Annotated in this window: 58 protein-coding genes, 1 tRNA gene and 4 pseudogenes (2 of these 63 running past the window's edge); 23 read left to right on the top strand and 40 right to left on the bottom strand. The window is 56.3% G+C overall.

All coding sequences use genetic code 11. The features are described 5' to 3' along the window. The 14 genes from nuoF to RHM59_RS08605 all read right to left on the bottom strand — a co-directional run. A protein-coding gene (gene nuoF / locus RHM59_RS08670) for an NADH-quinone oxidoreductase subunit NuoF (protein ID WP_322165212.1) crosses the window boundary here: on the bottom strand, positions 1-28 show its 5' portion. 1,331 nt of this gene lie to the left of the window's left edge; only the first 28 of its 1,359 coding nucleotides appear in the window; it begins with the start codon at positions 26-28; its stop codon lies off the left edge, out of view. After that, positions 25-522 (bottom strand): NADH-quinone oxidoreductase subunit NuoE, encoded by a 498-nt coding sequence (gene nuoE / locus RHM59_RS08665; protein ID WP_322165211.1) that lies wholly within the window; start codon positions 520-522, stop codon positions 25-27. The genes nuoF and nuoE overlap by 4 nt, the downstream gene beginning before the upstream one ends. Positions 523-524: 2 nt before the next feature. Next, positions 525-2,306: an NADH-quinone oxidoreductase subunit C/D gene (nuoC, locus tag RHM59_RS08660; RefSeq protein ID WP_322165210.1), complete on the bottom strand. Its 1,782-nt coding sequence runs from the start codon at positions 2,304-2,306 to the stop codon at positions 525-527. A gap of 75 nt (positions 2,307-2,381) precedes the next feature. Beyond that, on the bottom strand, positions 2,382-3,056 hold the full coding sequence (locus RHM59_RS08655) for an NADH-quinone oxidoreductase subunit B (RefSeq protein ID WP_322165209.1): 675 nt from the start codon (positions 3,054-3,056) through the stop codon (positions 2,382-2,384). A 10-nt stretch (positions 3,057-3,066) separates the two neighbouring features. After that, the gene (locus RHM59_RS08650) at positions 3,067-3,480 is read right to left on the bottom strand and encodes an NADH-quinone oxidoreductase subunit A (protein WP_322165208.1); all 414 of its coding nucleotides are present in this window, start codon (positions 3,478-3,480) and stop codon (positions 3,067-3,069) included. A gap of 500 nt (positions 3,481-3,980) precedes the next feature. After that, positions 3,981-5,306, bottom strand: a complete 1,326-nt coding sequence (gene aceA / locus RHM59_RS08645) for an isocitrate lyase (RefSeq protein ID WP_322165207.1) — start codon at positions 5,304-5,306, stop codon at positions 3,981-3,983. A gap of 522 nt (positions 5,307-5,828) precedes the next feature. After that, positions 5,829-6,569: a secretin N-terminal domain-containing protein gene (locus RHM59_RS08640; protein ID WP_322165206.1), complete on the bottom strand. Its 741-nt coding sequence runs from the start codon at positions 6,567-6,569 to the stop codon at positions 5,829-5,831. Positions 6,570-6,713: 144 nt separating this feature from the next. Next, positions 6,714-7,136 (bottom strand): GNAT family N-acetyltransferase, encoded by a 423-nt coding sequence (locus RHM59_RS08635; RefSeq protein ID WP_322165205.1) that lies wholly within the window; start codon positions 7,134-7,136, stop codon positions 6,714-6,716. Next, positions 7,129-8,295: a cupin domain-containing protein gene (locus RHM59_RS08630; RefSeq protein ID WP_322165204.1), complete on the bottom strand. Its 1,167-nt coding sequence runs from the start codon at positions 8,293-8,295 to the stop codon at positions 7,129-7,131. The genes RHM59_RS08635 and RHM59_RS08630 overlap by 8 nt, the downstream gene beginning before the upstream one ends. A 60-nt stretch (positions 8,296-8,355) precedes the next feature. Next, entirely contained in the window at positions 8,356-9,726 is a 1,371-nt protein-coding gene (gene purB / locus RHM59_RS08625; RefSeq protein ID WP_322286415.1) for an adenylosuccinate lyase, read from the bottom strand. A 129-nt stretch (positions 9,727-9,855) separates the two neighbouring features. Next, positions 9,856-10,476: a high frequency lysogenization protein HflD gene (hflD, locus tag RHM59_RS08620; protein ID WP_322165202.1), complete on the bottom strand. Its 621-nt coding sequence runs from the start codon at positions 10,474-10,476 to the stop codon at positions 9,856-9,858. Beyond that, complete coding sequence (gene mnmA / locus RHM59_RS08615; protein ID WP_322286414.1) at positions 10,476-11,606, bottom strand: tRNA 2-thiouridine(34) synthase MnmA; 1,131 nt, start codon at positions 11,604-11,606, stop codon at positions 10,476-10,478. Before mnmA ends, hflD begins: the two co-directional genes overlap by 1 nt. Before the next feature lie 71 nt (positions 11,607-11,677). Beyond that, positions 11,678-12,118 (bottom strand): NUDIX hydrolase, encoded by a 441-nt coding sequence (locus tag RHM59_RS08610; protein WP_322165200.1) that lies wholly within the window; start codon positions 12,116-12,118, stop codon positions 11,678-11,680. Positions 12,119-12,225: 107 nt separating this feature from the next. Beyond that, complete coding sequence (locus RHM59_RS08605) at positions 12,226-14,451, bottom strand: NADP-dependent isocitrate dehydrogenase (protein ID WP_322286413.1); 2,226 nt, start codon at positions 14,449-14,451, stop codon at positions 12,226-12,228. Between the two features lie 384 nt (positions 14,452-14,835). Between RHM59_RS08605 and icd the strand changes: the two genes are divergently transcribed. Then, positions 14,836-16,092, top strand: coding sequence for an NADP-dependent isocitrate dehydrogenase (gene icd / locus RHM59_RS08600; RefSeq protein WP_322286412.1), 1,257 nt, complete (start codon positions 14,836-14,838; stop codon positions 16,090-16,092). A gap of 92 nt (positions 16,093-16,184) precedes the next feature. On the opposite strand, the gene cspD is transcribed toward icd, so the two are convergent. After that, positions 16,185-16,484 carry a cold shock domain-containing protein CspD gene (cspD, locus tag RHM59_RS08595; RefSeq protein WP_322165197.1) on the bottom strand — a complete coding sequence of 100 codons (300 nt, stop codon included), beginning with the start codon at positions 16,482-16,484 and terminating at the stop codon, positions 16,185-16,187. Positions 16,485-16,704: 220 nt separating this feature from the next. Between cspD and clpS the strand changes: the two genes are divergently transcribed. After that, positions 16,705-17,067, top strand: coding sequence for an ATP-dependent Clp protease adapter ClpS (clpS, locus tag RHM59_RS08590; protein WP_322165196.1), 363 nt, complete (start codon positions 16,705-16,707; stop codon positions 17,065-17,067). A 29-nt stretch (positions 17,068-17,096) separates the two neighbouring features. Continuing rightward, the gene (gene clpA, locus RHM59_RS08585; RefSeq protein WP_322165195.1) at positions 17,097-19,367 is read left to right on the top strand and encodes an ATP-dependent Clp protease ATP-binding subunit ClpA; all 2,271 of its coding nucleotides are present in this window, start codon (positions 17,097-17,099) and stop codon (positions 19,365-19,367) included. Between the two features lie 217 nt (positions 19,368-19,584). Here clpA and infA read toward each other — a convergent pair whose 3' ends face one another. From infA to aat, 3 genes are all read right to left on the bottom strand, one after another. Beyond that, positions 19,585-19,803 carry a translation initiation factor IF-1 gene (gene infA / locus RHM59_RS08580; protein ID WP_219064427.1) on the bottom strand — a complete coding sequence of 73 codons (219 nt, stop codon included), beginning with the start codon at positions 19,801-19,803 and terminating at the stop codon, positions 19,585-19,587. Between the two features lie 100 nt (positions 19,804-19,903). Next, positions 19,904-20,611: an arginyltransferase gene (locus RHM59_RS08575; protein ID WP_322165194.1), complete on the bottom strand. Its 708-nt coding sequence runs from the start codon at positions 20,609-20,611 to the stop codon at positions 19,904-19,906. Between the two features lie 44 nt (positions 20,612-20,655). Continuing rightward, complete coding sequence (gene aat, locus RHM59_RS08570; protein WP_322165193.1) at positions 20,656-21,348, bottom strand: leucyl/phenylalanyl-tRNA--protein transferase; 693 nt, start codon at positions 21,346-21,348, stop codon at positions 20,656-20,658. A gap of 416 nt (positions 21,349-21,764) precedes the next feature. Between aat and ftsK the strand changes: the two are divergent. From ftsK to cysG, 6 genes and pseudogenes are all read left to right on the top strand, one after another. After that, positions 21,765-24,199 (top strand): annotated as a pseudogene (gene ftsK / locus RHM59_RS08565) (DNA translocase FtsK). Between the two features lie 57 nt (positions 24,200-24,256). Then, entirely contained in the window at positions 24,257-24,880 is a 624-nt protein-coding gene (gene lolA, locus RHM59_RS08560) for an outer membrane lipoprotein chaperone LolA (RefSeq protein WP_322165192.1), read from the top strand. 19 nt (positions 24,881-24,899) lie between these two features. After that, on the top strand, positions 24,900-26,222 hold the full coding sequence (locus RHM59_RS08555) for a replication-associated recombination protein A (RefSeq protein ID WP_322165191.1): 1,323 nt from the start codon (positions 24,900-24,902) through the stop codon (positions 26,220-26,222). Further along, positions 26,222-26,596, top strand: a complete 375-nt coding sequence (gene crcB, locus RHM59_RS08550; protein ID WP_322165190.1) for a fluoride efflux transporter CrcB — start codon at positions 26,222-26,224, stop codon at positions 26,594-26,596. The genes RHM59_RS08555 and crcB overlap by 1 nt, the downstream gene beginning before the upstream one ends. 16 nt (positions 26,597-26,612) lie before the next feature. Continuing rightward, positions 26,613-27,893, top strand: a complete 1,281-nt coding sequence (gene serS / locus RHM59_RS08545; protein ID WP_322165189.1) for a serine--tRNA ligase — start codon at positions 26,613-26,615, stop codon at positions 27,891-27,893. Then, a complete protein-coding gene (gene cysG / locus RHM59_RS08540; RefSeq protein WP_322286411.1) occupies positions 27,894-29,288 on the top strand; it encodes a siroheme synthase CysG in 1,395 nt (464 codons plus the stop codon). A 23-nt stretch (positions 29,289-29,311) separates the two neighbouring features. On the opposite strand, the gene RHM59_RS08535 is transcribed toward cysG, so the two are convergent. The 7 genes from RHM59_RS08535 to RHM59_RS08505 form a co-directional block, all read right to left on the bottom strand. Continuing rightward, positions 29,312-30,313, bottom strand: a complete 1,002-nt coding sequence (locus RHM59_RS08535) for a glutathione S-transferase family protein (RefSeq protein ID WP_322165187.1) — start codon at positions 30,311-30,313, stop codon at positions 29,312-29,314. Positions 30,314-30,416: 103 nt separating this feature from the next. Beyond that, a complete protein-coding gene (locus RHM59_RS08530) occupies positions 30,417-31,418 on the bottom strand; it encodes a glycosyl transferase family protein (RefSeq protein ID WP_322165186.1) in 1,002 nt (333 codons plus the stop codon). Further along, the gene (locus tag RHM59_RS08525) at positions 31,415-31,750 is read right to left on the bottom strand and encodes a TusE/DsrC/DsvC family sulfur relay protein (RefSeq protein ID WP_322286410.1); all 336 of its coding nucleotides are present in this window, start codon (positions 31,748-31,750) and stop codon (positions 31,415-31,417) included. The genes RHM59_RS08530 and RHM59_RS08525 overlap by 4 nt, the downstream gene beginning before the upstream one ends. Continuing rightward, the gene (gene tusB / locus RHM59_RS08520) at positions 31,747-32,046 is read right to left on the bottom strand and encodes a sulfurtransferase complex subunit TusB (protein ID WP_322286409.1); all 300 of its coding nucleotides are present in this window, start codon (positions 32,044-32,046) and stop codon (positions 31,747-31,749) included. The genes RHM59_RS08525 and tusB overlap by 4 nt, the downstream gene beginning before the upstream one ends. After that, complete coding sequence (tusC, locus tag RHM59_RS08515) at positions 32,046-32,408, bottom strand: sulfurtransferase complex subunit TusC (protein WP_322165183.1); 363 nt, start codon at positions 32,406-32,408, stop codon at positions 32,046-32,048. Before tusC ends, tusB begins: the two co-directional genes overlap by 1 nt. Beyond that, on the bottom strand, positions 32,409-32,801 hold the full coding sequence (tusD, locus tag RHM59_RS08510) for a sulfurtransferase complex subunit TusD (protein ID WP_322286408.1): 393 nt from the start codon (positions 32,799-32,801) through the stop codon (positions 32,409-32,411). A gap of 118 nt (positions 32,802-32,919) precedes the next feature. Beyond that, entirely contained in the window at positions 32,920-33,594 is a 675-nt protein-coding gene (locus tag RHM59_RS08505) for a Bax inhibitor-1/YccA family protein (RefSeq protein ID WP_322165181.1), read from the bottom strand. 236 nt (positions 33,595-33,830) lie between these two features. Here RHM59_RS08505 and RHM59_RS08500 point away from each other — a divergent pair. Continuing rightward, positions 33,831-33,921: transfer RNA gene (locus tag RHM59_RS08500), tRNA-Ser, on the top strand. Between the two features lie 431 nt (positions 33,922-34,352). Here the strand turns inward: RHM59_RS08500 and RHM59_RS08495 are convergent. Further along, entirely contained in the window at positions 34,353-35,633 is a 1,281-nt protein-coding gene (locus tag RHM59_RS08495) for a putative porin (protein WP_322286407.1), read from the bottom strand. 377 nt (positions 35,634-36,010) lie between these two features. Here RHM59_RS08495 and RHM59_RS08490 point away from each other — a divergent pair. Further along, positions 36,011-36,189 (top strand): annotated as a pseudogene (locus tag RHM59_RS08490) (IS5/IS1182 family transposase); the annotation flags it as partial. 45 nt (positions 36,190-36,234) lie between these two features. On the opposite strand, the gene RHM59_RS08485 reads toward RHM59_RS08490, so the two are convergent. The 3 genes from RHM59_RS08485 to RHM59_RS08475 are packed head-to-tail and all read right to left on the bottom strand — an operon-like array spanning position 36,235 to position 37,417. Then, positions 36,235-36,657, bottom strand: a complete 423-nt coding sequence (locus RHM59_RS08485; RefSeq protein WP_322165179.1) for a DUF6691 family protein — start codon at positions 36,655-36,657, stop codon at positions 36,235-36,237. Positions 36,658-36,659: 2 nt separating this feature from the next. Continuing rightward, positions 36,660-37,094, bottom strand: coding sequence for a YeeE/YedE family protein (locus RHM59_RS08480; RefSeq protein ID WP_322165178.1), 435 nt, complete (start codon positions 37,092-37,094; stop codon positions 36,660-36,662). Then, positions 37,091-37,417, bottom strand: coding sequence for a metalloregulator ArsR/SmtB family transcription factor (locus RHM59_RS08475; RefSeq protein WP_322165177.1), 327 nt, complete (start codon positions 37,415-37,417; stop codon positions 37,091-37,093). The genes RHM59_RS08480 and RHM59_RS08475 overlap by 4 nt, the downstream gene beginning before the upstream one ends. A gap of 386 nt (positions 37,418-37,803) precedes the next feature. Between RHM59_RS08475 and RHM59_RS08470 the strand changes: the two genes are divergently transcribed. The 7 genes and pseudogenes from RHM59_RS08470 to RHM59_RS08440 all read left to right on the top strand — a co-directional run bounded on the left by RHM59_RS08470 (position 37,804) and on the right by RHM59_RS08440 (position 43,042). Continuing rightward, positions 37,804-39,123 (top strand): sigma-54 interaction domain-containing protein, encoded by a 1,320-nt coding sequence (locus tag RHM59_RS08470; RefSeq protein WP_416195087.1) that lies wholly within the window; start codon positions 37,804-37,806, stop codon positions 39,121-39,123. A gap of 166 nt (positions 39,124-39,289) precedes the next feature. Continuing rightward, positions 39,290-39,466 (top strand): cytochrome oxidase putative small subunit CydP, encoded by a 177-nt coding sequence (gene cydP / locus RHM59_RS08465; RefSeq protein ID WP_322165175.1) that lies wholly within the window; start codon positions 39,290-39,292, stop codon positions 39,464-39,466. After that, positions 39,463-41,035, top strand: a pseudogene (locus RHM59_RS08460) (cytochrome ubiquinol oxidase subunit I). Before cydP ends, RHM59_RS08460 begins: the two are co-directional and overlap by 4 nt. Continuing rightward, positions 41,028-42,164, top strand: coding sequence for a cytochrome d ubiquinol oxidase subunit II (gene cydB / locus RHM59_RS08455; RefSeq protein ID WP_322286405.1), 1,137 nt, complete (start codon positions 41,028-41,030; stop codon positions 42,162-42,164). Before RHM59_RS08460 ends, cydB begins: the two are co-directional and overlap by 8 nt. A gap of 22 nt (positions 42,165-42,186) precedes the next feature. Further along, a complete protein-coding gene (gene cydX / locus RHM59_RS08450) occupies positions 42,187-42,309 on the top strand; it encodes a cytochrome bd-I oxidase subunit CydX (RefSeq protein WP_322165172.1) in 123 nt (40 codons plus the stop codon). Then, the gene (locus RHM59_RS08445; RefSeq protein WP_322286404.1) at positions 42,306-42,593 is read left to right on the top strand and encodes a cyd operon YbgE family protein; all 288 of its coding nucleotides are present in this window, start codon (positions 42,306-42,308) and stop codon (positions 42,591-42,593) included. Before cydX ends, RHM59_RS08445 begins: the two co-directional genes overlap by 4 nt. 11 nt (positions 42,594-42,604) lie before the next feature. Then, entirely contained in the window at positions 42,605-43,042 is a 438-nt protein-coding gene (locus RHM59_RS08440) for a group II truncated hemoglobin (RefSeq protein ID WP_322286403.1), read from the top strand. 262 nt (positions 43,043-43,304) lie between these two features. Here the strand turns inward: RHM59_RS08440 and RHM59_RS08435 are convergent. The 4 genes and pseudogenes from RHM59_RS08435 to RHM59_RS08420 all read right to left on the bottom strand — a co-directional run. Continuing rightward, positions 43,305-43,532: pseudogene (locus tag RHM59_RS08435) on the bottom strand (HisA/HisF-related TIM barrel protein); the annotation flags it as partial. Then, the gene (locus RHM59_RS08430; RefSeq protein WP_322286402.1) at positions 43,523-43,837 is read right to left on the bottom strand and encodes a hypothetical protein; all 315 of its coding nucleotides are present in this window, start codon (positions 43,835-43,837) and stop codon (positions 43,523-43,525) included. The pseudogene RHM59_RS08435 and the gene RHM59_RS08430, both read right to left, overlap by 10 nt. Before the next feature lie 287 nt (positions 43,838-44,124). After that, on the bottom strand, positions 44,125-45,462 hold the full coding sequence (locus tag RHM59_RS08425) for a Gfo/Idh/MocA family oxidoreductase (RefSeq protein WP_322286401.1): 1,338 nt from the start codon (positions 45,460-45,462) through the stop codon (positions 44,125-44,127). A gap of 84 nt (positions 45,463-45,546) precedes the next feature. Beyond that, the gene (locus RHM59_RS08420) at positions 45,547-45,708 is read right to left on the bottom strand and encodes an SDR family oxidoreductase (protein WP_416194709.1); all 162 of its coding nucleotides are present in this window, start codon (positions 45,706-45,708) and stop codon (positions 45,547-45,549) included. 98 nt (positions 45,709-45,806) lie between these two features. Between RHM59_RS08420 and RHM59_RS08415 the strand changes: the two genes are divergently transcribed. The 5 genes from RHM59_RS08415 to RHM59_RS08395 all read left to right on the top strand — a co-directional run bounded on the left by RHM59_RS08415 (position 45,807) and on the right by RHM59_RS08395 (position 49,785). Then, positions 45,807-46,190, top strand: a complete 384-nt coding sequence (locus RHM59_RS08415) for a helix-turn-helix domain-containing protein (RefSeq protein ID WP_322165166.1) — start codon at positions 45,807-45,809, stop codon at positions 46,188-46,190. A gap of 3 nt (positions 46,191-46,193) precedes the next feature. Beyond that, the gene (locus RHM59_RS08410; RefSeq protein WP_322165165.1) at positions 46,194-46,523 is read left to right on the top strand and encodes a hypothetical protein; all 330 of its coding nucleotides are present in this window, start codon (positions 46,194-46,196) and stop codon (positions 46,521-46,523) included. A 218-nt stretch (positions 46,524-46,741) separates the two neighbouring features. Further along, entirely contained in the window at positions 46,742-47,236 is a 495-nt protein-coding gene (locus tag RHM59_RS08405) for a hypothetical protein (RefSeq protein WP_322286400.1), read from the top strand. A 261-nt stretch (positions 47,237-47,497) separates the two neighbouring features. Continuing rightward, a complete protein-coding gene (locus RHM59_RS08400) occupies positions 47,498-49,102 on the top strand; it encodes a response regulator (protein WP_322286399.1) in 1,605 nt (534 codons plus the stop codon). Next, complete coding sequence (locus RHM59_RS08395; protein ID WP_322165162.1) at positions 49,099-49,785, top strand: HAMP domain-containing sensor histidine kinase; 687 nt, start codon at positions 49,099-49,101, stop codon at positions 49,783-49,785. Before RHM59_RS08400 ends, RHM59_RS08395 begins: the two co-directional genes overlap by 4 nt. Positions 49,786-49,854: 69 nt before the next feature. Here RHM59_RS08395 and hypE read toward each other — a convergent pair whose 3' ends face one another. The 7 genes in view from hypE to RHM59_RS08360 are tightly spaced (at most 35 nt apart) and all read right to left on the bottom strand, a layout consistent with a single transcriptional unit that may run on beyond the window. Continuing rightward, positions 49,855-50,922, bottom strand: a complete 1,068-nt coding sequence (hypE, locus tag RHM59_RS08390; RefSeq protein ID WP_322165161.1) for a hydrogenase expression/formation protein HypE — start codon at positions 50,920-50,922, stop codon at positions 49,855-49,857. Beyond that, complete coding sequence (gene hypD, locus RHM59_RS08385) at positions 50,919-52,058, bottom strand: hydrogenase formation protein HypD (RefSeq protein WP_322165160.1); 1,140 nt, start codon at positions 52,056-52,058, stop codon at positions 50,919-50,921. The genes hypE and hypD overlap by 4 nt, the downstream gene beginning before the upstream one ends. Beyond that, entirely contained in the window at positions 52,055-52,288 is a 234-nt protein-coding gene (locus tag RHM59_RS08380) for a HypC/HybG/HupF family hydrogenase formation chaperone (RefSeq protein ID WP_322165159.1), read from the bottom strand. Before RHM59_RS08380 ends, hypD begins: the two co-directional genes overlap by 4 nt. Further along, a complete protein-coding gene (locus RHM59_RS08375) occupies positions 52,279-53,439 on the bottom strand; it encodes a carbamoyltransferase HypF (RefSeq protein ID WP_322286398.1) in 1,161 nt (386 codons plus the stop codon). Before RHM59_RS08375 ends, RHM59_RS08380 begins: the two co-directional genes overlap by 10 nt. A gap of 1 nt (position 53,440) precedes the next feature. After that, entirely contained in the window at positions 53,441-54,427 is a 987-nt protein-coding gene (gene hypB / locus RHM59_RS08370; protein WP_322286397.1) for a hydrogenase nickel incorporation protein HypB, read from the bottom strand. A gap of 35 nt (positions 54,428-54,462) precedes the next feature. Next, complete coding sequence (locus RHM59_RS08365) at positions 54,463-54,810, bottom strand: hydrogenase maturation nickel metallochaperone HypA (RefSeq protein WP_322165155.1); 348 nt, start codon at positions 54,808-54,810, stop codon at positions 54,463-54,465. Then, positions 54,803-55,272 carry the 3' portion of a nickel-dependent hydrogenase large subunit gene (locus RHM59_RS08360; RefSeq protein ID WP_322165154.1) on the bottom strand. It continues 625 nt past the right edge of the window, so only the last 470 of its 1,095 coding nucleotides appear in the window; its start codon lies beyond the right edge, outside the window; the stop codon is at positions 54,803-54,805. The genes RHM59_RS08365 and RHM59_RS08360 overlap by 8 nt, the downstream gene beginning before the upstream one ends.

Genomic DNA, 55,272 nt, shown 5'->3' with positions numbered 1-55,272 from the left:
TGGCGGGGCCGAAGGAAGTGATGGTCATAGGTAACCCTCCAACATTTTGGCCACACCGCCAGGCTGCACGTTGCCAAATGTATCGTCATCGACCATCACGGCCGGGGCCTTGTCGCAATTGCCCAAGCAGCAGACAGGCAGCAAGGTGAAGCGGTCATCGGCCGTGGTTTGCCCCGGGACGATACCCAGCGAAGACTGAATCTCGCTGAGCACAGACTCGTGGCCGGCAATAAAGCAGACCATGCTGTTGCACACGCGAATGATGTGGCGACCGACCGGCTGGCGGAAGATCTGGCTATAGAACGTCGCCACGCCTTCTACGTCGCTGGCAGGAATGCCAAGGAGTTCGCCGATGGCATAAATAGCGCCATCCGGCACCCAGCCACGTTCCTTTTGAACAATTTTCAACGCTTCGATAGACGCCGCGCGCGGGTCTTCGTAGTGATGCATCTCGTGCTCGATGGCCGAGCGCTCGGTTTCGCTCAGGGCGAAACGGTCTGTCTGGATCAGCGTGCTATTCATGCTTAGCGGTCCACGTCGGCCATAACGAAATCGATACTACCCAGGTACGCAATCAAGTCCGCGACCATGCTGCCTTTGATCACCGAAGGGATCTGCTGCAGGTGCGGGAAGCTTGGGGTGCGAATCCGGGTACGGTAGCTCATGGTGCCGCCGTCGCTCGTCAGGTAATAACTGTTGATGCCCTTGGTCGCTTCAATCATCTGGAAGGCTTCGTTTGCCGGCATGACCGGGCCCCACGAAACTTGCAGGAAGTGCGTGATCAAGGTTTCGATGTGCTGCAAGGTGCGCTCTTTGGGCGGCGGCGTCGTCAGCGGGTGATCCGCTTTGTACGGGCCTTCCGGCATGTTGCGCAGGCATTGGCCGATGATTTTGATGCTTTGGCGCATCTCTTCAACGCGCACGATACAACGGTCATAGGCATCGCCATTGGCCGCGAGCGGCACTTCGAATTCGAAGTTTTCGTAGCCTGAATATGGACGTGCTTTACGCAGGTCGAAGTCCAGGCCGGTAGCGCGAAGGCTTGGGCCGGTAACGCCCCACTCCAGCGCTTCCTTGGTGTTGTACGCGGCAACGTTGACGGTACGACCCTTCAGGATGCTGTTGTCCAATGCGGCTTTTTGGTACTCGTCCAGACGCTTTGGCATCCAGTCGATGAAGTCCTTGACCAGCTTTTCCCAACCGCGCGGCAAATCGTGGGCGACGCCGCCGATGCGGAACCAGGCCGGGTGCAGACGGAAACCGGTGATGGCTTCGATCACGGTGTAGGCGCGTTGACGGTCGGTGAACGTAAAGAACACCGGGGTCATTGCGCCCACGTCCTGGATGTACGTCCCGAGGAACAGCAGGTGGCTGGTGATACGGAAGAACTCGACCATCATGATGCGAATGACGTCGACTTTTTCCGGCACCTTGATGCCGGCCAGCTTCTCGACCGAGAGCACGTACGGCAGATTGTTCATCACCCCGCCCAGGTAGTCGATGCGGTCGGTGTACGGAATGTAGCTGTGCCAGGACTGGCGCTCGGCCATTTTCTCGGCACCACGGTGGTGGTAACCGACATCCGGAACGCAGTCGACGATTTCTTCACCGTCCAACTGCAGGATGATGCGGAATGCGCCGTGAGCGGAAGGGTGGTTCGGGCCGAGGTTAAGGAACATGTAGTCCTCATTCGCGCCCGAACGCTTCATGCCCCAGTCTTCAGGGCGGAAGCGTGCGGCCTCTTCTTCAAGCTGCTGTTTAGCCAGGTTCAGGCTGAACGGATCGAATTCAGTGGCGCGAGCCGGGAAGTCTTTGCGCAGCGGGTGACCTTCCCAGGTCGGCGGCATCATGATTCGAGTCAGGTGCGGGTGGCCGGCAAAGTCGATGCCGAACATGTCCCACACTTCACGCTCGTACCAGTTGGCGTTTGGCCAGATACCGGTGATCGTCGGCAGGCTGAGGTCGCTCTCAGACAAGGCGACCTTGATCATCACGTCACTATTACGCTCGATCGACAGCAGGTGGTAGAACACGCTGAAGTCAGCGCCGGGCAAGCCGCGACGGTGAGTGCGCAAGCGTTCGTCCATGCCATGCAGGTCGTACAGCATGACGTAGGGTTTGGGCAGCTGGCGTAGGAACTTCATCACCTCGACCAGTTTCGCGCGGTCAACCCACAGCACCGGCATGCCGGTGCGCGTAGGCTGGACGGTAAACGTCTCTGGGCCAAAGCGGGTGTTCAATTCAACGACGACGTCTTGGTCGTCAGCCTTGTAAGGCGGGATGTACAGAGCGGTGTCTGCAGTCATAGGTCTCGATCGCTTTCGGTCAACGTACAGAATGAACCCGGGTTCTTGTCTCTTTTTATAAAAGAAAGAGCCGAATCAGACTTCGTCGGGGCTGCGCAGGTTGGTGACCTGAATACGCTGTTCGCGGCGCTGTTCCTTTTGCGACGGCATCTCGGCGCGATATACGCCTTGATCACCGACAACCCAGGAAAGCGGACGACGCTCTTGGCCAATGGATTCCTGCAACAGCATCAAACCTTGCAGAAAAGCCTCTGGACGGGGCGGGCAGCCAGGCACGTAGACATCCACGGGAAGGAACTTGTCCACCCCCTGGACTACAGAATAGATGTCGTACATGCCACCGGAGTTCGCGCACGAGCCCATGGAGATAACCCACTTGGGTTCGAGCATTTGCTCGTAGAGACGCTGAATGATAGGCGCCATCTTGATGAAGCAAGTCCCGGCAATAACCATGAAGTCCGCCTGACGCGGCGATGCCCGAATAACCTCGGCGCCGAAGCGTGCGATGTCATGGGGTGCCGTGAAAGCGGTGGTCATTTCCACATAGCAGCACGACAGGCCGAAGTTATACGGCCACAAGGAGTTTTTACGCCCCCAGTTGACGGCACCGTTCAGCACGTCTTCGAGCTTGCCCATGTAGATGTTTTTGTGGACTTGATCTTCTAGCGGGTCGGCAACGATTTCTCGTTTGCCGATTGGATAGTCCTCGTTAGGAGCATCCGGATCGATCTTTGTAAGAGTGTATTGCATCGCCAAAGCCTCATTGTTTCAGCTTCGCTTGCCGAATACGGCGACCTTCAGGAGCCCAATCAAGTGCTCCAACCCGCCATAAGTAGACAAGACCTGCCAACAGAATTGCTATGAAAACGAGAGCTTCAACGAATCCGGTCCAGCCGCTTTCGCGGACGGACACAGACCAGGCAAAGAGAAAAAGGGCTTCGATGTCGAAGATCACGAAGAGCATCGCGACCAGATAGAATTTTGCCGAGAGCCGCAGTCGGGCGCCACCAGTGGGCAGCATGCCGGATTCGAACGGTTCGTTTTTGCTGCGGCCCCAAGCTTTACTGCCCAGAAGGCTAGAGACACCGAGCATGAAGGCACAAAGGCCTACTACACCCAAAAGGAAAATGGCGAAGCCCCAGTTATGGGCAATCAGACCTGTCGATTCGGGCATCTGTAATCCTTAACAGAGAGCAAAGGTCTCTGAGCTTGAGTAACAAAGCAGTGACGATATGTCGCAGCAAATCAATCGAGTGATTTTATGGGTAAACAGGTTCCAAGTAAAATTATCTAACTCAAAAATATTGATCGTTTAACCCGCCAAACTCGCCAAAGCAGGCGCGGGGCCAGTCTCTACGGGCGTTGCACGGCATTTCGCTGCCGTTCATTCTTTCGTAGGGTAATGAACATATGGTTTTTATAAATGATAATTAATATCATTTAGTGACTGTTTCCGTAACATATTGATGTTTGATGCGAATAACTTAGATTTAAAACAATGTTACCGGTCATCTGTAAGAGCCAACTTGTTGGCAAACAACCGATGGAGAGGTGTCAGACGGGCTGCGCGAACACGTTCGCTTGCCATGGCGGGTCGCAAACCCTTTATCGGACAGAAACGAAAAAGCCGCCCCAGATGGGACGGCTTTTCGGTGCTGCGTGGTGCGAGAAGACTTAGTGGAACTGTTCTTCTTCGGTCGAACCGGTCAGTGCGGTCACGGACGAAGAGCCGCCCTGAATCACAGTGGTCATGTCGTCGAAGTAGCCAGTACCGACTTCCTGCTGGTGAGCCACAAAGGTGTAGCCCTTGGAGGCGTCAGCGAACTCTTGCTCTTGCAGCTTCACGTAGGCAGTCATGTCGTTGCGGGCATAGTCGTGCGCCAGGTTGAACATGCTGTGCCACATGTTGTGAATACCCGCCAGCGTGATGAACTGGTGCTTGTAGCCCATGGCCGACAGTTCGCGCTGGAACTTGGCGATGGTCGAGTCGTCCAGGTTCTTCTTCCAGTTGAAAGAAGGCGAGCAGTTGTAGGACAGCAGTTGATCCGGGTATTCCTTTTTGATCGCTTCGGCAAAGCGACGAGCTTCCGCCAGATCCGGTTTGGCGGTTTCACACCAGATCAGATCGGCGTACGGCGCGTAAGCCAAGCCGCGAGCGATGGCTTGGTCCAGGCCGGCACGTACTTTGTAGAAACCTTCCTGAGTCCGTTCGCCGGTCACGAATGGCACGTCATACGGATCGCAGTCAGAAGTCAGCAAGTCAGCTGCGTTAGCGTCGGTGCGGGCCAGAATGATGGTCGGTACGCCAGCAACGTCAGCCGCCAAGCGAGCAGCGGTCAGCTTTTGCACGGCTTCTTGGGTGGGCACCAATACTTTGCCGCCCATGTGGCCGCATTTTTTGACTGAAGCCAATTGGTCTTCGAAGTGCACGCCAGCAGCGCCCGCTTCGATCATGCTTTTCATCAGTTCGTAAGCGTTCAGTACGCCGCCGAAACCGGCCTCAGCGTCAGCAACGATTGGCGCGAAGTAGTCGATGTAACCTTCGTCGCCCGGCGTCTTGCCAGCTTTCCATTGAATCTGGTCAGCGCGGCGGAACGAGTTGTTGATGCGCTTGACCACGGTTGGAACTGAATCCACTGGGTACAGCGATTGGTCAGGGTACATGGACTCGGCGGAGTTGTTGTCCGCAGCCACTTGCCAGCCGGACAGGTAGATCGCCTGAATACCGGCCTTAACCTGTTGCACCGCTTGGCCGCCGGTCAGGGCGCCCATGCAGTTCACGAAATCTTTGTCAGGACGGAAAGACGGGTGGGCACCTTGGGTGACCAGGTTCCAGAGCTTTTCGGCGCCCAGCTTGGCGAATGTATGCTCAGGCTGGACAGAACCACGCAGGCGGACGACGTCAGCAGCAGAATAATTGCGCGTCACGTTTTTCCAGCGTGGGTTTTCAGCCCAATCTTTTTCAAGGGCTGCAATTTGCTGTTCGCGTGTCAGTGCCATGGAGATAAGCCTCGTCGCATAGTCTTGGGTGGAAAATCCTTGCTCCGCCAAATACCGCCTTATTCCATAAGGCGCGTGATGGGCTACTCACTAATCAGAGGCGTGGCGGTCAAGCCGATGTCCGGGGGGTTGTAGCGGATGAACGATGTGTTCGAGAAGTGGAAGAGAACAGGTATAAAAGGCTCAACTGACAGTCGCAATTCGGCTCGTGGATGCCTTGTTGTGATCACCAGAACGCTGTGCCGATTCACCGTATTAAGCTTCCGTCCCTCAGGACAACTTCGTTCTCAGTCACAACCTCGTCAAACAGCCTTGTGGGCAGTACAGACACGAATCGGCTCAGGTTGGGTAAGTCAGAGCGGCGATCCGAAGGCTCGTTGCAGAGCCTCTGATTAGCGGGAGCGGGGCAATCATGCCTCGCCAGATTTGACTCGTCAAATGTTTTGTAGTGCTTTTTTAAAAGCACTACATATTTGCGTTGATGCGACCAGTCGGTCAATTTTCGGGGATCAGGTTTTGTGCTCAATCAAGAGCGTCAACTTTGACCCGCAAGCTCATGTCGCTACGGCCCTGGGTACTATAGCGCTGGACTAAACCTTGTTGATTGGCTTGCGACTGTTCGCTGACACCGGCGAGGGTTATCCACTCTCCCAAACGTCCGGTGACGGTTGTGTCGGTGCTTTGAACATTCACTACATCAGGGTGTTCTTGGCTCATCCGGTCGTGATTGGTGCTGATGCTCAGGTGTACGGTGTCGCCGGTCAGGCTGGCGGTGACGTAAAAACCCTGGGTCACGTTGCGGTACTGAGTATCACTTTGCGCATAGCCATTGGAGTCGGTGCGTGTAGTGGTCAGCGGCACGGATTGGCCGACTTGAATCAGTGCAGGCATGCCTTCGCTGGCCTGGACCTGCTGCACGCCACCGTCCCGGCTGCCCGTGCCGCGGTTGATGATCCGAGTCTGATTGGCGCCTTGGCTGTCTTGAACAGTGTTGTCGCTGGTGTCGACGCTGATCAATAAGCGCTTGGGTGCCTTGTCCAGCTGTCCCAGCAGCGTGCGCAACTCTTCGATCTTGCCGGGCTCAGCGTTGACAATCAGTTGGTTGCCGTAGGCGCTGACAGTGCCGTCCTTGCCCAAGAAGGACTTGGCCACTGGTAGCAAATCGTCGCTGGTGCGGTAGTTCAACGGCACGACTTCTGTCGCGGCCACGGCGCTGAAACTGCAAACGAGCAATAGCGACGTAAAGAGGGTGCGTAGGAACATGTCTGTGTCTCCGCAATAGGCGCATTAAAGCGTGAGTTTGACAGTTTGTCGGCCTCAGAGGGATCAAGTTGAATCGTAGACAGCAAAACGCCCCGGCCTAGAGAGCGCGGGGCGTTGCATAAAGTGAAGTTTGTTCGCAGAGCTTTACGCGCCGCGCAGCATGTCGACGTGTGGAATCCCGGCTTCGAGAAACTCGCCGCTGACGATGGTAAAACCCAAACGCTCGTAGAAGGGCGTGGCCTGTACCTGTGCGATCAACTTTTGCTGTTTCAGTCCGCGGTGTTCCGCTTCGCCGATGACGGCTTCCATCAGTGCGTCGCCGACTTTCAGGCCGCGCCAGTCCTTGAGCACCGACAAGCGACCCACTTCGCCGTCGGGCAACAAGCGGGCTGTACCAATCGGGAAATCACCTTCATACGCCAGAAAATGAACAGCACTGGCGTCTTCGGCATCCCATTCCAATTCAGGCGGCACGCATTGCTCGGCGATGAACACGGCTTCCCGAATGCGCCGTATGTCGGCGTTATCTTTCTGCCAATCGGCGACACGTACGTGGATTTTATTCATCAGCAAACCCCAGACTTCCTTGTTTAACCAGCTCGCAGAGCAGGTTGCGTCCATATTCATCAGCCAACCATGGGCCGAGGTTTTCTGTGTGTAAGGCGTCAGCGGCGCAGATCAACTTCAGGAAGTCGCGCAAATGACCTGGCAACAAACGGCTTTGGCCGCTGGCAAACAGTAGCAGGTCGTCATCAACCTCGGACCATGCCAAGCGCGCGCTTGGGTTACGAATCAGCACGGCACCTTGCTCCAGGCTGCTGAACAGGTCGTCTTCCTCCAGTTCTGGACCGACCACCATTTCAGGATAGCGTGGCTCGGTCATGAACTGGCCGAACCAGGTCAGCAACAGGCGCTCGTCACTCATGTGCTCAGCCAGCAAGCTTTTGAGGCGGTCAAGGGCGTCGTGCTGAATTTGATGCGGGTCGCTGACCGGCTGCGCATCGGCGTCGGAGTAACGGTCTTCATCCGGCAGGAACTGGCTCAAGAAATCGGTAAAGTGAGTCAGCACTTCGGCGGCGCTAGGTGCGCGGAAACCGACGGAGTAGGTTAGGCAGTCATCAACGGCTACCCCACAATGGGCCAGACGGGGTGGCAGATAAAGCATGTCGCCAGGTTCCAGTACCCACTCGTCGGTGGCATGGAAGTCCTTGAGAATGCGCAGGTCGGCATGATCCAGCAGCGGGCTGTCGGAATCGCACATTTGGCCGATTTTCCAGTTGCGCTGGCCGTGACCTTGAAGCAGAAACACATCGTAATTATCGAAATGCGGGCCAACGCTGCCACCGGGGGCGGCGAAGCTGATCATCACGTCGTCGATGCGCCAGCTCGGCAAGAAACGGAAGTTTTCCAGAAGTTCGGCGACGTCGGGTACGAACTGATCCACCGCTTGTACCAGCAGGGTCCAGTCACGCTCAGGCAATTTGCTGAATTCATCTTCAGCAAACGGACCACGGCGCATTTCCCAAGGGCGTTCGCCGTTTTCGATGATCAGGCGCGACTCAACTTCTTCTTCCAAGGCCAGGCCAGCCAGTTCGTCCGGGTCTATCGGACTTTGGAAATCCGGAAGAGCCTGGCGGATCAGCAGTGGTTTTTTCTGCCAGTAGTCGCGCAGAAAGACGCGAGCGCTGATGCCGCCCAGAAGTTGAAGAGGAATATCAGGATTCATGTGTAAGCCCTTGAAATAAAAACGCCCGGCACAGCCGGGCGTGCAAATTTTTGTTGCGTATCAGATCCGTGTAGCTTGGGTCACTGCGCTGCCGATGTAATTGGCCGGGGTAAGCTTTTTCAGCTCAGCTTTGGCTTCGGCGGGCATTTCCAAACCGTCGATAAAAGTTTGAAGTGCTTCGGGGCTGATGCCCTTGCCGCGCGTCAATTCTTTTAGTTTTTCATACGGGTTTTCGATGTTGTAGCGACGCATGACCGTTTGGATCGGCTCGGCCAACACTTCCCAGCATGCATCCAGGTCCGCCGCGATTTTCGCAGCGTTGAGTTCCAGTTTGCTGATGCCTTTGAGGCTGGCTTCGTAGGCGATGATGCTGTGTGCGAAGCCCACGCCCAGGTTGCGCAGGACGGTAGAGTCCGTCAGGTCGCGCTGCCAGCGTGAAATGGGCAACTTGCTGGCCAGGTGCTGGAACAGCGCGTTGGCGATACCCAGATTGCCTTCGGAGTTTTCGAAGTCGATCGGGTTGACCTTGTGTGGCATGGTCGACGAACCAATTTCGCCAGCGATGGTGCGTTGCTTGAAATAGCCTAGGGAAATGTAGCCCCAGATGTCGCGGTCAAAGTCGATCAGGATGGTATTGAAGCGCGCAATCGCATCAAACAGCTCGGCGATGTAATCGTGAGGTTCGATTTGCGTGGTGTACGGGTTGAAGCCCAGGCCCAGTTCATCTTCGATGAAGGCGCGGGCATTCTCTTCCCAGTCGATGTCCGGATAGGCAGAGAGGTGGGCATTGTAGTTGCCGACGGCGCCGTTGATCTTGCCCAGCAGTGGGACCGCAACGATTTGAGCGATTTGGCGCTCCAAGCGGTACACCACGTTTGCCAGTTCTTTGCCCAGCGTAGTCGGGGAGGCCGGTTGACCGTGGGTGCGTGACAGCATTGGCACATTGGCGAAGCGGATCGCCAGTTCACGGATGGATCCTGCGATTTCATGCATCAACGGCAACAGCACGTTATCGCGGCCTTCGCGCAGCATCAATGCGTGGGACAGGTTGTTGATGTCCTCGCTGGTGCAGGCGAAATGGATGAACTCACTCACATTGGCCAGTTCAGGCAGCTTGGCCGCTTGTTCCTTGAGCAGGTACTCAATGGCTTTCACGTCGTGATTGGTCGTGCGCTCAATCTCTTTGACACGCTCAGCGTGGACCAGGGAAAACTCCTCGGCCAAGGTGTTGAGGATCGCATTCGCTTCGGCCGAAAATGCCGGAACTTCAGCCACTTGTGGGTGAGCGGCCAAGCGCTGGAGCCAGCGGACTTCGACCATGACGCGGAAGCGGATCAGACCGTATTCGCTGAAAATCGGGCGCAGGGCCTGGGTTTTGCCGGCGTAGCGGCCATCAACAGGGGAAACCGCAGTGAGCGAAGAAAGCTGCATGGGGTGTTCTCGGGCAGTCGGGCGACGAAATGGGGCGCGTATCATACATGAAAAGCGGGTCAGTCCGTTTCGGTCTGACCAGCGTAGGGCGCGCAATGAGTAGCAGTGGCGACGTTACAAATGAATGATTCAGCCGCGCAACATCGGATAAAGCTCTTTCAATAATTTGCGGCGGCTAACCACCAACTGCCAGCGATGACCGCCCAACTGTCGCCACAACCGTGCGGAGCGAATGCCGGCCAACAACAAGGCACGGATTTTCGACGCGTTGTTCGGTTGCTGCAAATTACGCATGTCACCGTGAACCTGAATCCGTTGGCGCAACGTACTCAGGGTGTCTTGGTACAGCGCACCGCTGGCGGCAATCACGTTGTCATGAACCGGGCCGAAATGCTCAACCTGGGATTTGATCTGGGGTATGCGTTTACCAATGACTTCGAGCAGGTCGTCGCGCTTGGCCAGCTTGCGCTCCAGACCAAGCATCGACAGGGCATAACGCAGAGGTTCGCGTTGCAACGCCGTAGGGTCGCGTTCCAGCGCACTTACCAGCGAGCGATACCCTTCGCGCAGGTTCAAATCATCGCCGCCGTAGACTTCCATCGTGTCTTTGGGGTCCATGACCAACAGGCTGCCCAGCATGCAGCCCAGCGCCGCCTCACTGACCTGACCGGTCTTGGCAATTTTATCGACCAACACGGCTGCCTGGAATACACCGCCCAAAGCGACCAATTGTTCTTGCGTTGGAGTCATCAGCGCTTGTCCTTGCTGTGCCACGGCTCGGCGACTTCGATGACGCCGCCGCCGAGGCAGATTTCGCCGTCGTAAAACACCACGGACTGACCGGGTGTCACGGCGCGCTGAGGTTCATTGAAGGTGACGCGGTAACCCACCAAGGTCTGCTCCAAAGTGCATTGCTGGTCGCTTTGGCGATAACGCACTTTAGCGGTCAACTGCCGGGGGCTGCTCAGATCGATTGGGTTGACCCAGTAAATATCGGACGCCACCAGGGCTTGGGAGAACAACCAAGGGTGGTCATTGCCTTGGCCAACGATCAATTCGTTGTTTTCCAGATCCTTGACCAGCACGTACCACGGGTCATCGCTGGCATCTTTCAAGCCGCCGATACCAAGTCCCTGGCGCTGGCCGATGGTGTGGTACATCAAGCCGTGGTGGCGGCCGATGACTTCACCTTCAGTGGTTTTGATATCCCCCGGTTGGGCAGGCAGGTACTGCTTGAGGAAATCACTGAAACGACGCTCACCAATAAAACAAATGCCGGTGGAATCTTTCTTCTTGGCTGTCGCCAACTCGTGTTTTTCGGCAATGGCACGCACGGCTGGCTTTTCCAGTTCGCCGACCGGGAACAGAGTCTTGGCGATCTGTTCGCCGCCCACGGCATGCAGGAAATAGCTCTGGTCTTTATTTGCGTCCAGGCCTTTAAGCAGCTCGGTACGGCCGTCTACGTCGCGGCGGCGGACGTAGTGTCCGGTGGCAATCATGTCAGCACCGAGCATCAAGGCGTAGTCGAGAAAGGCCTTGAACTTGATTTCGCGGTTGCACAGGATGTCCGGGTTAGGCGTACGCCCGGCTTTGTACTCGGCGAGGAAGTGCTCGAACACGTTGTCCCAATATTCGACGGCAAAGTTGGCGGTGTGCAGCTTGATGCCGATTTTGTCGCAAACAGCCTGGGCGTCCGCGAGGTCTTCCCGGGCGGTGCAATAGTCGGTTCCGTCGTCTTCTTCCCAGTTCTTCATGAACAGGCCTTCCACTTGATACCCCTGCTCAATCAGCAGAACGGCAGAAACGGAAGAGTCGACGCCGCCGGACATGCCGACGATAACGCGCGTCTTTGCTGGATCGTGCAGGGCTTGATCACGCATAGGGATTCGATGTGTGTCTGTAAAAAGGACGCGATTCTAACAGGCTGTCGGCGCCAAGGCTAAATCGGTGATCAATCACGTATGAGCTCCAGGTCATGAAGCGGTCCGGCGAGGTAGTCGTCGATGCAGCGCATGACCAATTCACTGCGCCAGTTCTCGGGCTGAGAAAACAGCTCATCGCGGCTAAGCCAAAGGGCCCGGACGATGCCGGTGTCCAGCAGGCGTTCCAAGTGATGCAGCACCGGCTTGGCGGCGAAGCAGATGCGCTGATAGGTCACACCGTTGCTGGGCGCGGTGTACAGATAGATGCCGACGACACCGGTCAGTTCGACGTCCCAGCCGGTTTCCTCCAGGGTTTCGCGCACGGCGGCCTGGCGCAAGGTTTCGTTGGGATCAAGATGCCCTGCGGGCTGGTTGAGTACGTTTCGACCGCCCTTGAATTCCTCGACCAACAAAAACCGGCCTTGAATTTCAACGATAGTCGCCACGGTAATGTGGGGGTGCCAATCCATTTGAATGTTCGCCCTCTATAAAAGGAGGATAACGCAGAGACAGAAACCCCGGCACAGGGCCGGGGTCTCTGACAGGTCTGACGCTAAAGCGTCTGGCCGGTTGCGCCTTAAAGTGCGGCGATCGCCGCGTTCAAGGTTTTGCTTGGACGCATGACTGCGCTCGCCAACTTAGGATCAAAGCGGTAGTAACCGACGATGTCCACTGGCTTGCCCTGTACTGCGTTCAATTCGGCAACGATGGTTGCCTCATTGTCTGCCAGGGTTTTAGCCAATTTGCTGAACGGTGCTTGCAAGCTGGCGTCTTCAGTTTGAGCTGCCAACGCCTGAGCCCAGTACATCGCCAAGTAGAAGTGGCTGCCGCGGTTGTCGATGTTGCCGACTTTGCGCGAAGGCGACTTGTTGTTGTCCAGGAACTTGCCCGTTGCCTGGTCAAGTGTGCTGGCCAATATCTTGGCTTTAGGGTTGTTGTAAGTGACGCCCAGATGCTCAAGCGAGGCGGCCAAGGCCAGGAACTCACCCAGCGAATCCCAGCGCAGGAAGTTTTCTTCCAAAAGCTGCTGCACGTGTTTCGGTGCTGAACCGCCAGCGCCGGTTTCGAACAGGCCACCACCGGCCATCAACGGTACGATCGACAGCATTTTCGCGCTGGTGCCCAGTTCCATGATCGGGAACAGGTCAGTCAGGTAGTCGCGAAGCACGTTGCCCGTCACCGAAATGGTGTCTTGGCCCAAGCGAGTACGTGCCAGGGTGAACTTCATCGCGTCGTCGGGCGACATGATGCGGATATCGAGGCCTGAAGTGTCGTAGTCTTTCAGGTACTTCTGAACCTTCTCGATCACCACACCGTCGTGGGCGCGCAGCGGGTCCAACCAGAAAATGGCCGGGGTGTTGCTGGCGCGGGCGCGGTTGACAGCCAATTTGACCCAATCCTGGATCGGTGCGTCTTTGGCTTGGCACATGCGCCAGATATCACCCGTCTCAACGGTCTGTTCAAGCAACAAGCGGCCTTTGTCGTCGGTAATCCGCACAACGCCGTCAGCCTGGATTTCGAAGGTCTTGTCGTGGGAACCGTACTCTTCGGCTTTTTGCGCCATCAATCCCACGTTAGGCACGCTGCCCATGGTGGTCGGATCGAAAGCACCGTGTTTCTTGCAGTCTTCAATCACGGTCTGGTAGATCGTCGCGTAGCAACGGTCCGGGATGACGGCCTTGGTGTCTTGCAGAACCCCAGCGGTGTTCCACATTTTGCCAGAGTCACGAATCATCGCAGGCATCGAAGCATCAACGATGACGTCGCTTGGGACGTGCAGGTTGGTGATGCCCTTGTCGGAGTTGACCATCGCCAGAGGAGGGCGAGTGGCATAAACCGCTTGAATGTCAGCTTCGATTTCAGCTTGTTTCGCGGCTGGCAACGCTTTGATGCGCGAGTACAGATCGCCAATGCCGTTGTTCAGGTTGAAGCCGATTTCTTTCAGCACGGCGGCGTGCTTGGTCAGCGCTTCTTTGTAGTATTCGGCCACGATGATGCCGAACATGATTGGGTCGGAGACCTTCATCATGGTGGCTTTCAAGTGAACCGAGAGCAAAACGCCCTGCTTTTTAGCGTCTTCGATTTCGACCGCGATAAAGCTGCTGAGCGCTTTCTTGCTCAAGGTCGAGCAATCGATGATCTCGCCCGCTTTCACGGTGGTTTTTTCTTTCAGAACGGTGACGGCACCGCCCTTGGCGACCAATTCGATTTTGACGCTGCCTGCGCCGTCGATCAGGGCAGCTTTTTCGCTGCCGTAGAAATCACCGTTGTTCATGTAAGCAACGTGCGACTTCGAATCTGCACTCCATGCGCCCATTTTATGCGGGTGCTTGCGAGCGTAGTTCTTGACCGAAAGTGGCGCGCGGCGGTCTGAGTTGCCTTCGCGCAGAACTGGGTTAACAGCACTGCCTTTAATTTTGTCGTAGCGGGACTTAACTTCTTTGTCAGCGTCGCTCGTCGGTGCTTCCGGGTAGTCCGGGATATCAAAACCGCCAGCTTGCAGTTCTTTGATGGCGGCGATCAGTTGGGGAGCCGAGGCACTGATGTTAGGCAGCTTGATGATATTGGCTTCTGGGGTATTTGCCAGACTACCGAGTTCAGCAAGATGGTTCGGCACCTGCTGGTCTGCACTCAGGTTCTCAGGGAAGCTTGCAAGAATACGGCCTACGAGGGAGATATCGCGAGTTTCAACGTCGATATCAGCAAAGGCAGTGAAGGCTTCGATGATGGGAAGCAAGGAGTACGTCGCGAGTGCAGGAGCTTCGTCGGTGAAGGTGTAGATGATTTTCGAGCGGATGGACATTTTTGGTAACTCTCTTCTTTGCTGAGCGTGCACAAAATCTCGAGATGCGCAGGGTAGGCGCTTTCGTCCAAAGTCATCAATGAGGCGAAAGTCGAGGGGCGTCGCGGTGATGAGGAATGCATCCATACGGCGTCAAGCGCTTGAGCTAAGGTAGAAGCTCGGCCTGGTAGAGGCTGGGAAGTCCCGATCCAGAGGCTCCGTCCTCAGTGACTTGCTGGTCACCGGCGGCAGTATACCACCGGTGTTAAGCATTAATACGCAGGTAGTGGCCTGCGGCCGGATCATAGGCCGCGCATCTAAGGCTGGATCCTGTAGTTCCAGTCCAGTTTCAACTGGGTTACGCTCGGCCGTAACCAGGATGTTAACCAAAACGTGGAGTCCAGCATGGAATACAAGAAGATTCAGGTTCCCAAAGTCGGTGAAAAAATCACGGTCAACTCAGACCATTCCTTGAATGTGCCGAACAATCCGATCATCCCCTTCATTGAAGGCGATGGTATTGGTGTCGACATCAGTCCGGTGATGATCAAGGTTGTAGATGCGGCGGTTAATAAAGCGTACGGCGGTGAGCGCAAGATCTCGTGGATGGAAGTTTTCGCCGGAGAAAAGGCGACCCAGGTTTACGATCAAGACACTTGGCTACCCCAGGAAACCCTGGACGCGGTAAAAGATTACGTTGTCTCTATCAAAGGACCGCTGACCACACCGGTCGGTGGTGGCATTCGGTCCTTGAACGTTGCCTTGCGTCAGCAACTGGATCTTTACGTATGCTTGCGCCCTGTGCGTTGGTTTGAAGGTGTGCCGAGCCCGGTTAAAAAACCAGGCGACGTGGACATGACCATCTTCCGTGAAAACTCTGAAGATATTTACGCCGGGATCGAGTGGAAGGCCGGCTCGCCCGAAGCGATCAAGATCATCAAGTTTCTGAAAGAAGAAATGGGCGTTACCAAGATCCGTTTCGACGAAAACTGTGGCATTGGCGTCAAGCCGGTTTCGTTGCAAGGTACTAAGCGTCTGGTACGCAAGGCGTTGCAGTATGTGGTCGATAATGACCGCGACTCGCTAACGATTGTACACAAAGGCAACATCATGAAGTTCACCGAAGGTGCCTTCAAAGAGTGGGCCTACGAAGTGGCGGCAGAAGAGTTTGGCGCGACCTTGCTCGATGGCGGACCCTGGATGCAGTTCAAAAATCCGCAAACCGGCAAAAACGTCATCGTCAAAGACGCAATTGCTGACGCCATGCTTCAGCAGATTTTGCTCCGCCCAGCTGAATATGATGTGATCGCGACGCTAAACCTGAACGGAGACTATTTGTCCGACGCCCTGGCAGCAGAAGTCGGCGGCATTGGTATCGCGCCGGGCGCCAATTTGTCCGACACCATCGCGATGTTTGAAGCCACTCACGGTACGGCACCCAAATATGCCGGCAAAGATCAGGTGAACCCAGGCTCGCTGATTCTTTCCGCTGAAATGATGTTGCGTCACATGGGGTGGATCGAGGCTGCGGACTTGATCATTAAAGGCACCAATGGCGCCATTTCTGCCAAAACCGTGACTTACGACTTCGAACGCCTGATGGACGGCGCCACGCTGCTGTCTTCTTCAGCCTTCGGCGACGCGCTGATCTCGCACATGTAGCGTCAGTTCAGAACGCAAAAACCGGCCAGTTCAGGTGATGAACTGGCCGGTTTTTTTTGGCTTTTTTTCGCTAAGGTCTTGAATTCGACGTTTCAGGCACTTACATCTGAGGTTGTCTTGGTCTCGCTGGGAGCAGCCACCGGTTGCTCCGATTGAATCTCGCTCGTGGCCATTATATTGACCGCATGCAGTCCTTTGGGGCCTTGAATGATTTCGAAAACAACGGGTTGACCCGCTTTCAGCGTCTTGTAGCCTTCCATCGTGATCGCTGAATAGTGGGCGAACAGGTCCTCAGTCTTGTCGTTTTCATTGATGAAGCCATAGCCTTTGGCATTGTTGAACCATTTGACCTTGCCGTGCTTGACAGAGTTGTTACTACTAACTATTGCCATTTCTCATCCCTCTGCAAAGGACTCCGTCTGGAGTATGATCCACCTCATCCGCCGGACCGAAAAGAATTTGGTTGACTGCACGGACCCTTTTTACCCAATGTGGGTTCTATTGTTTGTAACACTGTTTTGCCGATAGTCAAGGTCATGCGGCAGTCCGGTGAAAAACCGGCCCCGCTGCGGCTAAATTAATGAATCCGTCCACCTACGAACCCTTCTTTCCATGCATGCATTCAGCCAGATTCGACTAACATTCAATCAGGATCGTCCGGAAACACATGACGATGACGCCGCAGGAGTGGCGCTGAAAGAAGCTAAACCAGCGTTGCAGGCGCCACCGATGTACAAAGTGGTTTTGTTTAATGATGATTACACCCCGATGGATTTCGTCGTCGAAGTGCTCGAGGTATTTTTTAACCTGAATCGTGAGCTGGCGACCAAGGTCATGCTGGCCGTCCATACAGAGGGACGGGCAGTATGTGGATTGTTTACCCGCGACATCGCCGAGACCAAGGCAATGCAGGTGAACCAATACGCCAGGGAAAGCCAGCATCCGCTACTCTGTGAGATCGAGAAGGACGGTTAACGCCGACCACTTGGGTATGAGGTGAAGCTATGTTAAACCGTGAGCTCGAAGTCACCCTCAATTTAGCCTTCAAGGAGGCTCGTTCGAAGCGTCATGAATTTATGACGGTTGAGCATCTCCTTCTGGCTCTTTTGGACAATGAGGCTGCCGCCACCGTTCTGCGTGCCTGCGGCGCAAACCTCGATAAGCTCAAGCATGATCTGCAGGAGTTTATCGACTCCACGACCCCGTTGATCCCCGTCCACGACGAAGACCGTGAAACCCAGCCAACCTTGGGTTTCCAGCGCGTACTGCAACGTGCAGTCTTCCATGTGCAAAGTTCCGGCAAGCGTGAAGTTACCGGCGCTAACGTGCTGGTTGCGATCTTCAGTGAACAAGAAAGCCAGGCAGTATTTCTGCTCAAGCAGCAGAGTGTTGCCCGGATCGATGTTGTCAATTACATCGCTCATGGCATCTCTAAAGTACCAGGGCATGGCGATCACTCTGAAGGTGAGCAAGATATGCAGGACGACGAGGGCGGTGAGTCTTCTTCCTCAGGCAATCCTCTGGATGCCTATGCCAGCAACCTGAACGAATTGGCCCGTCAGGGCCGTATTGACCCGTTGGTCGGCCGCGAAATGGAAGTGGAGCGTGTTGCGCAGATCTTGGCGCGGCGTCGCAAAAACAACCCATTGCTGGTAGGTGAGGCCGGTGTCGGCAAGACTGCTATCGCCGAAGGCCTGGCCAAGCGCATCGTCGATAACCAAGTGCCTGACTTGCTCGCCAATAGCGTGGTTTATTCCCTCGACCTCGGCGCTTTGCTGGCGGGGACTAAATACCGTGGCGACTTCGAGAAACGCTTCAAAGCGTTGCTCAACGAGCTGAAAAAGCGCCCTCAGGCGATCCTGTTCATCGATGAAATTCATACCATCATCGGTGCGGGGGCAGCTTCGGGTGGCGTGATGGATGCGTCTAACCTGCTCAAGCCGTTATTGTCCTCGGGCGATATTCGTTGCATCGGTTCGACGACCTTCCAGGAATTCCGTGGCATTTTCGAAAAAGATCGCGCGTTGGCCCGGCGTTTCCAGAAAGTCGATGTGTCGGAACCTTCGGTTGAAGACACCATTGGCATTCTGAGAGGCCTCAAGGGGCGTTTCGAGCAGCATCACGGCATCGAATACAGCGATGAAGCATTGCGCGCCGCAGCTGAGCTGGCATCGCGTTATATCAATGATCGTCACATGCCGGACAAAGCCATCGATGTCATCGACGAAGCCGGGGCGTACCAACGCCTGCAGCCAATCGAGAAACGCGTGAAGCGCATTGAAGTGCCTCAGGTCGAAGACATCGTGGCCAAAATCGCACGTATTCCGCCTAAGCACGTCAACAGCTCGGACAAAGAACTGCTGCGTAACCTGGAGCGCGACCTCAAGCTGACCGTGTTCGGTCAGGATGCAGCGATCGACGCGCTGTCGACTGCGATCAAGCTATCGCGTGCCGGCCTGAAGTCTCCGGACAAGCCAGTGGGTTCGTTCCTGTTCGCCGGTCCTACCGGTGTCGGCAAGACCGAAGCCGCTCGTCAGTTGGCCAAGGCGTTGGGCATCGAGCTGGTTCGCTTCGATATGTCCGAGTACATGGAGCGCCACACCGTTTCGCGCTTGATTGGTGCTCCGCCGGGTTATGTCGGTTTTGATCAGGGTGGTTTGCTGACCGAGGCGATTACCAAGCAACCGCATTGTGTCCTGCTGCTCGATGAAATCGAGAAGGCGCACCCGGAAGTCTTCAATCTGCTGTTGCAGGTGATGGACCACGGTACGCTCACCGATAACAACGGGCGTAAGGCGGACTTCCGCAACGTGATCGTCATCATGACCACCAACGCTGGCGCTGAAACTGCGGCGCGGGCTTCCATCGGCTTTACGCACCAGGATCACTCCTCTGATGCGATGGAAGTGATCAAGAAGAGTTTCACGCCGGAATTCCGGAACCGCCTGGACACCATCATTCAATTTACTCGCCTCAGCCATGAGGTTATTAAAAGCGTGGTGGACAAGTTCCTTACCGAACTGCAGGCGCAACTGGAAGACAAGCGTGTGCTGCTTGAAGTGACCGACGCGGCCAGAACCTGGCTGGCGGAAGGTGGCTACGATGCGCAGATGGGTGCGCGACCAATGGCGCGTTTGATTCAAGATAAAATCAAGCGTCCGCTGGCTGAAGAGATTCTCTTTGGTGAATTGGCCGAGCATGGCGGCGTAGTACACATCGACGTCAAGGACGGAGAAATGACCTTCGACTTCGAGACCACGGCAGAAATGGCGTAAGCCAACAAAAAGCCCCGCATTCCACTGGGATGCGGGGCTTTTTTGTGGGCGATCGTATTTGGAAAATTTGTTCAAGCTGTGGGACCGAATTCATGACAGGCAATCCGCATCGGCACCTTCCCGAATGAATTCGGTCCCATAGAAATGGTGATATGCCCCCCAAAACCCAGGCACACAAAAACGCCCGGCATTAACCGGGCGTATTTGTTTTGGCCTGTTAGCGGGCGCGGTAAGTAATGCGGCCCTTGCTCAAGTCGTACGGCGTCATTTCGACGCGCACTTTGTCACCGGTAAGAATACGGATGTAGTTCTTGCGCATTTTGCCGGAGATATGCGCGGTGACGATGTGCCCATTCTCCAACTCCACACGGAACATGGTGTTGGGCAGGGTGTCGACGACAGTACCTTCCATTTCCAAGCTGTCTTCTTTCGACATGCAGTAAAAGCCCTCGGTATCCAATGAGTGGCCCGGTGCAACTGCGCCAGGCAAAAGCGGCGTGCATTGTGCCCGAAAAATAGGGGTTTAGCCAAGCGCTTCAATAAAGAGTCACCCAACGTTGATTTGTCAGTAGCTCAATGGGTCGGTATTGGGTTTTGTAATTCATCTTTTTGCAGTTCTTTATCCAGTAGCCCAAGTACACCGCATGCAGCTGTAGCCGGGCGGCTTCGGCTATCTGCCAAAGAATTGCGTAGCGCCCCAGACTGCGGCGCTCTTCGGCGGGTTCGTAGAAGGTATAAACCGCTGAAAGACCGTTGGGCAGAAGGTCGGTAACGGCCACCGCCAACAGGCGACCGTCGAGGCGAAATTCATAGAACGTCGAAAACGGCAGGTCACGGATCAAAAAAGTCGAAAACTGATCGCGGCTGGGAGGATACATGTCGCCGTCGGCATGACGCTGCTCGATGTAACGCTGATACAGGTCGAAGTACTCTTCGCTGAAATGAGGCTTTGCTGCGCGGACTTGCACATCAGCGTTGCGTTTGAATATACGTTTTTGCTGGCGATCTGGAACGAACAGTCCGACGGGAATGCGCGCAGGAACGCAGGCGCTGCAGTTTTGGCAGTGAGGCCGATACAGGTGGTCGCCGCTGCGGCGAAAACCCATGTCGGAAAGGTCGGCATACACCTGAACATCCATTGGCTGGCTTGGGTCCAGAAATAACGTCGTCGCTTGTTCCTCAGGCAAATAGCTGCAGGAATGGGGTTGAGTGGCATAGAACTTAAGCCGCGCCAGCTCGGTCATGGATCAACCCTCGGATAAAATCTTTAGTTAGAGTGTATGTCAGGCTATGAAACTCGCCTAGGTAACCAGTCGGCAACAGTGGGTCTATCCAGATGGGCGTGAAGGTAGTCAGCAAACGTCTTGCGCGCAATGGATCTGGCGCCAAAGCTCTCAAGGTGCTGAGTGGGCATCTGGCAGTCAATCAAAACGAAACCCCAAGCGATCAGCCGTTCTACCAGCGTTGCAAATCCCACTTTTGAGGCGTTGTCCGTCAGGCTAAACATGGACTCGCCGAAAAACAGTTGACCCATCGCCAAGCCATAAAGTCCGCCGACGAGCAGACCGTCTTCCCACACTTCCACGCTGTGTGCGAAGCCGCGTTGATGCAGTTCAAGGTAGGCCGACTGCATGGCGTCGGTAATCCAGGTGCCGTCGGCGTAGCTACGCGGTGCGGCGCAGGCGTGAATCACCGCCGCAAAGTCCTGATCAAAGGTCACTTGAAAATGCCCTTGGCGCATGACCTTGCTCAAGCTGCGAGATACATGCAGCTCTTCAGGAAACAGCACCGTGCGCGGATCCGGCGACCACCACAAAATCGGCTGACCCTCCTGGAACCACGGAAAGCAGCCGTGCCGATATGCCTGAATCAATCGGTCGGCACAAAGGTCGCCGCCTGCGGCCAATAAGCCGTTGGGCTCGCGCATGGCTTTTTCCAAGGGCGGAAATGTCAGGGTATTTCGCTGTAACCAAGTCAACATGGCGTCAGAACTTTGCGCAAGGGGAGGGTGGAATCGCTCGACGGTTGCAACTCTGGGTTGCTGGCGTGGTCGTAGACGGTCCCGTTAACGAAATGTGTTTTGAATTTCCGCAGTGGGCGGCAGTTGCTGAGTGCTTCAATGATCAGCCAAGTGCTGAGTGTAGGTTCAATAGCGCGTGTTGGAAGCATCTCATAACCCTTTGTCACAAAAGACAATGCATGCTCAAATTGCGCTGCTCAGTGGATACACGAAGCTATGCTAACCCATGCCAGTCGAACGTGGCATCGGTCGCGCAAACCCGTACAATGCCTTTCTTATTGACGTAGCTTCAGATTTTCGACCGAGTTGGAAGTGAACAGTGCCGTTGGTTTATTCTTTCTGGGCGCTGGAAGTTGTATTTCGTAGTCAATCATTAGATGTTCGCGCCGAGGCGCAGGAAAAATAGCGTTTGAAGAAATCCACCGTAGCAACCAATCCCATACCGCTTTGGCGTCAGCAGTTGCACTACCGGCTCAAGGAAGGTGCTCTGATTGCCATCGGCGCCCTGTGCCTGTATCTGATGATGGCGTTATTAACCTACGACCAGAGCGATCCGGGCTGGAGCCATACCAGCAACTCTCAGCAGGTACAAAATGCTGCGGGTCGTGCTGGCGCCTTCTCGGCCGACATCCTGTTCATGGTGCTGGGCTACTTCGCTTACATCTTCCCGCTGTTGCTGGCGATAAAAACCTGGCAAATCTTCCGTCAGCGGCATGAGCCCTGGCAGTGGAGTGGCTGGTTGTTCTCCTGGCGCCTGATCGGTTTGGTATTTTTGGTGCTGTCCGGCGCTGCATTGGCCCATATCCATTTCCATTTTACGGCGGGCTTGCCAGCATCAAGTGGCGGCGCGCTGGGCGAAAGTCTGGGCGACCTGGCAAAAAACGCATTGAATATCCAGGGCAGCACGCTGTTGTTCATTGCGCTGTTTTTGTTCGGCCTGACAGTGTTCACCGACCTGTCGTGGTTCAAGGTGATGGATGTCACCGGCAAGATCACCCTTGATCTGTTCGAATTGTTCCAAAGTGCGGCTAATCGCTGGTGGTCGGCACGTACCGACCGTAAGCAAATGGTTGCGCAATTGCGTGAGGTCGACAGTCGCGTCAACGATGTAGTGGCGCCGGTAACCGCTGATCGTCGCGAGCAGGCCAAAGCCAAAGAACGCTTGATCGAGCGAGAACAAGCCCTCAGCAAGCACATGACCGACCGCGAGAAGCATGTGCCGGCGGTCATTGCCCCGGCCCCCGCGAAAGCGCCCGAGCCAAGTAAGCGCGTACAGAAAGAGAAACAAACACCGCTGTTCATCGACAGCGCGGTGGAAGGCACCTTGCCGCCTATTTCGATTCTCGACCCGGCCGAAGTCAAGAAGCTCAACTATTCCCCAGAATCATTGGCTGCGGTCGGTCATTTGCTGGAAATCAAGCTCAAAGAGTTTGGCGTGGAAGTCACGGTTGACTCCATTCATCCGGGACCTGTGATCACTCGCTACGAAATTCAGCCCGCCGCCGGGGTCAAGGTCAGCCGTATTTCAAACCTGGCCAAGGATTTGGCCCGCTCGCTGGCGGTGACCAGTGTCCGTGTGGTTGAAGTGATTCCGGGTAAAACCACAGTCGGCATCGAGATTCCCAACGAAGACCGTCAGGTGGTGCGCTTCTCTGAAGTGCTGTCGTCGCCTGAATATGATGACGCCAAGTCGCCCGTCACGTTGGCGCTGGGGCATGACATTGGCGGACGTCCGGTCATCACCGACCTGGCAAAAATGCCGCACTTGTTGGTGGCCGGTACCACGGGCTCCGGTAAGTCGGTGGGGGTCAACGCCATGATCCTGTCGATCCTGTTCAAGTCAGGCCCGGAAGACGCCAAGCTGATCATGATCGACCCGAAAATGCTCGAACTGTCGATCTACGAAGGCATTCCGCATCTTCTGTGCCCGGTGGTCACCGACATGAAAGACGCCGCCAATGCTCTGCGCTGGAGCGTCGCCGAAATGGAGCGGCGCTACAAGCTGATGGCGAACATGGGCGTGCGCAACCTCGCCGGCTTCAACCGCAAGGTGAAGGACGCGGAGGAGGCGGGCACTCCGCTTTTCGACCCGATGTACAAGCGCGAGAGCATTCACGACATCGCGCCGCTGCTGAAAACCCTACCGACCATTGTGGTGGTGGTGGATGAGTTCGCCGACATGATGATGATCGTCGGCAAAAAGGTCGAAGAACTCATTGCACGTATCGCCCAGAAAGCCCGAGCGGCCGGGATCCACTTGATTCTTGCAACCCAACGTCCGTCGGTGGACGTTATCACCGGTCTGATCAAGGCAAACATTCCTACCCGCATGGCGTTCCAGGTGTCGAGCAAGATCGACTCCCGGACCATCATTGATCAAGGCGGCGCGGAACAATTGCTGGGTAACGGCGACATGCTCTACATGCCGCCTGGCACCAGCCTGCCTATTCGCGTGCATGGCGCCTATGTTTCCGACGAAGAGGTTCACCGCGTCGTAGAAGCCTGGAAGCTGCGAGGTACGCCCGATTACAACGAAGAAATCCTGGCGGGCGTTGAAGAGCCCGGCAGCGGCTTTGACGGTGGCAGTGGTGAAGGCGGCGATGATAGCGAAAGCGATGCGCTGTATGACGAGGCGGTTCGCTTCGTTCTAGAAAGCCGCCGCGCTTCTATTTCTGCCGTTCAGCGCAAACTGAAAATTGGCTACAACCGCGCGGCCCGGATGATTGAAACCATGGAACAGGCCGGCGTTGTGACGTCCATGAACACCAATGGCTCGCGCGAAGTGCTCGCGCCAGCCCCGATGCGCGACTGACCCGGACGGCGTGGTTGTGCGCCGTTCGGACTTTCACTGAATTCAATGAGGAATCCCATGCGCCTTATTCGCATGTTGTTGGTATCTGCACTGGCTTTTTCCGCGGTCTCGGCCCACGCCGACAGCAAGGACGTTGCGCGACTGACCCAGTTGCTTGAAACGTCGAAAACGCTGTCTGCACGCTTCTCTCAACTGACGCTAGACGGCAGTGGCACGCAGTTGCAGGAAACCGCCGGTGACATGTCACTGCAGCGTCCTGGGCTGTTCTACTGGCACACAGACGCGCCCCAGGAGCAGCTGATGGTTTCCAACGGCAAAAAAGTCTCATTGTGGGATCCAGATTTGCAGCAAGTAACCATCAAGACCCTGGACCAGCGCCTGACTCAAACCCCTGCGTTGCTGCTGTCGGGTGACGTCTCGAAAATCAGCGAGAGCTTCGACATCAGCGCCAAAGAAGCGGGCGGCGTGATTGATTTCATTCTCAAGCCGAAGACCAAGGACACGCTGTTCGACAGCCTGCGCCTGTCATTCCGTAACGGCATGATCAACGACATGCAACTGATCGACAGCGTCGGCCAGCGCACTAACATATTGTTCACCGGTGTGAAGGCTAACGAGCCGATCCCGGCCAGCAAGTTCGTGTTCGACATCCCGAAAGGCGCTGACGTCATTCAGGAATAAGAGGTTTCAAGCGCAGCCCATGGACTTGTTTCGAAGCGAACCGATTGCTCAGCCCTTGGCTGCACGCCTGCGCGCAGCCAATCTGGACGAGTACGTCGGTCAGCAACACCTGTTGGCCCCCGGCAAGCCTCTGCGTGAGGCGCTGGAACAGGGCGCGCTGCATTCGATGATTTTCTGGGGCCCGCCGGGGGTGGGAAAAACCACCCTGGCGCGATTGCTGGCAAAAGTCTCCGATGCACACTTCGAAACGGTCTCGGCAGTGCTTGCCGGGGTCAAGGAAATCCGTCAAGCCGTCGAAATCGCTAAACAACAGGCCGGACAATATGGCCGTCGCACCATCCTGTTCGTTGACGAAGTACACCGCTTCAACAAGTCACAACAGGACGCGTTTCTGCCCTACGTCGAAGACGGCACCCTGATTTTCATCGGTGCGACCACCGAGAATCCGTCTTTCGAATTGAACAACGCCTTATTGTCCCGTGCGCGAGTCTACGTGCTGAAAAGCCTGGACGAAGCGGCGCTGCACAAGCTGGTGCAGCGCGCCCTGACCGAAGAGCGCGGCTTGGGCAAGCATCAATTGTCCTTGAGCGACGATGGTTTCAAGATGCTCTTGGCCGCCGCCGACGGTGATGGTCGGCGTCTGCTCAATCTTCTGGAAAACGCGTCAGACTTGGCCGAAGACGGCACTGAAATCGGTATTGAGCTGCTGCAAAGCCTGCTCGGGGACAGCCGTCGCCGCTTCGATAAAGGCGGCGAAGCGTTTTACGACCAAATTTCCGCGCTGCATAAGTCGGTTCGTGGCTCAAACCCGGACGCCGCGTTGTATTGGTTTGCACGGATGATCGACGGCGGCTGCGACCCGTTGTACCTGGCCCGGCGCGTGGTGCGCATGGCCAGCGAAGACATCGGCAATGCTGACCCGCGCGCGTTGACCCTTTGCTTGTCGGCGTGGGACGTGCAAGAGCGCTTGGGCAGCCCTGAAGGAGAGCTGGCCGTGGCCCAAGCCATCGTTTATCTCGCGTGTGCGCCAAAAAGCAACGCCGTGTACATGGGCTTCAAGGCCGCGATGCGTGAAGCCACTGAGCACGGCTCGCTGGAAGTCCCACTGCATTTGCGTAACGCACCGACCAAACTGATGAAACAGCTCGGTTATGGGGAGGAATATCGGTATGCCCACGATGAACCTGATGCCTATGCCGCTGGCGAAGACTACTTTCCAGACAACCTTGAGCCGCGTCAGTACTACCAGCCCGTCCCGCGAGGTCTTGAGTTGAAGATCGGAGAAAAGCTCAACCATCTGGCGGCGCTAGACAAAGCCAGCCCGCGCAAACGGAGAAAGTAGTGATTCAAATGATTCTTGCGGTGTCCGTAGCCGGCATCGCTGGTACATTATTGCGCTTCGCTACGGGCAACTGGGTCAATGCGAACTGGCCACGCCACTTCTACGCGGCGACAATGGCTGTCAACTTGGTCGGCTGCTTGATCATTGGCATTCTGTACGGGCTGTTCTTGACCCGTCCTGAAGTGCCCATCGAGATTCGAGCTGGCATGATTGTCGGCTTTGTAGGTGGTCTGACGACCTTTTCATCCTTTTCACTGGATACGTTGCGCTTGCTTGAAAGCGGGCAAGTGCCACTGGCCCTGGGCTATGCGGGTATCAGCGTATTCGGCGGGCTACTTGCCACTTGGGCTGGCCTGTCCTTGACCAAACTTTGATAGACGAGAGAACGATATGCTCGATTCAAAACTGTTACGTACCCAACTTCAGGACGTAGCGGATCGCCTGGCGTCCCGTGGTTTCACCCTGGATATCGCCCGCATCGAAGCGCTGGAAGCTCAGCGCAAGACCGTCCAGACCCGTACTGAACAGTTGCAGTCCGAGCGTAATGCCCGATCTAAATCTATCGGCCAGGCTAAACAGCGGGGCGAAGACATCGCTCCACTGATGGCCGATGTGGACCGCATGGCTGATGAATTGGCTGCCGGCAAAATTGAACTGGACGCGATTCAGGTTGATCTGGATTCGATGCTGCTGAGCATGCCGAACCTGCCGCACGAATCGGTGCCGTTGGGCGCTGACGAAAACGACAACGTCGAAGTTCGTCGCTGGGGCACTCCCACTGCATTCGATTTCGAGATTCAGGATCACGTCGCGCTGGGCGAAAAGTTCGGCTGGCTGGACTTTGAAACTGCGGCCAAGCTTTCTGGCGCACGTTTCGCGTTGTTACGTGGCCCGATTGCCCGTATGCACCGCGCCCTTGCGCAGTTCATGATCAATCTGCACGTTACCGACCACGGCTACGAAGAGGCTTACACGCCTTATCTGGTGCAGGCGCCTGCGCTGCAGGGTACCGGCCAATTGCCGAAGTTCGAAGAAGACTTGTTCAAAATCACCCGCGAAGGTGAGGCCGACCTCTACCTGATCCCGACGGCGGAAGTGTCGCTGACCAACATTGTGTCCGGCGAGATTCTCGACGCCAAGCTGCTGCCGATGAAATTCGTCGCACACACCCCGTGCTTCCGTAGCGAAGCCGGCGCGTCGGGCCGCGACACCCGCGGAATGATCCGTCAGCACCAATTCGACAAGGTCGAGATGGTCCAGATCGTTCAGCCGGATCAATCCCAGGCCGCCTTGGAAAGCCTGACCGGTAACGCCGAACGCGTCCTGCAACTGCTGGAGCTTCCGTATCGCGTACTGGCGCTGTGTACCGGCGACATGGGCTTCAGTGCGACCAAGACTTACGACCTTGAAGTCTGGATCCCGAGCCAAGACAAATACCGTGAAATTTCGTCATGCTCCAACTGCGGTGATTTCCAGGCGCGACGCATGCAAGCACGCTGGCGCAACCCGGAAACCGGCAAGCCGGAACTGGTTCACACATTGAACGGTTCGGGTCTGGCTGTCGGTAGGACGCTGGTTGCCGTGTTGGAAAACTACCAACAGGCCGATGGTTCGATTCGGGTGCCTGAAGTGCTCAAGCCCTACATGGGTGGCCTTGAGGTCATCGGCTAAATGGAATTTCTACCGCTGTTTCATAACCTGCATGGCAGTCGCGTGCTGGTAGTGGGCGGGGGTGAAATTGCGTTACGCAAATCCCGCTTGCTCGCTGACGCCGGTGCAGTGTTGCGGGTGGTCGCACCTGCCATAGAAGTGCAACTGCGCGAATTGGTACAAGGTGGCGGCGGCGAAGTAATTGTTCGTGGGTATGTCGAGAGTGATCTCGATGGCTGCGTGCTGATCATTGCGGCCACCGACGACGAGCCGCTCAACGCCCAGGTCTCCCGTGACTCCAAGCGGCGTTGTGTGCCGGTCAATGTGGTGGATTCGCCAGCGTTATGCAGCGTGATTTTTCCGGCCATTGTTGACCGCTCGCCATTGGTGATCGCGGTCTCCAGTGGCGGGGATGCTCCGGTACTGGCGCGATTGATTCGCGCCAAGCTGGAAACCTGGATTCCATCGACCTACGGTCAATTGGCTGGCCTCGCTGCGCGGTTTCGCAGTCAGGTAAAAAACCTGCTCCCGGATGTTCAGCAGCGACGGGCGTTCTGGGAAGAGGTGTTTCAAGGGCAGATTGCTGATCGGCAGTTGGCCGGGCAAGGCGCAGAAGCCGAGCGTTTATTAGTTGCCAAGATCAACGGCGAAGTACCCAGCGCGGTGGGCGAGGTGTATCTGGTCGGTGCGGGTCCGGGCGATCCGGACTTGTTGACCTTTCGTGCCCTGCGATTGATGCAGCAAGCCGACGTGGTGCTGTACGACCGCTTGGTTGCGCCGGCGATTCTTGAGTTGTGCCGACGCGACGCCGAGCGGGTGTACGTGGGTAAACAGCGTGCCGATCACACATTGCCGCAAGACGAGATCAATCAGCAGCTGGTTGAACTGGCCAAACAAGGCAAGCGTGTTTTGCGCCTCAAGGGCGGCGATCCGTTTATTTTCGGACGCGGCGGCGAAGAAATCGAAGAGTTGGCGGCCCACGGCATACCGTTCCAAGTGGTGCCAGGCATTACCGCGGCCAGTGGTTGCGCGGCCTACGCCGGTATTCCGCTGACCCACCGTGATTATGCGCAGTCTGTGCGCTTCGTCACTGGGCACCTTAAAGACGGCAGCACCGACTTGCGTTGGAACGACTTGGTGGCACCAGCGCAGACGTTGGTGTTTTACATGGGGCTGGTTGGGTTGCCGATTATCTGTGAGCAACTGATCAAGCATGGTCGCAGCGCTGACACTCCTGCCGCGCTGATCCAGCAAGGCACCACATCGAATCAGCGGGTATTTACTGGCACGCTGGCGAACCTTGCGCAATTAGTGGCCGAGCATGAAGTTCATGCGCCGACACTGGTTATCGTTGGTGAAGTGGTGCAGTTGCGGGAAAAACTGAAGTGGTTTGAAGGCGCTCAGTCGAATATCTAACACTACGGGAGATCAAGGCTGTTTCAATTGCCTGACCAGATGCCGCTGCCTGCAAGCCGTGCGCGATCATGGGTGGCCTTGAGGTTCAGCGCCGGTCCCTTAGGCACAATTCCGGTGGGGTTAATGGTCTTGTGGCTTGCGTAGTAATGGTTCTTGATGTGCTTGAAGTCCACGGTCTCAGCAACACCTTCCCACTGATACAACTCGCGTAGCCAATTACTGAGGTTCGGGTAATCGGCAATGCGTCGCAAGTTGCATTTGAAGTGCCCGAAATACACGGCGTCAAAACGAATGATGGTGGTAAACAGGCGTACATCGGCTTCGGTCAGGTGCTCGCCAGCCAGATAGCGTTTCTCGCCAAGCAGGGCTTCCAGCGTGTCCAGCTCAGCAAACAGCTCATCAAACGCCTGCTCGTACGCGCCTTGCGACGTGGCAAAGCCAGCGCGGTAAACGCCGTTGTTAACCGCTGGGTAGATTCGATCATTCAGCGCGTCGATGTCGCGACGCAGTGATTCCGGGTAGAAGTCCAGTCGGTTGCCGGTCAATCCGTCAAACGCTGAATTAAACATGCGGATGATTTCCGAGGATTCATTGCTCACGATGCGCTGCTGTTGTGTGTCCCACAGCACCGGCACCGTTACCCGACCGGTGTAGTTAACGTCGTCTGCGGTGTAACGCTGGTGGATAAACTCGAAGCCGTCCAACTTGTCGCCGCTGGAGCCGAGGTTCTTGTCGAAGGTCCAGCCATTCTCCAGCATCAGCCAGCTGACCACGGACACGTCGATCAAGCTTTCGAGGCCTTTGAGCTTGCGCACGATCAAGGTGCGATGAGCCCAAGGGCAGGCGAGGGAAACGTACAAATGATAGCGGCCAGCTTGCGCGGAAAAACCGCCTTCACCGCTAGGCCCGGCACTGCCGTGGGCGGTGATCCAGTGGCGCCGTTGCGCGTTTTCGCGCTGAAACGCGCCGTCTTTGCTGCTTTCGTACCACTGGTCATGCCAGTGTCCGTCGACCAGAAGGCCCATGTTTGTCTCCCAATAAAGGTAATCCCTCTCCTACAGGGATATGGAATCAGTCTAAAGACAATGGTTCGAGCGAATAGCGCAAAGCATCGGCGGTTATGATCGGTTAAATCGATCGGTCTCGAGCGTCCCAATACTGCTGAGCCAGCACAAACGCTTCATCCCGCGGTGTTCCGAGTCCGCGCAAGGCCAAGGCAATAGTAGAGATCAACGCCAGTTGCGGGTAGCTGTCTTCAACTTCGCCACGCCATAGCGCCGTTAGCTGCAAGGGGTCAAGGGTAGCGGGTTTGACGTGACGTCGAGGCGCCAGAGCCGGCCATTCTTCATCCCAGCTTTGACCGCCGGTGGTGCCGTAGAGATGGCTGATGGTGTCAGGATTCATTTCAACTTCACCGCCATCGCCTTTAATGACGATGGCGTTATCCCCCAACAGACCGCTGGCTTCGCGGTGCATCCCTTGGTAGCCGGGGTGGAAAATACTTTGCAGGCCGCAGCGCGCGCCCAGCGGGTTGAGCACCCGTGCCAACGAGTGAATCGGCGAACGCAGGCCCAAGGTGTTGCGCAGGTCGATCATGCGCTGTAACTGCGGCGCCCAATCGCCCAGCGGAATAAACGCCAGGTTGTGTTGTTCAAGCGCGATTCCGACCGCTTGCCAATTGCGGCACAGCGGGATGCCCAGCAGGTCAAGCAACTGCTCGCTGTACAACCGGCCAGCGGTATGTGCGCCACCGCCGTGGAGCAAAACTCGCACACCGTTCTGAGCCAGGCATTTGGCCGCCAGCAGGTACCACGGCAGATGACGTTTCTTGCCTGCGTAGGTAGGCCAGTCGATGTCTACCCTGAGGGCCGGCGCGTGCAAACGTTCGCGCACGGCTTCGGTAAAGCCTGCGAGTTCTTCTGCGCTTTCTTCCTTGTGCCGCAACAGCATCAAAAAGGCACCCAGTTGGGTGTCTTCGACTTTATCGTCGAGGAGCATGCCCATGGCTTCCCGGGCTTCTTCACGGGTCATGTCGCGGGCGCCACGTTTGCCTTTGCCGAGAATACGCACGAATGGGGCAAACGGGTGTTCGGCGGGGGTTTCAAGGGTCAGCGGGGCAAAGTCGGTCATATGCAATTCGTCGGTTTGGGCAGGCCCGCCAGCTTAGCGGCGAGTTTGGCGGGAGTGCCATTGAACAGGCGATTGAGGTGCATGCTGTTGCCCTTTTCAGGGCCGAGCTTCAATGCCGTGTATTTGATCAGCGGGCGGGTGGCGGGCGATAGCTGGAACTCTGCATAAAACGTCCGCAGCAAGTGGAGAATTTCCCAATGATCGGCGTTAAGGGCAATGCCCTCTTGCTCGGCGATGGCAGTGGCCACTTCGCTGGACCAGTCATTAAGGTCTACAAGGAAACCATCCTTGTCCAACGCCACTCGGTGTTCGGCGATCTGCAACTGTTTCATAGCCAGGTATTCACTTTGTCGAAGCGCATCGACAGTGCAACGAAGCCGGGATAGTCGACACTTTCGGCCCAGAGCGGTAACGCTAGATTGCGCGCAATGAGATCTTCTTCCAGCACAAACAGCTTGAGTGAGGCGCTGTGGGCCTCAAGCGCCTTGAACGGCGCGCAGTCCTGACGCAGCCCATAGGCGGCATCTCCACACAGCAAAATGGCGTCTTCGGTGCCCAGCAGACGCAGGCAACTCGTCAGGCGGCTGTCGGTAAAGGGCGAATGGGACAAAACATGCAGAGTTGACATCAGAGCGTTATCACTTGGTCGTAGCGGTCAATAGTCGCCGACAGTTCCGGGCCGTGCAGCAGCGTCAGGTTTTCGATCGTCAACTCGTCGGGAAGTACGCCGCGCTCCGCGAGGCTGTCGCCACACGCGTAAATATCGTCGATGCCAAACAGTGAAAGAGCCTTCAAATTGGCGGTCAGGTCTTTCTGCTGCAACTCGGTGGCTGTCTGCTCAGGTAAGAGCTGAAACACCCCGTCATCCATGAAGAGAAGGCCAATCGGCAAATCGAATGCGCCGCCGGCCAACACGATGTCCAGCGCTTCCCGCGCACCGGGGCCGGACCATGGCGCCTGACGGCTGATAATCAATAAGGACTTAGGCATTCAAGGCCCTCCGAAGCAGATCAGTCGGTCGGCGTCTTGCACTGCATCGTGCAACTGGCCAAGCCCTGACAATGCCCACGGAGCGGGCAAGTTGGCGGCCGGTCGCTCGTAGCGTTGCGCTTCTTCTTCATTTAATACGCCTCGACGCAAGGCTGCGGCGATGCAGACCACGCCATCCAGTTGATGCTCGGTCACGAACTCGCGCCATTGGCGAGGCACATCGAGTTCATCCTGAGGTGTGACGATATTGCCCGATGTGCTGTGGACGCCGTCTTGATAGACGAAGAGCCGCACAATCTCATGCCCACCGGCGAGCACCGCTTGAGCAAACAGCAAGGCGCGGCGGGAAGAGGGGGCGTGGGCCGCAGAGAACAGGGCAATAGCAAACTTCATGTGTCGGCTCGGTCAACGAATCTGTCGCCATGATAAAGAGTTTGCGAACGGCAGGCAGCAAAAAGCCCGCTAGGCGGGCTTTTTGTTAACGCTCAGATTATTGAGGCTTGGCAGTGCATCAGTTTCTGCTATTGCCCATCAGGCCGAAAATTTGCAGCAGGCTGATGAACAGGTTGTAGATCGATACATACAGGCTGATGGTCGCCATGATGTAGTTACGTTCGCCGCCCTGAATGATGGCGCTGGTCTGGAACAGGATGCACACCGACGAGAACAGCACGAAACCGGCGCTGATCGCCAATTGCAGACCGCTGATGTGGAAGAACATGCTCGCCAGCGTGGCACCCAGCAGAACGAAGAAACCAGCGGTAATGAAGCCGCCGAGGAAACTCATGTCCTTGCGAGTGATCAGCACATAAGCAGACAAGCCGCCGAACACCAAAGCAGTCATCGCAAACGCCGAACTGACTACCTCAGCGCCACCCTGCATACCCAGGTAACGGTTGAGGATCGGACCGAGCAGGTACCCCATGAAACCGGTCAAGGCGAAGGTCGAAACCAGGCCCCATGCCGAGTCACGTAATTTGTTGGTGAGGAAGAAAAGGCCATAAAAGCCGATCAGCACCACGAAAACGTTCGGGTAAGGAACGTGATTCTGCTGAGCGATAAAAGCCATCAGACCGCTGAAGGCGAGGGTGATAGCCAGAAGACCGTACGTATTGCGCAGGACGCGGCTAATCTCTAGCTGATCGGCCTGCACGCCGTTTTTAACTGCGTAATCCTGTTCGCGCATGGCGAGACTCCCGGTGGTTGAAATGTTAAGACGCAAAGATCATAACAGAGGCATTGCTGCTGGCTAGCATCAGAGTTTGACAGTGTGTTTCATTCGGGTATTATGGCGCCCGCAACGCAGGTGTGGCCGAGTGGTCTAGGGCAGCGGTCTTGAAAGCTGCCGACCGTAACAGGTCCATGAGTTCTTATCTCAGGTACTTACTAGCTGCACGCCTACGGTTGCTCTACATGAAGAACGGGAAATTGGCAGAGTGGTTGAATGCACCGGTCTTGAAAACCGGCGAACGTTAATAGCGTTCCCAGGGTTCGAATCCCTGGTTTCCCGCCAACACTCAATAAAATCAAGGGCTCAGAGAAATCTGGGCCCTTTTTTTGTGCCTGACATTTGGATATGGATGCATATCTGGGCTCTTGGCGACCGCACGATCAAAGCGTACATCTAGCCCACTTTTGCTTTGCATTATTCCGACAGCTCTACAACAGTTTTCTGGACTCTTCTCTGGAATATTTTAACTGACCCAAGCGCCTGATCGCCGCCATCCGACTCCTGGCCTGCAGGGTATTACCAAGCAGAGTCGGTGAGAACCGCTGGGACAGCTTACGAGCGGACGCAGTAAACACCCCAACATTTTTGTTTGGAAGAGATGTGTGATTGTTTGATCACGGTGCCGAAGGGTTGGCATTGATGAACCGACGTATGAAAGGGATCAGTCCATCAATGCCAAAAACAGCGAGGAGTTATGCGTACAGCTTAAACGCTTAGAATTTGGCTTCTACATCCAATTGCAGGGTGTTGGCGTCCGCGTCTTTCTGAGTGGCGATGGCGTAGTCGGCCTTGGTCAGGAAGTAAGTTGCGCCGACGGCGAAGTTTTTGTCTATGTCGTAGCTCACCTTCAACTTGTGGCCGCGCGAACCGGTGGTGCCGTTCGCGAAGTCCGAGTCGGTGAAGGCGCCGACTACAGCGTTACGCTGAGTGTCGCGATAGTTGTAGTCCAGGCCAAAACCAAACACTTTGGTCTTTACACCGGTCAACCAACCAGTGTCTTCGTCACTGTCAGTGGCGTTGTTGACCACGTACTGACCATACACCGACAGCGGTACAGCCAGGCCGCCAATGTCTACTTGGCCGAAGCCTTCCAGTAAACGGAATCGATTGGTGTTATTGCCGTTGACCGACAAGGCCGCGCTGTCTTTGTCGTTCTGGTATTGATATACGCTGCCGCCCAGAGTGACTTTCAGAGTGTCGATTGGCGCGAAGCGAGCACCCAACTGACCAGCGTTCAAACGCAGATCGTTCTTGAATTGCGTGCCGTCGCCGTCGATGTTGTCCTTGAGGGTATAGTTACCCGCGCTGCCGAACAGCTCGAGGTTTTTGCTGACCGGGTAGCTATAGGTTGCGGCTAAACCTTCCGGGTTGATGTCTGCGTCCCAGATGATGTCACCCATGCTGACCCACGGCTGGCTCATTTTGCCGCCAATGACATGCAGGTTCTTGATTGCAGTCGGGTGGTAATCGATGTAACCCTGGTCCAACCACAGGTCTTTCTTGACGAAGTAACCGTCCAGGTCCTGGTTGGTTGAACGGGCATCGTTGCTGCTACCGGTGGCGATACGGATGCCAGTACTCACCTGCGGATTGATTTCGGTGTAGGCGCCCAAGCGGGCACGAATACGCTGGCGATCCTTGTCTTGGCTGTTGGTCTGACCGTCAATCTTGACGGTCTCTTGGCGCACACGCACGTCACCCTTGAACTGAGTCTTCGCAGCCCAGGCAATCTTCTGCTCGAAAGCACTGTAATCCGCCGACTTAGTTTGAACCGCTGCGATCTGCGCAGTAGTCTGCTGCTGCGCTAGCTGCTGAGCCTGTTGGTCGTTGGACAGTTCAGTCTGGAGTTCAGCGAACTGGGCGGCGGAAATCGACCCATTGGCCTTAAGCATTTCAAGCAACTTGGCGTCGACTGCGGCGCTGGCAGGAACGCTGATGGCTAACAGCAAGCCACCGTACAGGGCTGTCGCAGTATTTGTGGAAGCAAAACGCATATAAATCTCCGTAACCGATCAAGGCTCAATAGTCATCCAAGGGACTAACAACCGGTGGGGCGTTAGTTCCTGCGGTAGACCAAGAGGTGTGAAAAAACTGGGACCATTATTACGGGGGTTTGTGACAGAGCTGTTTCTATGTAGTGGTAGATTAGTTATTATTTTTCGTCCTGCAATGCCCGAGCTAGAGCCTTTACGATATGTGCGCGTGCACTACCACGCGAGCTAAAGCAAACTATTTTTCAATAACAATGCGTAACGCTCGGTTACACTTTTTTTGTCTAATAATAGTTTTAATCACACTAGGTAAACGAAGAAAAAGTATTTCAAATGTTGTGAAATGTCCTCCGCGACATGAGCTGAACGGTTAAGCCCCCATGAAACAGGTTTCTTTTGTCGATGCCCAATACGCAGGAAAAGCGAACTCTCCGTGAGGTTTTCCTGAGTAAGATGGACAACGTCCTACCTTGGAAGGGGGCGATCGCCTTGTAACCAGAAGGCGATGGGGAGAGCCCGGCGTATCCGTTGATGGCTATGTTGCGGGGTGCACCTGATGTAGAACTGGTTAAGCTACAGCGACCCGGCCATGGAAGAGTCGCTTTTATGGATATTTCACGCCCACCTTCAGTTCTTTGCAGGCCCACATGCCGACCAGCATAGCCAGCATGAAAACGATTATTTGCCAGCCGCCTGTCATTAGAATTACCACTGCGGGCCCAGGACAGATACCAGCAATTCCCCAGCCGATACCAAACAACAAACTGCCACCGATTAGGCGCGGGTCCAACTCATGCTTTACAGGTAGTTGCATAGGGCTTCCTAGCAACGAGCTAGACTGCTGGCGTGCCCAAGTAAAAGGGCCTATGGCTGTGCCAATCGCCCCAGCCATAACCAAGGCCAAGGAAGGGTCCCAAGCACCGGTTAAATCTAAGAAAGCCAGAACTTTTCTCGGATCGGTCATGCCCGCTAGAAGCAGGCCCAACCCAAATAACAGGCCGGCAATGAATGCAGTCAGTTTGACCATGTTCAAGCCCCCAACAAATGACGCAGGACAAGCACTGTAGTGAAACCGCTGAACATGAAACACCCAGTGGCGATCATCGAACGCGGCGACAGGCGCGATATGCCGCATACGCCATGGCCACTAGTGCAACCCGAACCGTAGCGGGTACCAATGCCTACCAATCCGCCCGCGGCGATCAGACTGAACCAGCTACCTTGGAATTCAATATGCGGCAGGGTGGCAAACAGTCCCCATAAAACCGGCGCGACGAGCAAGCCTAGAAGGAACAGCGCTTTCTCGGTCATCCCCTCGCTACCACGCTGTAAAAGATTGGCGATCAGGCCGCTGACGCCCGCGATACGCCCATTGGCAACGACGAATAAGCTGGCAGCCAGGCCAATCAATACGCCGCCTGCAAGGGATGACCATGGGGTGAAGTTGAACCAGTCGACCTTCACGAGGCTTCTGCGGCACAAAATTGTTGGTATAGGATTTGAATTACCGCCTGTGCTGCGGGACTGCTGATGCGATAGAAGACCTGCTTTCCTTCGCGTCGGGTTTCTACCAGCCCTTCGCGGCGGAGTATCGCCAGTTGTTGAGAAAGAGTCGGTTGCTGGATGCCTAGTAGCGACTCTAGATCGCTGACATTGCGCTCACTCTGGGATAACTGGCATAGCAGCAACAAGCGGTCCGAATTGGCCAGCGCCTTTAGGAACTGACTAGCAGCATCGACACTAGCGCGAAGCTGTTGGATACCTAATGGGGGAATGTGGGTGTTCATCAATTTCTCAATCTATTCATATACAATATATATTATTATATATTGTTTGCTTCTGCTGATTTTTTATCGAGGAGCTGCGGCAGGTGCTGCTGACCAGCACTGAAACAGTGCCCACGCCGTTATCGAATGCGTACCGGTGCGGTATTTAGCCAGCACGGGTTTTGTTGGGGGTTCAAGTACTTACCAAAGGTAACCTCTTGCTCTTCGATAACCTTTTGATTCAGCTGGAGGTGTGGCGGTGTGGCCTGATTTAGGGTCGTAATCAAAACTGTTTCTTTTGTTACGGGCTGATTTCGACTCAAACACAGGAAGGCACTGCCATTGGCAGTGTTTGTTGACGCCGGTGGCAGTGCCGCCACACTATGATCGGATTTTTAGGCGTCATGATGACACGTAGCCCGCCCGCCCCAAACGGTCCACGGCCCGACCAAGTGCAATCACTTGTCTCGTTTCTTGAGCACGAGGCCGACCCGATGATTGTGCTTGATCCCGAATACAACATCCTGGCTGCTAACACCGCGTACCAGCGTCAGTTCGGCAGTGTTGACAAGCCTTTTATCGGCCATAAGTGCTATCAAATTTCACACCATTACGATGTTCCTTGCGATCAGGCCGGCGAGCATTGCCCGATGAAAAAAGCGCAGGACTTGCGCGGTCCAGACCGGGTTTTGCATATACACCACACGCCGCGCGGGCCTGAGCATGTCGAAGTCGAATTACGCCCAATTCTGGACGCAAAGGGTGTCATTACCGCTTTTGTGGAACGGCTTAAGCTGGTTCGCAGCGCATCCGCGCGGCCCTGTAAAGAGGGGCTGGTCGGCTCATCGCCGGCCTTCAACCTTGCCTTGTCGGAACTGCAGCGGGTGGCGCCCTCAATGTTGCCGGTACTGTTACTGGGAGAGTCCGGCACAGGTAAGGAGTTGTTCGCCCGCGCGGTACATGAAGCCAGTGAGCGGGCAGTTGGGCCGTTTGTTGTGGTTGATTGTTCGGGGCTGACCGAAACGCTCTTCGAGAGTGAACTGTTCGGGCATGAAAAGGGTGCGTTCACGGGTGCCACCACGCGCAAACCGGGCTTAGTTGAGACAGCGCAAGGCGGCACGTTGTTTCTTGATGAGATAGGCGACGTTCCGTTGGCGATGCAGGTGAAGCTGCTGCGCCTGATCGAGTCGGGTACGTATCGCCGTGTCGGCAGCGTCGAGACCTTGCACGCTAATTTCAGGTTGATTTCAGCGACTCACAAGCCACTGGAAAAAATGATGGAAAAGGGTGTATTCCGGCAAGACTTGTACTACCGCATCAGCGCTTTCCCGATTCAGTTGCCTGCACTGCGTCACCGGATCGAAGACATTAGCTTGCTTGCCAAATCATTTCTGCAACGGGTAGGTCCTGGCAAGCGCAGGCTGACCATAGATCTCGATGCTATGACGCAATTGCAGCGATTTGCCTGGCCGGGCAATATCCGCGAGTTACGCAATGTTCTAGAAAGAGCCAGTCTGTTCGCCGACGACGGCGTAATCCGCTCGGCCCATCTGCCGGCGGCGCCAGCGTCGATATCTCCTCAGGCCTCTAGCGCAACGCCTTTGGAAGGCGGCACGCTGGTACAGATAATGGCCACGTTCAAAGGGACCCGCAGCGAACTGGCCAAGCACATGGGCATTAGTGAACGTACTTTGTATAGACGCCTGAAAGCGCAAGGACTGGCCTGACCACATGTCAGCCTATGACTGCCAATCACTGCCATCATGGCAGATTGGCAGCATATTTACCTGCCAAGGCGTCTGGTGTCTTCGCACTTAAATAGTTAAGTGCTTGTTATTAAACAATAAAAATCACATTTCCCCGCTTGGCATGGCGTGTGCTAATTGCATAGTCATGACTAATTCCGACAAACGACTGCGGCGCCATCTGCTAATAGCAGTGCTCATCAAGCTGATGGTGCTGACAGTGCTTTGGTGGTTGTTCATCCGAGATTCGCGCGTCAGCGTGGACTCGAACACCATCGGCGACAGGTTCGGCGTACCCACCTCGACTCAAGGGGCAAGCAAGTGATTTCAGAACATCTGGTGGATTTGTCACGGCTGCAGTTTGCAGCCACCGCGCTGTACCACTTTCTCTTTGTACCTCTCACTGTTGGCATGGTGTGGCTGCTGGTCATTATGGAAAGCGTCTATGTGATGACGGGTAACGTCATCTGGAAAGACATGACGCGTTTCTGGGGCAAGCTATTCGGTATTAACTTTGCCTTAGGCGTGACTACCGGTATCACGCTGGAGTTTCAGTTCGGTACCAACTGGGCGTATTACTCGCATTACGTCGGCGACATCTTCGGTGCTCCACTGGCGATCGAGGGGATGATGGCGTTCTTCCTCGAATCAACAATGATTGGCCTGTTCTTCTTTGGCTGGGACCGATTAAAAAAGGAACACCATTTTCTGGTCACGCTGTTGATGGCCATTGGTACCAACCTTTCAGCGCTGTGGATTCTGATTGCCAATGGCTGGATGCAAAATCCGGTGGGTTCTGAATTCAGCTATCTCACCATGCGCATGGAAATGGTCGACTTCTGGGCTGTGGTTTTCAATCCAGTGGCACAGGCTAAGTTTGTGCACACCGTCTCGGCCGGTTACGTCACCGGTTCGATGTTTGTATTGTCGATATCGAGTTGGTATCTGCTCAAGAATCGAGATGTCGAGTTTGCAAAGCGAAGCTTTCGGGTTGCGGCAGCCTTCGGCTTGGCGTCAGTGCTGAGTGTCATTGTCTTGGGTGATGAGTCTGGTTACACAGTGGGCGAGGCCCAGCAGACTAAGATGGCGGCCATGGAGGCCATGTGGGAAACGAAACCAGCACCCGCCGGCCTGACATTGGTGGCTAGCATCAACGAAGCTGAGTCGAAGAACAATTGGGAAGTTGAAGTGCCGTGGCTGATGGGGCTGATTGGCACCCGATCAGTCAGCAAGCAAATTCCCGGTATTCATGAGATCAAGGAAAAAAAACCGGGCCCGCATCCTGCGCGGTATCACCGCGGTCAATGCGTTGGAAACGTTGCGTAAGCATCGCGGTGATCCAGCTGCATTGCAGGTGTTCGAAGAATATAAGGCAGACCTCGGTTTCGGCCTGCTGCTTAAAAAGTATGTCGAGGATGTCAACCAAGCCACGCCGGCCATTATAGATAAGGCCGTCAACGATACCGTGCCACGTGTAACACCTATGTTCTGGGCATTTCGGATCATGGTAAGCCTGGGTTTTGCGATGCTGCTGCTGTTCGGGCTGGCGTTCTGGAGCACCTTGAAGTCGACTTGCACACGACGCCGTTGGTTATTGCGTTTGGCTCTGTGCATGCTGCCTGCGCCTTGGATCTCCTGCGAACTTGGCTGGTTCGTCGCCGAATACGGCCGTCAACCCTGGACCATCTACGGTGTGCTGCCAACCCACATGAGCGTATCCACGCTCGGCGTCAACAACCTGTATGGCTCGCTAGCAGGATTCATCGTCTTCTACACCGCGCTGCTGGTGGTTGAAATGTTCTTGATGGTCAAGTTCGCACGTCAAGGCCCAGGGAGTCTCGGAACCGGCCGTTATGCCTACGACGCTAATTTGAAGGATAGCCACCATGCTTGATTACTACACCCTGAAAATTATCTGGTGGGCGCTGGTTGGCGTACTGCTAATCGGCTTTGCAATCATGGACGGCCACGATATGGGGGTCGGCACCTTGCTGCCTTTCGTTGGCCGCAATGATATGGAGCGGCGCGTGGTTATAAACACCGTCGGTCCGCATTGGGATGGGAATCAAGTCTGGTTCATCACCGCTGGTGGCGCATTGTTCGCAGCATGGCCCGTGGTTTATGCGACAGCCTTCAGCGGATTTTACTGGGCAATGATATTGGTTCTATGGGCGTTGTTTTTTCGCCCGGTGGGCTTCGATTATCGCAGCAAGATCAACAATCCAGCCTGGCGCAGCACTTGGGATTGGGGACTTTTCGTAGGGGGTACGGTACCCCCACTGGTGTTCGGGATCGCGTTCGGCAACTTGCTGCAAGGCGTACCGTTCCAGTTCGACGACTATTTGGTGTCAACCTACACGGGCAGCTTCTGGCAGTTGCTGAATCCCTTCGCCCTACTGACGGGCGTCGTCAGCAGCGCAATGATCACTCTGCAGGGCGCAAGCTATCTGGCACACCGCACTGAAGGCGTTATCCAATCCAGGGCCATCAAGGGCGCGATTAGCGCAGCTATCGTGCTGATCTGCTCATTCGTAATCGCCGGAATCTGGCTACAGTCGATCGATGGCTATCGTATTACGTCGGTGATTGATACCGCTGGGTTGCCGGACATTCTCGCTAAGTCGGTTGTACGCGAAGCGGGTGCCTGGATGGCTAATTATCGCCACTACCCTTTGTTGTGGCTGTTGCCTGCGATGGGATTGGTGGGCGCGGCGGGCGCAGCCATGCTGGTGATAGTGCGCCGTACACTCTCAGCATTTGTGGCGTCATCGTTTGCTATTGTCGGTGTCATCAGCACTGCGGGTGTATCGATGTTTCCGTTCATCATGCCGTCGTCGTCAATGCCGGCTGCGAGCCTGACGGTTTGGGACAGCGTCTCAAGCCATCTTAGCCTTGCCATCATGTTCTGGGCCGCGCTGATCTTCATGCCGCTGATTATTCTGTATACCTCGTGGGCGTACCGCGTCATGCGGGGCAAGGTGACCATCGCGCATATCAAAGCCAACGACCATTCAGCTTACTAGTGCCAGCAAAGGAGTAAAAATTATGTGGTATTTCGCCTGGATGCTGGGAGTCGGTTTCGCATTGTTGCTGGCTATATTGAATGCGATGTGGGGTGAAAACGAAGCAGGCCGAGCCAAGACCGACACCGACGAGGCGCAGTCATGATGCCTCGCGTCGCTAACGCCCCACCACCTTCACACATACATGTACTGAGTTTGGTTGTCGCTGTGGCAATCATGCTCGGCTGCACTCTCTACCCCCCGTTCATCGCAGCCTCTGATGGAAGAGCTGACCATGCTCTCGCTACCGCGCTGTTCGCAGCCATGAGCGTTGCCTTTGTGAACGGGGTGGGTTTTGTCCCGCGCCTGACCGTTTGGCGTTTGCTTTTCTCGGGCTGGACCTGCCTTGCGGCGCTAGGGCTCGCCGGTTGGATAAAGTTCCTACATTGAGTGCTGATGGCATGAGTGAACGATTGAGTCAGGGTAAGAACAAAATCAGTGCATATCTGCAGTTAGGGGGGGAGGCGGGGATCCTTGCACTGGTCGACCGTTTTTACGAGCTTATGGACGTGCTACCCGAGGCTAGGATAGTGCGCCGGATGCATCCGCCGAGTCTCACAGGCAGCGCGGACCGTCTATTTAAGTTTCTCAGTGGCTGGCTTGGCGGTCCGCCACTATTCCAACGGGAGCGCGGTCACCCGCGCTTGCGCATGCGACATGCGCCCTATGCAATTAGCAGGGTCGAACGCGACGAATGGATGTTGTGCATGCGTCAGGCAATCAGCGAGCAGGTGGGTGACTCAGACCTAAATGCGAAGCTGAAACGTATGTTTTCCGACATGGCAGACCACATGATCAATACCGATGAGGGCAGCACAGGTGTTGCGGCACCGGGTTGAAATCCGCCCATCATCGTCAACAGATCTCCCTGTTCTGTTTTGCTTGTCGCACATCGCCGTGTCGACGCTTCCTTGCAGCAAAAAAAACCGCTAAGCATGCCGCAGCAAGTAGTAGAAATTGATGTTTCTGCGGTTCGAACGGTTGCCCTGTTTGCCTCAAGTAGGCGCAAGAGAAGAACGGTGACAGTCTGATTTTGCGTGAAGACACGGTGATAGATGATGACCAAAAAGAGGTGTTTGAGCAACGACGGCAAACTGAGGAGTGAACAAGAGGACCCACTACCGCCATGCTAGCCAGTGCGGCCAACGGTTTTCGCTTCCAACGGATTGGCGGCAGTTGCGGATGGTTGTCGCTGCCTTCGCGCCAATGTTTTACCAACTGCGCGTCGATGGCGAGTGCGGTACCGATGCCTGCCATGGCGATGCCACAATCGAGCACTTGGTTGACGACCGAGAGGCGCCGAATACCGCCAGTGACCATCACTGGCATTCACTGGCATTCACCGGCTTTGCAGGATTACCCGCAGTAAACGCCAGGATTTCCAGCGTGTTCCAGCCAAAAAGCTTTTCACCCAAGGTCAAACCGAATTCGCCCCATCGAACATCCAGTGTTAACCCCAATAAATGCTCATCAACGCCCAAGTCATAGATCGCTGCGCGCACGGAGTCGGGTATCGAGGAGGGGACAAGCCCTCGACAGCGAATACGGCCGTTTTGATCGACCAAGCTCGCCAGCGCATTGCTCAAGACCACGGTGGGATTGGACATGACCCCACCCCAATTGCCTGAGTGCAATCCGTTACCGCGCGCTTTGACCTGGAGAGAAAACAGCGCCGAGCCTCGGGAGCCGAGAAATAGTGTGGGGCGGCTGGTTCAGACGTGGGCCATCCGACGCGATAAATACATCTGCTTTAAAAAGCTGCTGATGAGCCTCGCAGACTTCACGTAGCCCAGGAGAGGCGCATTCTTCGCCCGTTTCGAAGAGGGCTTTTACGTTAAACCCTAAACGGCCCTCTCGTGCCTTGATGACCTGTTCGAGCGCCGTGAGGTTGAAAACGTAGGCTAACTATTTCCCCTCTCATCTACGTCTTGGACGGCGGGCTGCCGCGCAATACATCGGTGCCTTGTATCGGTGTCAGTTGCACCGGCTTGCCACTGCGCGCTGACTCATAAATGGCCTCCATGATGCGTTGGTCCTGTAAGCCTTCTTCGCCTGGCGTCCAGGGTTGCTTGCCGGTAGCAACGCATTCGGCAAAATGGTCCATCTCAAGGGCGAACTGATTATTTTTCTTGGTAGTGATCTGCTCAATACCAGGCGCAACGAAGTCACGGGTGTCCTCTGCGATGCGACTGCGTTTGAGTTGCAGCCCTTCATACGAAAAAGCCGGGTCCATATCGGCCCAGCCGGTGTCACCCAGAACGCGGTAGCGATTGGACCCGAAGGTTGCGTAGCTGGAGGTGCATTGCACACGGACCCCGCTTGGGAAACGCATCTGCCACAGCATGGCTTCCTCGACCTCCACAAAGCGCGGATCGCCTTCAGTGCTGTATTGGCTAGCCGACACTTCAACCGGTTCCTCGCCCAGTAAAAACCGCGCAGTGTTCAAACAGTAAAGGCCGATGTCCGGCAACGCTCCGCCGCCAGCCAGGGCTTTTACATGGCGCCATTGGTGGGTGTTTTCCTTTGACTGGTTTTGGCAATTCGACATGTCAATCAGCTTGATCTTGCCCAGTACCGCGCCCTCGCGCACCCAGGCCATGACTTGGCGATGCTGCGGTTCGTACTGGATTCTGTAGGCGATCATCAACAACCGATTGGCGGCCTTGCACGCATCAATCATGGTCTGGCAATCGACGACGGAGGTTGCCATGGGTTTTTCACACAAAACGTGCTTTCCGGCCTTCGCGGCCCTGATCACGAAGTCTCGGTGCAGGGCGTTAGGTAATACGATGTACACCGCGTGCACCTCGGGGTTGTCACGCAGTTGGTCAAACGTCTCGTAGTTATAAAGGCTGGTTTCGGGCACGTCGTACATCGCCGCCACCTGTCGCGCCTTGTCAGGGTCGCCGCTGACCAGTGCCGTGACTCGGCAGCGTTTGGAAGTCGCCAGCGCCGGCATGATTTCCTCCAGACTCAACCGGCCCAAGCCCACGATGGCAAGCCCCAGGCGCCCATTGCGGCCCAATTGCACGGGCATCTCGGATTTCTCGGTTTTGTCTTCTTGCATGGGCGGGAGGCTGACTGCCTTGGGCAAATCCTTGGCGGGCTCCGCATTCATTTGCCCATCCGCGGCGGTCGCGGCTTGCGCCCAACTTGATTGGCCAGTGAGTCCAAGCACGCTGGCAGCCGCTACCGTTGAACCGGCCGTAAGCAAGAAGCGGCGACGCTCCGCAAAGGGGGCAGAAATAGTTATGTCCATTGGCGCGGTCCTGGGCAGTGGGATTTGCCTATAGAAGCCCAGGTCACGAGATCAGTTCCACGTTTCTGCCAAGCGACGTAAAGGCTATACCTGCGCCATGCCCCCATCGATACACAAACCGGCCCCGGCGATGTAGCGGCTTTCGTCGCTGGTCAGGAACAGGGCCGCAGCGGCGACTTCTTCCGGCGTGCCAATTGCGCTACTGCCGCCGGTGACGAGTGCACTCTTTCCTTCCAGTGCTGACATGGGTAGATCTCTGAATCAGGTTTACACCAAGATATATTTCATATATCTGGTGTCAATCACGCACCTGACTTAGCCTAGGCATAGCCGAGGAAACCCCAATGCCCAAAACGCAAGACACCGTCATTGTCGAAGCCGTCGCCACGCGACCCATTCTTGAGCAGATTGCTAACAAATGGTCGGTGCTTATTCTGACCGTCGTTTGCTCGGAGCCTGCGCGTTTCAACGCCATCAAACGGCGTCTGGAAGGGATTACTCACAAGGCGTTGACCGAAGCGCTTCGCCGCCTGGAGAGAAACGGGCTGGTCTCGCGGCGCGTGATTACCTCATCGCCCATTGCGGTGGAGTATTCGCTTACCGCCCTCGGACATTCACTTCGGGAACCTTTTTCAGCGCTGTATGCGTGGGCAGTTCAGCACCAGGGTGAGGTACAGACCGCTCAAGTGGCGTTCGATCAGCACAAGTTAGCCAACTACAAGGATTAATCCATGGAATCGTCATTGGAAACGGTCGCTCTTTTTTGCCTCAAGTTGGCGCACGAGAAGGACGGCGACAGTCCGATTTTGCGTAAAGACATGGTGATGGATGGTTATCAGAAAGAAGTATTCGGCTTGCTTGTGCGCAGAGGTGATGTCAAAGCGATCCAGCTTAAAGTGGCCCAATGCCTAAGCTTGGCGCAATACGCTTTAGGCGGTACCGAAACGCCGCTCGGGAAAGAGCTTTATAAATTGTCAGATAGCTTTAGTCGCGTTGAGACGATAGCCGCGTTGGATGCCCCCTTAGCGGTACTCAAGCATTATTTAAAAGACGCTCAATAGCGTGGCCAAAGGCGAAAAGCAGGAAATCGATTGACCGGTCTTTAAAGTCTGTTTGCAGCGATGGATACGCTAGTTGTTAAAATTTTTTGAGGAAAATAAGCTGGATTTAAAACAGTCTTAGCGTTGTTAAAAAAATCCAAGCCAAACCGGGGGCGGCACATGGGCAACAGAGTAGGTTATGGTCAGTTGGAGAGTAGACTTCAACGGCCTCGGTACTCTTGAGTATTGTGCGACTGTGGGGCGGACTTCTGATCTTCAAGCGTTACTTGATTTCGATATTCTCAAGCAATCCAAGCAGTTTATTGAATCTTTCAAAGCCGGCTTGCGCATTCTGGGAGGTGAGCTGGTTGGATGCCGAGCAGATGCATTTTACGTTCACTGGCAGCCCAAGCATCTATCGTTATTGGGATGCAACGGAGTGCGTGGTCTTTACTTTGGAAATGGCAAAGCAAGCGCTGGAAGTCGAGTTAAGAGAAGAGACCCAATTTTTGCACCGTTTTGATGTTTTGGTAAGCGCTGTCATTGTGAGATATGACATCCGGGGTAACGTGCTGAATAAGCCAGTGAGGCAATGCCTTGATCAAAATGGCGTCGTTTCGCAAAACCGACGAAAGCAGTACCAGGGATTTGTAGACGCCGACGTATTTGACTTTCTTGAGCAATATGCTCTGGCGTTATTGGCTGATGGCCTTATCGAACAACCAAAAGGATAAAGGGCTCCTGGTTCTGATATTTCGGCCGAATCCCACAAGGTCAGTAGCCTCCTCATCGCTTTTATAACGGTGTCTGGCTACTCTTAGGTCTTGCACAGGCGATGTTTCAATCAATAGGCATAAGATCCCTGCGTAAAATCGTTTGATGGCTCATTGATGTTAGTTATGATGTGCGCGCCGTAATGGGCAGCGAAGCTGGACCCGACCTTGCATGGGTATTTGCCTTGGTACTTTTTCTTACTTTCCGTGACAGGAATCTCGATGCTGGCGTACTCCAAAAAAAGCTTCCTTATCGCCGATGATTTTTCCGACTTTCGCAGTTCGGTCAGGTCGATGCTGCGCGAGTTGGGTGTGGTGGAAGTAGACACCGCCGACACGGGTGAGCAAGCTCTGCTCATGTGCGCGCATAAGCGCTACGACTTTATCCTGCATGATTTCAACTTTGGTGACGGTAAGAAAAACGGTCAGCAGGTGCTTGAAGACTTGATGGTCGACAAGTTGATGAGCCATGAATCGGTGTTCATCATGGTCACGGCCGAGAATAGCCAGGCCATGGTGATGAGCGCGTTGGAGTGGGAGCCGGATGCCTACCTGACTAAGCCCTTCAACCGTGCCGGGCTGGCCCAGCGCCTTGAAAAACTTGACCAGCGCAAGACGCTGCTCAAGCCGATTCTTCAAGCGCTTGACCACAATAAACCTCTCGAAGTATTGGCCGCCTGCGCCAAATTGACCGAGCAGGACCAGCGCTTTGCTCCGCTCTGCTTGCGTTACAAGGCCAATGCCTTGCGCGATCTGAATCAGCACGACGCGCTGGAAAGTTTCCTTAAAGGCGTACTGGCCGACCGCGCTACGCCTTGGGCGTATGCCGGGCTTGGCAAGTTATTGTTTAAACGTGGCAAGGTCGTCGAGGCGCAAGCGATTTACGAGCGGGCAATCATTGCCTTCCCGATGATGCCAACGCTCTACGACGGTCTGGCCGATGTACTCGTGGCCCAAGGTGAGGTCAAGCGCGCTCAAAGCGTGCTTGAAAGTGCGGTGCGTCTGTCGCCTTTGGCCGTACGTCGGCAACGGCTGCTGGGCAAGCTGGCGCTGGGTAATGAAGATTTTGAAGGCGCCTCCAAGGCCTATCGCCATGCGGTGTCCCAAGGTAAGTATTCTCGCTTTAAGGACCCAGAGAGCAACCTGGGCCTGGCGCAGGCGCTGATTAACAAAAATGGCGATAACGGCCTGGATGCGCGCTCCCGGGTCGAGGTCAACCAGACATTGGGAGAGGTCGCGAAGGAGTACGGCAGCAACCAAGGGCTGCAATTGCGCACCGGTTTGATGAAAGCCACCAGCCTGAAGCGCTCAGATCCTGAAGCTGCGGCGAAATTGACCCTGGAAGCGCTGGCACACCTTGAGGGCATGGATCACTTTTTCGGCGCCGAGGCGGCGCTATTAGTTGCCTCCCAACTCCAACAATTGGGTCACCCAGACGCAGGCGCCGGGATATTGAAAAGCTGCGCAGAAATCTACGGTGATGATCCCGCGATCATGCAAGGGATTGGTCGCCTGACCGATGATCCGGCGATTCTTGGTGCGGGCAAGGCCGCGTCCGACCTCAACCTGCAGGGCGTGCGCCAATACAAGGCCGGCAATATTGCCGAAGCCCAGGCCTTCTTCCGTCAGGCACTGGCGTTGCAATCGAAGAACATCAGTATCGCGTTGAACATGGTGCAATCCTTGCTCCATGCCAAGGGAATGCCTGCAGATGCCGAAGGGCTTGAAGAGTGTCGGGTGTGCCTGAAAATGATCGGCATGATGCCTGAGACTGATCCGCGCTATGAGCGCTACCAGAAATTGCAAAGCCGGGCGTTTGGCGCATGAACGATAACGGGCTCGACTTTTCGATGGTGATTGCTTCCGTCGTACATGACATGAAAAACTCGCTGTCGACATTGATGCATGCCCACAGCCAGTGGCTGATGCAACTGACCAAAGTTCAGCAAGACGTCCCAGAACATGGGGCCATTGAATATGAGTTTGCCCACCTCAACGGGATGTTGGTGCAACTGCTCGGGTTATATAAGCTGGGCGTTAATCAGTTGCCGCTACGCCCGGACTATCATGAACTTGATGACTTTATCGAAGCCCTGTTGGCCTGCCATCAGGACGTTCTGCACAGTCACGGACTGGTCGCGAACTACGAGGTCCAGGGTTTTGATGAACTTGGCTTCTTCGACCGTGAACTGATCAGCTCGGTGGTGGCGAACATCATCATCAATGCGGTCCGTTATGCGCGCCACGCGATATTGATCACCGCCCACGAAGAGGACGGCCAGTTGGTGTTGACGGTCAATGACGACGGCCCAGGCTACCCGGCGCAAATGCTTGAGCGCCAATCGGACTATCTGCACGGAATCAATCAAAGCAGCGGCAGCACGGGGCTGGGTCTTTATTTCGCCGCGCGCATCGCTGAACGGCATGAGCGCAACGGCGTGCGTGGGCACATTGAGCTCGCCAACGGCGGAAAGTTAGGTGGCGGTAACTTCAGTCTTTACCTTCCTTAGAACGCCGCTGGCATAAAGCGACGCGACCACCGGGTGGTCGCGTCATTTTCTTTCTTGGTAACCCGGGAATCAGCAAATTCTAGGCAACTGTTCCCCGGTCAACCAATCCACGATCCGCCGCCCGCCAAAGCGGGTCTGCATCTGCACGAACCCATGTGAGTCATCCAGAACAGTGCCGATGCGCACTGCGTTTTGGCCCAACGGATGGTTGCGCATGGCACGCAGCAATGGTTCGGCGTCGACGTCAGAGCAAATGGCGACCAACTTGCCCTCGTTAGCAATGTACAGCGGGTCGAGCCCGAGCAGTTCACACGCGGCTTCAACCTGCGGCAGCACCGGGATCATCGCTTCGTCGAGCAACATCCCCACCCCAGATTGACCGGCAATTTCGTTCAAGGTTGTGGCCAGTCCGCCCCGTGTCGGGTCGCGGAGCACGCGCAGTTCGGGAGCCGTTGCGAGCATATGGGCCACCAGTTCGTGCAACGCGATGCTGTCGGAAAGAATCTCGGTGTCGAATTCCAGCGCCTCGCGCTTGGACATGATCGCCACGCCGTGCTCACCGATGCTGCCGGAGAGCAAAATCGCGTCGCCAGGGCGAGCGCGATGGCCGCCGGTATTAACCCCCGCAGCGACTACGCCAATCCCGGTGGTGCTGATGAAGACGCCGTCGCCTTTGCCGCGCTCAACCACTTTGGTATCGCCGGTGACAATCGGTACACCGGCATCCCGGGAGGCGCGGGCCATGGACTCGACGATGCGCTTGAGGTCGGCCAAAGGATAGCCTTCCTCGATGATAAAGCTGGCGGACAGGTAGAGCGGGCGCGCGCCGGTCATGGCCACGTCGTTGACCGTGCCATGCACCGACAGGCTGCCGATGTCGCCGCCGGGAAAGAACAGCGGCGAGACCACGTGGGCGTCGGTGGCCATGACCATGCGTTCGCCGGGGGCGAGTGCTGGGCTGAAGACGGCGCCGTCGTTGCCCTCACGCAGCCAAGCATTGTCGAAGGCGGCGACGAACAGTTCTTCGATCAATTGCGCCGAAGCGCGGCCGCCCGCGCCGTGGCTCATGTCGATGCGTCCGTCGCGCAGGTTCAGGGGGCGGACATAGCCGCGCTTGACCGGGGAACGAGCGTTCATAAAGCGACCACCTCAATATCCTTGTAGCGCCCGTAGGCGTAATGCGCAGCGCACGCGCCTTCGTTGGACACCATGCACGAACCCATGGGGTTCTCCGGTGTACACACGGTGCCAAACAGGCGGCAATCGGTGGGCTTTTTCTGGCCCCGCAGAATTGCGCCGCACTCACAGGCTTTGTGGTCCGGCACCGCCTTATATTCCAGGCCAAAGCGCACTTCGGCGTCGTAGCGGGCGAAGGCCGGGCGAATACGCAGGGCGCTGAGCGGGACTTCGCCGAGACCGCGCCATTCGAAACTGGGACGTAGCTCGAACACTTCATCCATCAACGCCTGGGCACCGGTATTGCCATGGCGCCCGACTGCGCGGATGAACTCGTTCTCAACCTCGGCCCGGCCTTCGTTGACCTGGCGCACCAGCATCAAGATGGCTTGCATCACGTCCAGCGGCTCAAAACCGGCGATCACCACCGGCTTGCGGTACTGAAGGGCGAAGCCTTCATAAGGCGCCGAGCCAATGACGATGCTGACGTGCGCCGGGCCGATGAAACCGTCCAGCTCCACCGCCGACGCGGCGTCATGTTGCGGTGCGGCGAGGATGTGGGAGATCGCCGCCGGGGTCAGGACATGGCAGCAGAGCACGCTGAAGTTATCCAGATTACGTGCCGCCGCTTCGCGAATAATCAGCGCGGTGGGCGGGGTCGTGGTCTCAAAGCCAATGGCAAAGAACACCACTTGCCGTGATGGATTCGCTTCGGCAATTTTCAGCGCATCCAGCGGCGAATAGATCATGCGGATGTCAGCGCCGTGAGCCTTTGCCCGCAACAACGACAGACCTTCAGAGGCGGGCACGCGCAGGGTGTCGCCGTAGCTACAGAGGATCGCCCCGTCTTCCAGCGCCAGCTTGATCGCCAGGTCGATGCGACCAATCGGCAGCACGCAGACCGGGCAACCCGGACCGTGGATCATGCGCACGTTGTCGGGCAGCAATTCGCTCACGCCATAGCGGGAAATCGCGTGGGTGTGGCCGCCGCAGAATTCCATGAACCGGTAGGCGCGGTCGGGGTGCGCTTCTTCGCGGATGCGGGCTGCGATGCGTTGCGCCAACTCGCCGTCGCGGTATTCGTCGATGTACTTCATGAGGCTTCCGATTGCGCGCGGTTCAATTCGTCGAACATTTCCAGCGTGCGCTGGGCTTCTTCTGGATCAATCAAACCCAAGGCATAGCCGACATGGATAATCACGTAGTCGCCGACCTGTGCTTCAGGCACCAGCGCCAAGGAGATTTCTTTGCGGATACCGCCGAGATCGACCAGCGCTGTGTCGACACCACGCAGTTCGATGACGCGGGCGGGAATGGCTAAGCACATGGGAGTTCCTCCAGCGGCGGGGCCGCTTGGCTTTCAAATTCGGGCCAGTGGGCGGCGATCCAGCCTTGGCCGAGGGCCAGACCGGCATCGCCGCAGGACACGCTGTGCGCGCTAAACACCTGCACGCCCTCGGCGCCAAGCAGGTGAGTAAGGCGCGCACTGAGCAGGCGGTTGGCGAAGCAGCCGCCACCGAGCACCACCGGCAAATTTCCAGGTTTTTGCAGCACCCAGTCTGCCAAAGCGGCGGCCAGCGCCAGATGGAACACGGCGGCTCCTTCGGCACTGCGGCCATGATCGGCCAAATCGAACAGTCGGGAGAGTAACCGGCGCAGATCCAGCACGCCGTCAGACTGAATCCGCCATAGACCGTCGACGACCGGGTCGGCGTTCAGCGCCAAGTATTCGGTGGCCACACGCTCCAGCGCGATGGCCGCTTCGGCTTCCGCTTGCTGGCGCACACTGAGGCCAAGAATGCCCGCAGCCGCGTCGAACCAGCGCCCCGCGCCGCTGCTCGGCGGGCAATTGAGCTCACGGCGGAGCATGCCGGCGACGGTGCCAGCGCTTTGCTCACCCACCAGCGGACCCAGGCGCGGGGTGATTTCCGCGTCGCGGCCCAATAGGTGCAGCGAGGCGGCGGTCAAGCGCCACGGTTCACGGGCGGCGATGTCGCCACCCGGCAACGGCAGCGGCAGCAGATGACCAAGCCGACGCCAAGCGTGAGGCCCGACCCACAGTAACTCGCCGCCCCAAGCGGCGCCGTCACTGCCCAAGCCAACACCGTCCAGTGCCAGACCCATCACCGGCCCGTCGAGCCCATGTTCGGCCATCAACGCGGCAACGTGGGCGTGGTGATGCTGAACCGCCAGCGCCGGTACATCCAGCCGCTCGGCCAGGCTCACGGCCAGTTGTGAACTGTAGAAATCCGGGTGCAGGTCATGGGCTACCGCGCATGGGGTCGTCTCGGCCAGTGTCAGCAGACGTTCCAACGACGCTTCAAGGTCCAGGCAACTTTGCGGATCGCTCAGATCACCATGGACCGGCGACCACAGCACCTGATCGTGCTGGAGTAAACACGCGGCGTTTTTCAGCCAGGCACCGCAGGCCAATACCGGTGGCCAGACGTTCATGTTCGCAAGTTTTTGGCTGCGCACGTCAGACGCCCTCGGCCGGCGCCTTTAGCGCGGCCAGTTCGGCTTCCAGCGCGGCAATGCGCGCCGCTCGGCGATCCATTTTTGGCGCGCCGGCCAGCAACCAGTCGATCCAGGCATCCAGGCCGGTGCCGTCACGGGCGCTGAGCTGAATGATCTGCAACTGCGGATTGACCTGATGGGCGTAGTCCAGGCAGCGCTGCACATCGAAGTCCAGGTGCGGCAACAGGTCGATCTTGTTGAGAATCATCAATTGCGCGGCGGCGAACATGTCCGGGTACTTGAGCGGTTTGTCCTCGCCTTCGGTGACCGACAAAATCGCGACTTTGCCGGCTTCGCCAAGGTCCCACAGTGCCGGGCACACCAAATTGCCGACGTTCTCGATGAACAAAATGCCCGCAGGCTCGCCCGGGGTTTTTGGCTGATGGTTATGCGCGTGATGATTCGTAAGCAGCGGGGCTTTGGCGTGATGATGCCCATGCCCTGCGGCGTGCAGTTCATCGTGCAGCGGCAGTCGCGCATAGGCTTCGGTGATCATCCGCGCATCCAGGTGGCAACCCTTGCCGGTGTTGATCTGGATCGCCGCCACCCCGGTTTCGCGGATGCGCTCGGCGTCGTGACGGGTCTGTTGGTCGCCTTCGATCACGGCCAAGGGCAGCCCGGACTGGCGTGCGCGCAGGGCCAACAGCGTGGCGCACAACAGCGTGGTTTTCCCCGAGCCGGGGCTGGACACCAGGTTGAGCGCCAACACGCCATGGGCGGTGAAGTTCTGCCGATTGCGGGCGGCGTGGCGGTCGTTCTCGCCGAGCACATCTTGTTCGATGCGGATCGTGCGTGCCTGGCTCAAGCCGGGCACTGAAACCCGCGCTTCGCCCGCGCCGTAATGCAGATCGCCAGTGGCGTCTACCTGCACGTCGCTATCGGGGGCTGCTTCGTTGCTGGGGTCTTGCTCGTGTGAATGGCCGGTACCGCAGCCGCAGACGACGCACATGGCGTTTCTCCAGATTTCTAATCAGAAATCAAATGTCAGTGATCCTCGACCTGTAGGTCGAGGATGCGTAATTCGGTGCCGCCGGTAGGCTGCAACCAGAAGCCGCCGCAGGTCGGGCAAGGTGCGCCGCGTTCGACCAAGGGCACGCTGGCGGCGCAGTCCAGGCACCAGGCCTGACCGTGGGGTTCTTCGATGTCGATCTGCGCGCCTGCCAGCAACGTGCCGGGTGCCAACGCTTCCAGGGCGAAACGCAACGCATGCACTTCGACCCCGGCCAATTTTCCGGCCTCCAGACGTAAACGGCTGACGCGCACGAACGGATCGGCCGCCGCTGCTGCTTCCACAGCACTAAGAATGCCGCCCGCCAGACTCAATTCATGCATGGCTGGGTTCCTGGGTGGTTGTCCGGTCTGTTTTCAGCCCGGTTTCCATCGTAAACGCGATGCAGGGATCGAAGGCCGCCATCAATAACTCGGCCTGGCGCTGGCTGCGTGGATCGTCACTGGGTAACGATGACAGCGCCTGGGACAGAGCGCCCTGCGGGTGCATGTTCCATTCGGTGGGCGCAACGATTTGATAGTCGCTGATCTTTACGCCGTCGCCGTGACACTCCAGACATACCCGATGCAGCAACAGACCGCGAGCGGTTTCGCTCCAGGCCAAGGCTTCGCCCGTATCCAAGGCCAGTGCGCCAAGCGCCGGGGCGCGGGCATCGGGCAGCGACAGTCGGGCCAGTTCGGCGACCCGCGCGCCCAGTCTTAGCCAGGCGGTGCTGTAGCGTTCGGGATGGGGCTCACCCAATCGTGTCCAGCTGCCAGTTTCACGGGGTTGGTTGTTGAATTCGG

Origin of the sequence: Pseudomonas sp. MH10, assembly GCF_034353045.1 — a bacterium.
Lineage (GTDB): Bacteria > Pseudomonadota > Gammaproteobacteria > Pseudomonadales > Pseudomonadaceae > Aquipseudomonas.
The sequence above is the reverse complement of the archived record's forward strand: the minus strand, read 5'-3'. Positions and strand labels throughout refer to the sequence as shown.

What these genes read in the sequence shown, in the direction of transcription:
- RHM59_RS08610 (WP_322165200.1), bottom strand. Translation starts at nt 12,118, where the DNA reads ATGGATTGGCACCCCCACATTACCGTGGCGACTATCGTTGAAATTCAA.
- RHM59_RS08655 (WP_322165209.1), bottom strand. Translation starts at nt 3,056, where the DNA reads ATGCAATACACTCTTACAAAGATCGATCCGGATGCTCCTAACGAGGAC.
- mnmA (WP_322286414.1), bottom strand. Translation starts at nt 11,606, where the DNA reads ATGCGTGATCAAGCCCTGCACGATCCAGCAAAGACGCGCGTTATCGTC.
- RHM59_RS08530 (WP_322165186.1), bottom strand. Translation starts at nt 31,418, where the DNA reads ATGACCGACTTTGCCCCGCTGACCCTTGAAACCCCCGCCGAACACCCG.
- hypB (WP_322286397.1), bottom strand. Translation starts at nt 54,427, where the DNA reads ATGTGCGTCGTCTGCGGCTGCGGTACCGGCCATTCACACGAGCAAGAC.
- RHM59_RS08420 (WP_416194709.1), bottom strand. Translation starts at nt 45,708, where the DNA reads ATGTCAGCACTGGAAGGAAAGAGTGCACTCGTCACCGGCGGCAGTAGC.
- RHM59_RS08395 (WP_322165162.1), top strand. Translation starts at nt 49,099, where the DNA reads ATGAACGATAACGGGCTCGACTTTTCGATGGTGATTGCTTCCGTCGTA.
- hypE (WP_322165161.1), bottom strand. Translation starts at nt 50,922, where the DNA reads ATGAACGCTCGTTCCCCGGTCAAGCGCGGCTATGTCCGCCCCCTGAAC.
- RHM59_RS08650 (WP_322165208.1), bottom strand. Translation starts at nt 3,480, where the DNA reads ATGCCCGAATCGACAGGTCTGATTGCCCATAACTGGGGCTTCGCCATT.
- icd (WP_322286412.1), top strand. Translation starts at nt 14,836, where the DNA reads ATGGAATACAAGAAGATTCAGGTTCCCAAAGTCGGTGAAAAAATCACG.
- clpA (WP_322165195.1), top strand. Translation starts at nt 17,097, where the DNA reads ATGTTAAACCGTGAGCTCGAAGTCACCCTCAATTTAGCCTTCAAGGAG.
- RHM59_RS08525 (WP_322286410.1), bottom strand. Translation starts at nt 31,750, where the DNA reads ATGAAACAGTTGCAGATCGCCGAACACCGAGTGGCGTTGGACAAGGAT.
- RHM59_RS08415 (WP_322165166.1), top strand. Translation starts at nt 45,807, where the DNA reads ATGCCCAAAACGCAAGACACCGTCATTGTCGAAGCCGTCGCCACGCGA.
- lolA (WP_322165192.1), top strand. Translation starts at nt 24,257, where the DNA reads ATGCGCCTTATTCGCATGTTGTTGGTATCTGCACTGGCTTTTTCCGCG.
- cydX (WP_322165172.1), top strand. Translation starts at nt 42,187, where the DNA reads ATGTGGTATTTCGCCTGGATGCTGGGAGTCGGTTTCGCATTGTTGCTG.
- hflD (WP_322165202.1), bottom strand. Translation starts at nt 10,476, where the DNA reads ATGACTCCAACGCAAGAACAATTGGTCGCTTTGGGCGGTGTATTCCAG.
- RHM59_RS08380 (WP_322165159.1), bottom strand. Translation starts at nt 52,288, where the DNA reads ATGTGCTTAGCCATTCCCGCCCGCGTCATCGAACTGCGTGGTGTCGAC.
- cydB (WP_322286405.1), top strand. Translation starts at nt 41,028, where the DNA reads ATGCTTGATTACTACACCCTGAAAATTATCTGGTGGGCGCTGGTTGGC.
- RHM59_RS08400 (WP_322286399.1), top strand. Translation starts at nt 47,498, where the DNA reads ATGCTGGCGTACTCCAAAAAAAGCTTCCTTATCGCCGATGATTTTTCC.
- aceA (WP_322165207.1), bottom strand. Translation starts at nt 5,306, where the DNA reads ATGGCACTGACACGCGAACAGCAAATTGCAGCCCTTGAAAAAGATTGG.
- RHM59_RS08640 (WP_322165206.1), bottom strand. Translation starts at nt 6,569, where the DNA reads ATGTTCCTACGCACCCTCTTTACGTCGCTATTGCTCGTTTGCAGTTTC.
- nuoC (WP_322165210.1), bottom strand. Translation starts at nt 2,306, where the DNA reads ATGACTGCAGACACCGCTCTGTACATCCCGCCTTACAAGGCTGACGAC.
- hypD (WP_322165160.1), bottom strand. Translation starts at nt 52,058, where the DNA reads ATGAAGTACATCGACGAATACCGCGACGGCGAGTTGGCGCAACGCATC.
- cysG (WP_322286411.1), top strand. Translation starts at nt 27,894, where the DNA reads ATGGAATTTCTACCGCTGTTTCATAACCTGCATGGCAGTCGCGTGCTG.
- clpS (WP_322165196.1), top strand. Translation starts at nt 16,705, where the DNA reads ATGCATGCATTCAGCCAGATTCGACTAACATTCAATCAGGATCGTCCG.
- purB (WP_322286415.1), bottom strand. Translation starts at nt 9,726, where the DNA reads ATGCAGCTTTCTTCGCTCACTGCGGTTTCCCCTGTTGATGGCCGCTAC.
- aat (WP_322165193.1), bottom strand. Translation starts at nt 21,348, where the DNA reads ATGTTGACTTGGTTACAGCGAAATACCCTGACATTTCCGCCCTTGGAA.
- RHM59_RS08575 (WP_322165194.1), bottom strand. Translation starts at nt 20,611, where the DNA reads ATGACCGAGCTGGCGCGGCTTAAGTTCTATGCCACTCAACCCCATTCC.
- cydP (WP_322165175.1), top strand. Translation starts at nt 39,290, where the DNA reads ATGACTAATTCCGACAAACGACTGCGGCGCCATCTGCTAATAGCAGTG.
- RHM59_RS08365 (WP_322165155.1), bottom strand. Translation starts at nt 54,810, where the DNA reads ATGCATGAATTGAGTCTGGCGGGCGGCATTCTTAGTGCTGTGGAAGCA.
- RHM59_RS08505 (WP_322165181.1), bottom strand. Translation starts at nt 33,594, where the DNA reads ATGCGCGAACAGGATTACGCAGTTAAAAACGGCGTGCAGGCCGATCAG.
- tusD (WP_322286408.1), bottom strand. Translation starts at nt 32,801, where the DNA reads ATGAAGTTTGCTATTGCCCTGTTCTCTGCGGCCCACGCCCCCTCTTCC.
- RHM59_RS08535 (WP_322165187.1), bottom strand. Translation starts at nt 30,313, where the DNA reads ATGGGCCTTCTGGTCGACGGACACTGGCATGACCAGTGGTACGAAAGC.
- nuoE (WP_322165211.1), bottom strand. Translation starts at nt 522, where the DNA reads ATGAATAGCACGCTGATCCAGACAGACCGTTTCGCCCTGAGCGAAACC.
- RHM59_RS08605 (WP_322286413.1), bottom strand. Translation starts at nt 14,451, where the DNA reads ATGTCCATCCGCTCGAAAATCATCTACACCTTCACCGACGAAGCTCCT.
- RHM59_RS08635 (WP_322165205.1), bottom strand. Translation starts at nt 7,136, where the DNA reads ATGAATAAAATCCACGTACGTGTCGCCGATTGGCAGAAAGATAACGCC.
- RHM59_RS08475 (WP_322165177.1), bottom strand. Translation starts at nt 37,417, where the DNA reads ATGAACACCCACATTCCCCCATTAGGTATCCAACAGCTTCGCGCTAGT.
- cspD (WP_322165197.1), bottom strand. Translation starts at nt 16,484, where the DNA reads ATGGCAATAGTTAGTAGTAACAACTCTGTCAAGCACGGCAAGGTCAAA.
- RHM59_RS08445 (WP_322286404.1), top strand. Translation starts at nt 42,306, where the DNA reads ATGATGCCTCGCGTCGCTAACGCCCCACCACCTTCACACATACATGTA.
- RHM59_RS08495 (WP_322286407.1), bottom strand. Translation starts at nt 35,633, where the DNA reads ATGCGTTTTGCTTCCACAAATACTGCGACAGCCCTGTACGGTGGCTTG.
- RHM59_RS08410 (WP_322165165.1), top strand. Translation starts at nt 46,194, where the DNA reads ATGGAATCGTCATTGGAAACGGTCGCTCTTTTTTGCCTCAAGTTGGCG.
- RHM59_RS08485 (WP_322165179.1), bottom strand. Translation starts at nt 36,657, where the DNA reads ATGGTCAAACTGACTGCATTCATTGCCGGCCTGTTATTTGGGTTGGGC.
- serS (WP_322165189.1), top strand. Translation starts at nt 26,613, where the DNA reads ATGCTCGATTCAAAACTGTTACGTACCCAACTTCAGGACGTAGCGGAT.
- RHM59_RS08425 (WP_322286401.1), bottom strand. Translation starts at nt 45,462, where the DNA reads ATGGACATAACTATTTCTGCCCCCTTTGCGGAGCGTCGCCGCTTCTTG.
- tusB (WP_322286409.1), bottom strand. Translation starts at nt 32,046, where the DNA reads ATGTCAACTCTGCATGTTTTGTCCCATTCGCCCTTTACCGACAGCCGC.
- RHM59_RS08555 (WP_322165191.1), top strand. Translation starts at nt 24,900, where the DNA reads ATGGACTTGTTTCGAAGCGAACCGATTGCTCAGCCCTTGGCTGCACGC.
- RHM59_RS08630 (WP_322165204.1), bottom strand. Translation starts at nt 8,295, where the DNA reads ATGAATCCTGATATTCCTCTTCAACTTCTGGGCGGCATCAGCGCTCGC.
- infA (WP_219064427.1), bottom strand. Translation starts at nt 19,803, where the DNA reads ATGTCGAAAGAAGACAGCTTGGAAATGGAAGGTACTGTCGTCGACACC.
- RHM59_RS08470 (WP_416195087.1), top strand. Translation starts at nt 37,804, where the DNA reads ATGACACGTAGCCCGCCCGCCCCAAACGGTCCACGGCCCGACCAAGTG.
- tusC (WP_322165183.1), bottom strand. Translation starts at nt 32,408, where the DNA reads ATGCCTAAGTCCTTATTGATTATCAGCCGTCAGGCGCCATGGTCCGGC.
- RHM59_RS08440 (WP_322286403.1), top strand. Translation starts at nt 42,605, where the DNA reads ATGAGTGAACGATTGAGTCAGGGTAAGAACAAAATCAGTGCATATCTG.